At 41.1% G+C, this 51,163-nt stretch carries 44 protein-coding genes and 2 pseudogenes; 29 read left to right on the forward strand and 17 right to left on the reverse strand.

The genetic code is table 11. The annotated features are described in order from the left end of the window. Positions 1-77: 77 nt before the first annotated feature. Both ACTHN6_RS00495 and ACTHN6_RS00500 read right to left on the reverse strand, forming a co-directional pair. Complete coding sequence (locus ACTHN6_RS00495; RefSeq protein ID WP_440433746.1) at positions 78-4,184, reverse strand: hybrid sensor histidine kinase/response regulator transcription factor; 4,107 nt, start codon at positions 4,182-4,184, stop codon at positions 78-80. Positions 4,185-4,391: 207 nt separating this feature from the next. Continuing rightward, on the reverse strand, positions 4,392-4,583 hold the full coding sequence (locus ACTHN6_RS00500) for a hypothetical protein (protein ID WP_440433747.1): 192 nt from the start codon (positions 4,581-4,583) through the stop codon (positions 4,392-4,394). Positions 4,584-4,815: 232 nt separating this feature from the next. Between ACTHN6_RS00500 and ACTHN6_RS00505 the strand changes: the two genes are divergently transcribed. Then, entirely contained in the window at positions 4,816-5,256 is a 441-nt protein-coding gene (locus ACTHN6_RS00505) for a DUF305 domain-containing protein (protein ID WP_440433748.1), read from the forward strand. 206 nt (positions 5,257-5,462) lie between these two features. Here ACTHN6_RS00505 and ACTHN6_RS00510 read toward each other — a convergent pair whose 3' ends face one another. After that, positions 5,463-6,581 (reverse strand): FAD-dependent monooxygenase, encoded by a 1,119-nt coding sequence (locus tag ACTHN6_RS00510; RefSeq protein WP_440433749.1) that lies wholly within the window; start codon positions 6,579-6,581, stop codon positions 5,463-5,465. A 228-nt stretch (positions 6,582-6,809) separates the two neighbouring features. Here ACTHN6_RS00510 and ACTHN6_RS00515 point away from each other — a divergent pair, with 228 nt between their 5' ends. The 5 genes from ACTHN6_RS00515 to ACTHN6_RS00535 all read left to right on the forward strand — a co-directional run bounded on the left by ACTHN6_RS00515 (position 6,810) and on the right by ACTHN6_RS00535 (position 10,296). Beyond that, positions 6,810-7,634: a helix-turn-helix domain-containing protein gene (locus ACTHN6_RS00515; RefSeq protein WP_440433750.1), complete on the forward strand. Its 825-nt coding sequence runs from the start codon at positions 6,810-6,812 to the stop codon at positions 7,632-7,634. A 404-nt stretch (positions 7,635-8,038) separates the two neighbouring features. Beyond that, the gene (locus ACTHN6_RS00520; protein WP_440433751.1) at positions 8,039-8,284 is read left to right on the forward strand and encodes a hypothetical protein; all 246 of its coding nucleotides are present in this window, start codon (positions 8,039-8,041) and stop codon (positions 8,282-8,284) included. After that, positions 8,281-8,580 carry a type II toxin-antitoxin system RelE/ParE family toxin gene (locus tag ACTHN6_RS00525; RefSeq protein WP_440433752.1) on the forward strand — a complete coding sequence of 100 codons (300 nt, stop codon included), beginning with the start codon at positions 8,281-8,283 and terminating at the stop codon, positions 8,578-8,580. Before ACTHN6_RS00520 ends, ACTHN6_RS00525 begins: the two co-directional genes overlap by 4 nt. A 274-nt stretch (positions 8,581-8,854) precedes the next feature. Beyond that, the gene (locus ACTHN6_RS00530; RefSeq protein ID WP_440433753.1) at positions 8,855-9,121 is read left to right on the forward strand and encodes a hypothetical protein; all 267 of its coding nucleotides are present in this window, start codon (positions 8,855-8,857) and stop codon (positions 9,119-9,121) included. Next, positions 9,091-10,296, forward strand: coding sequence for an AAA family ATPase (locus ACTHN6_RS00535; RefSeq protein ID WP_440433754.1), 1,206 nt, complete (start codon positions 9,091-9,093; stop codon positions 10,294-10,296). Before ACTHN6_RS00530 ends, ACTHN6_RS00535 begins: the two co-directional genes overlap by 31 nt. Positions 10,297-10,480: 184 nt before the next feature. Here the strand turns inward: ACTHN6_RS00535 and ACTHN6_RS00540 are convergent, their stop codons facing one another. From ACTHN6_RS00540 to ACTHN6_RS00600, 13 genes and pseudogenes are all read right to left on the reverse strand, one after another. Further along, positions 10,481-11,266, reverse strand: a complete 786-nt coding sequence (locus ACTHN6_RS00540) for a TraM recognition domain-containing protein (protein WP_440433755.1) — start codon at positions 11,264-11,266, stop codon at positions 10,481-10,483. Further along, positions 11,214-12,455 carry a YWFCY domain-containing protein gene (locus tag ACTHN6_RS00545; protein ID WP_440433756.1) on the reverse strand — a complete coding sequence of 414 codons (1,242 nt, stop codon included), beginning with the start codon at positions 12,453-12,455 and terminating at the stop codon, positions 11,214-11,216. The genes ACTHN6_RS00540 and ACTHN6_RS00545 overlap by 53 nt, the downstream gene beginning before the upstream one ends. Positions 12,456-12,472: 17 nt before the next feature. After that, complete coding sequence (locus ACTHN6_RS00550) at positions 12,473-13,750, reverse strand: relaxase/mobilization nuclease domain-containing protein (protein WP_440433757.1); 1,278 nt, start codon at positions 13,748-13,750, stop codon at positions 12,473-12,475. Continuing rightward, complete coding sequence (locus ACTHN6_RS00555; protein WP_440433758.1) at positions 13,735-14,130, reverse strand: plasmid mobilization protein; 396 nt, start codon at positions 14,128-14,130, stop codon at positions 13,735-13,737. Before ACTHN6_RS00555 ends, ACTHN6_RS00550 begins: the two co-directional genes overlap by 16 nt. 354 nt (positions 14,131-14,484) lie before the next feature. After that, positions 14,485-14,955 carry a JAB domain-containing protein gene (locus ACTHN6_RS00560; protein ID WP_440433759.1) on the reverse strand — a complete coding sequence of 157 codons (471 nt, stop codon included), beginning with the start codon at positions 14,953-14,955 and terminating at the stop codon, positions 14,485-14,487. A 471-nt stretch (positions 14,956-15,426) separates the two neighbouring features. Further along, positions 15,427-15,720, reverse strand: a complete 294-nt coding sequence (locus ACTHN6_RS00565; RefSeq protein WP_440433760.1) for a hypothetical protein — start codon at positions 15,718-15,720, stop codon at positions 15,427-15,429. Between the two features lie 59 nt (positions 15,721-15,779). Further along, positions 15,780-16,820: a DUF932 domain-containing protein gene (locus tag ACTHN6_RS00570; protein ID WP_440433761.1), complete on the reverse strand. Its 1,041-nt coding sequence runs from the start codon at positions 16,818-16,820 to the stop codon at positions 15,780-15,782. Positions 16,821-16,965: 145 nt separating this feature from the next. Next, entirely contained in the window at positions 16,966-17,121 is a 156-nt protein-coding gene (locus ACTHN6_RS00575; RefSeq protein WP_440433762.1) for a hypothetical protein, read from the reverse strand. 9 nt (positions 17,122-17,130) lie between these two features. Beyond that, positions 17,131-17,205 (reverse strand): annotated as a pseudogene (locus tag ACTHN6_RS00580) (hypothetical protein); the annotation flags it as partial. A gap of 23 nt (positions 17,206-17,228) precedes the next feature. Beyond that, complete coding sequence (locus tag ACTHN6_RS00585; protein ID WP_440433763.1) at positions 17,229-17,366, reverse strand: single-stranded DNA-binding protein; 138 nt, start codon at positions 17,364-17,366, stop codon at positions 17,229-17,231. 32 nt (positions 17,367-17,398) lie between these two features. After that, entirely contained in the window at positions 17,399-17,605 is a 207-nt protein-coding gene (locus tag ACTHN6_RS00590; RefSeq protein ID WP_440433764.1) for a hypothetical protein, read from the reverse strand. A 639-nt stretch (positions 17,606-18,244) separates the two neighbouring features. Beyond that, on the reverse strand, positions 18,245-18,808 hold the full coding sequence (locus ACTHN6_RS00595) for a TnsA endonuclease N-terminal domain-containing protein (RefSeq protein ID WP_440433765.1): 564 nt from the start codon (positions 18,806-18,808) through the stop codon (positions 18,245-18,247). A gap of 25 nt (positions 18,809-18,833) precedes the next feature. Continuing rightward, a complete protein-coding gene (locus tag ACTHN6_RS00600) occupies positions 18,834-19,160 on the reverse strand; it encodes a single-stranded DNA-binding protein (RefSeq protein WP_440433766.1) in 327 nt (108 codons plus the stop codon). A gap of 141 nt (positions 19,161-19,301) precedes the next feature. Here ACTHN6_RS00600 and ACTHN6_RS00605 point away from each other — a divergent pair, with 141 nt between their 5' ends. Beyond that, positions 19,302-19,658 carry a hypothetical protein gene (locus ACTHN6_RS00605; RefSeq protein ID WP_440433767.1) on the forward strand — a complete coding sequence of 119 codons (357 nt, stop codon included), beginning with the start codon at positions 19,302-19,304 and terminating at the stop codon, positions 19,656-19,658. Positions 19,659-20,250: 592 nt separating this feature from the next. Here the strand turns inward: ACTHN6_RS00605 and ACTHN6_RS00610 are convergent. After that, a complete protein-coding gene (locus ACTHN6_RS00610; RefSeq protein WP_440433768.1) occupies positions 20,251-21,126 on the reverse strand; it encodes an AraC family transcriptional regulator in 876 nt (291 codons plus the stop codon). Between the two features lie 170 nt (positions 21,127-21,296). Here ACTHN6_RS00610 and ACTHN6_RS00615 point away from each other — a divergent pair, with 170 nt between their 5' ends. The 22 genes and pseudogenes from ACTHN6_RS00615 to ACTHN6_RS00720 all read left to right on the forward strand — a co-directional run bounded on the left by ACTHN6_RS00615 (position 21,297) and on the right by ACTHN6_RS00720 (position 51,011). Next, positions 21,297-21,932: an RNA polymerase sigma factor gene (locus ACTHN6_RS00615; RefSeq protein ID WP_440433769.1), complete on the forward strand. Its 636-nt coding sequence runs from the start codon at positions 21,297-21,299 to the stop codon at positions 21,930-21,932. A gap of 154 nt (positions 21,933-22,086) precedes the next feature. Further along, a complete protein-coding gene (locus tag ACTHN6_RS00620) occupies positions 22,087-22,530 on the forward strand; it encodes a DMT family transporter (protein WP_440433770.1) in 444 nt (147 codons plus the stop codon). Positions 22,531-22,546: 16 nt separating this feature from the next. Continuing rightward, positions 22,547-23,491, forward strand: a complete 945-nt coding sequence (locus tag ACTHN6_RS00625) for a sugar phosphate isomerase/epimerase family protein (protein ID WP_440433771.1) — start codon at positions 22,547-22,549, stop codon at positions 23,489-23,491. An 84-nt stretch (positions 23,492-23,575) separates the two neighbouring features. Further along, a complete protein-coding gene (locus ACTHN6_RS00630; protein ID WP_440433772.1) occupies positions 23,576-25,048 on the forward strand; it encodes a CoA-acylating methylmalonate-semialdehyde dehydrogenase in 1,473 nt (490 codons plus the stop codon). A gap of 96 nt (positions 25,049-25,144) precedes the next feature. Beyond that, complete coding sequence (locus ACTHN6_RS00635; protein ID WP_440433773.1) at positions 25,145-25,930, forward strand: cyclase family protein; 786 nt, start codon at positions 25,145-25,147, stop codon at positions 25,928-25,930. 17 nt (positions 25,931-25,947) lie between these two features. Then, entirely contained in the window at positions 25,948-27,030 is a 1,083-nt protein-coding gene (locus tag ACTHN6_RS00640; protein ID WP_440433774.1) for a zinc-dependent alcohol dehydrogenase, read from the forward strand. 30 nt (positions 27,031-27,060) lie between these two features. After that, the gene (locus tag ACTHN6_RS00645; RefSeq protein ID WP_440433775.1) at positions 27,061-27,816 is read left to right on the forward strand and encodes an SDR family NAD(P)-dependent oxidoreductase; all 756 of its coding nucleotides are present in this window, start codon (positions 27,061-27,063) and stop codon (positions 27,814-27,816) included. A 30-nt stretch (positions 27,817-27,846) separates the two neighbouring features. Beyond that, positions 27,847-29,937: a transketolase C-terminal domain-containing protein gene (locus ACTHN6_RS00650; protein ID WP_440433776.1), complete on the forward strand. Its 2,091-nt coding sequence runs from the start codon at positions 27,847-27,849 to the stop codon at positions 29,935-29,937. Beyond that, a complete protein-coding gene (locus ACTHN6_RS00655; RefSeq protein WP_440433777.1) occupies positions 29,934-30,329 on the forward strand; it encodes a cupin domain-containing protein in 396 nt (131 codons plus the stop codon). Before ACTHN6_RS00650 ends, ACTHN6_RS00655 begins: the two co-directional genes overlap by 4 nt. Positions 30,330-30,580: 251 nt before the next feature. Further along, positions 30,581-33,607, forward strand: coding sequence for a SusC/RagA family TonB-linked outer membrane protein (locus ACTHN6_RS00660; protein ID WP_440433778.1), 3,027 nt, complete (start codon positions 30,581-30,583; stop codon positions 33,605-33,607). A 55-nt stretch (positions 33,608-33,662) separates the two neighbouring features. Continuing rightward, on the forward strand, positions 33,663-35,171 hold the full coding sequence (locus ACTHN6_RS00665; protein WP_440433779.1) for a RagB/SusD family nutrient uptake outer membrane protein: 1,509 nt from the start codon (positions 33,663-33,665) through the stop codon (positions 35,169-35,171). 201 nt (positions 35,172-35,372) lie between these two features. Continuing rightward, complete coding sequence (locus ACTHN6_RS00670) at positions 35,373-37,697, forward strand: outer membrane protein assembly factor BamB family protein (protein WP_440433780.1); 2,325 nt, start codon at positions 35,373-35,375, stop codon at positions 37,695-37,697. Positions 37,698-37,748: 51 nt separating this feature from the next. After that, the gene (locus tag ACTHN6_RS00675) at positions 37,749-39,677 is read left to right on the forward strand and encodes an FG-GAP-like repeat-containing protein (protein WP_440433781.1); all 1,929 of its coding nucleotides are present in this window, start codon (positions 37,749-37,751) and stop codon (positions 39,675-39,677) included. A gap of 357 nt (positions 39,678-40,034) precedes the next feature. Beyond that, positions 40,035-40,388 (forward strand): annotated as a pseudogene (locus tag ACTHN6_RS00680) (PPC domain-containing DNA-binding protein); the annotation flags it as partial. Positions 40,389-41,136: 748 nt separating this feature from the next. After that, positions 41,137-41,862 (forward strand): ImuA family protein, encoded by a 726-nt coding sequence (locus ACTHN6_RS00685; protein ID WP_440433782.1) that lies wholly within the window; start codon positions 41,137-41,139, stop codon positions 41,860-41,862. Between the two features lies 1 nt (position 41,863). After that, a complete protein-coding gene (locus ACTHN6_RS00690; RefSeq protein ID WP_440433783.1) occupies positions 41,864-43,363 on the forward strand; it encodes a Y-family DNA polymerase in 1,500 nt (499 codons plus the stop codon). Beyond that, a complete protein-coding gene (locus tag ACTHN6_RS00695) occupies positions 43,314-46,613 on the forward strand; it encodes an error-prone DNA polymerase (RefSeq protein WP_440433784.1) in 3,300 nt (1,099 codons plus the stop codon). Before ACTHN6_RS00690 ends, ACTHN6_RS00695 begins: the two co-directional genes overlap by 50 nt. 251 nt (positions 46,614-46,864) lie before the next feature. Further along, complete coding sequence (locus ACTHN6_RS00700; RefSeq protein WP_440433785.1) at positions 46,865-47,686, forward strand: hypothetical protein; 822 nt, start codon at positions 46,865-46,867, stop codon at positions 47,684-47,686. A 211-nt stretch (positions 47,687-47,897) separates the two neighbouring features. Beyond that, the gene (locus tag ACTHN6_RS00705; RefSeq protein WP_440433786.1) at positions 47,898-48,470 is read left to right on the forward strand and encodes a hypothetical protein; all 573 of its coding nucleotides are present in this window, start codon (positions 47,898-47,900) and stop codon (positions 48,468-48,470) included. 674 nt (positions 48,471-49,144) lie between these two features. Next, a complete protein-coding gene (locus ACTHN6_RS00710) occupies positions 49,145-49,450 on the forward strand; it encodes a hypothetical protein (RefSeq protein ID WP_440433787.1) in 306 nt (101 codons plus the stop codon). 60 nt (positions 49,451-49,510) lie between these two features. Continuing rightward, positions 49,511-50,619 (forward strand): IS3 family transposase gene (locus ACTHN6_RS00715; RefSeq protein WP_440433788.1). Its coding sequence is split into 2 segments (ribosomal slippage): positions 49,511-49,760 and positions 49,760-50,619, totalling 1,110 coding nucleotides; the frame shifts between segments, so codons are not numbered across the junction. Next, positions 50,616-51,011, forward strand: coding sequence for a hypothetical protein (locus tag ACTHN6_RS00720; RefSeq protein ID WP_440433789.1), 396 nt, complete (start codon positions 50,616-50,618; stop codon positions 51,009-51,011). Before ACTHN6_RS00715 ends, ACTHN6_RS00720 begins: the two co-directional genes overlap by 4 nt. Positions 51,012-51,163: the final 152 nt, after the last annotated feature.

The following is a 51,163-nucleotide window of genomic DNA, read 5'->3' on the forward strand; positions in this document are numbered from 1 at the left end:
ACCAACACATTTTGAACCGGTGCGGGTTTTACAAATAGCTGTAAATACGGCAAACGGTTAACTTTGTAATAACCATGTCAGCCGCCTTTGTTACTTTTACTTGCAGCATATTGTGAGGGTAGAATCTGGAATTCTTCTTTAAAAGATTTGGAGAAGTTTTTGGGATTATTGAATCCCACTTCATATGCAATTTCGGAAATAGACTTTCCGCTTTTTTCCAAAAGCTGTGCGGCTCTTTTTAAACGCATGGAACGAATAAATTCTATAGGTGTTTTGCCTGTAAGTGAAACAATTTTCCTGTATAAAGTAACACGGTTCATATACATTTCACGGCTGAAATCTTCTACCGAAAATTCCGGATTTTCCATATTTTTTTCAACCACTTCTAGCGCTTGTTTCAAAAAATTTTCATCCACAGACGTTATGGTTACCTCTGCCGGATTAACTTCAATCTGTTTCTGAAAACGCTTCTGCAATAATTTTTGCTGTGCCAATAAATTTCTGATGCGTGAAGCAAGTATTTCAAAAGTAAAAGGCTTGGTGATGTAATCATTCACCCCCACGTTAAAGCCTTCCAGCTGTTTTTCCTCATTTCCCCTTGCTGTAAGCAGAATGACAGGAATATGAGCGGTAGCCATTTCATTTTTTATTTTTGAGACCAGTTCAATCCCATCCATTAAAGGCATCATAAGGTCAGTTACAACAAGGCTTGGGTTAAGCTGTTTTATTTTTTTCCAACCTTCTTTTCCGTTTGCTGCTTCTTCAACATGATACTGTGCTTTCAGGTTGTCTTTTAAATAAAACCGCAGGTCTTCATTATCTTCTACAATTATTATTGTTTTCTTCTTAGCGTTTTTATCACCTGCTTCAGAAATGAATGCTGCTGCATCTTCTATCGGTGTTGGAAGGGTAGCCCGCGCTGAAGATTCATAGATTTTTTTTGCAGGAAGTAAAACTGTAAAGCACGTGCCTCTTTCAGGTTCGCTGTTTACGGTTATAATTCCATTATGAAGTTTTACAAATTCTTTTGTGATGGCCAGGCCAATTCCGGTTCCCTGGTTAACCATACTTTGCGGAACATCTGTTTGAAAAAAACGTTCAAAGATTTTGTTGTGCATATCGGTGGGAATTCCAATGCCCGTATCTTTTACTTCTATGGCAAGCGTTCCGTCATATTCATTGTTTGCAGATGCATTATAAGCCAGGTTAATACTAACGGTTCCGCCATCACGGGTATATTTAAAAGCGTTGGAAAGCAGGTTAAATAAAATCTTTTCAATCTTATCCTTGTCGAAATAAATTTCTAAACGCTCAATGTTTGATGAGAAAGCAAACTGTATTCGTTTTTTTTCTGCAATGTCTGTGAAAGATTGGCTGATATCTTTACTGAACTCTATAATATCGCCTATTGAAGGATGCAATTTTATTTCCTGCACTTCCATCTTTCTAAAATCAAGCAGTTGGTTTACCAGGTTCAGTAATCGTTTGGCATTGCGCTGAACAAGGTTCAATTGCTTTTTCTGTTCTTCGTCTGCCGTTTGTTTGATTATCTTATCTAACGGAGAGATGATAAGGCTTAAAGGAGTACGAAATTCATGACTTACATTAGTAAAGAATTTGGTCTTTAACTGTTCTATGGCATGCGCCCTCTCTGTTTCCCTGCGTTGTTGCTGCACTTCAAAGCGCATGTGTATCCTGTCCAGGGTTATGCGCCGTGCAAAAAGAAATAATCCTGCAGCAATTAATGCATAAATAGCATAAGCAAGCGGCGTTCGCCAAAAGGGCGGTTCAATATTTATTTGCAGGGTTTTTACATCACTCCACAAACCATTGCCGTTTAAAACTTTTACTTTAAAGTCATAATGTCCCGGGTCCAGGTTTGTGTAAGTAACCTGCCGCTGATTGCCATTTGTATATAACCAATTTGAATTAAACCCTTTCAGCATATAGGCATATTTATCGCGGAGGCTGTGGGCAAAATCGAGTGAGGCAAATTCTATGGAGAAAACATTTTCTTTATACTTGAGGGCAATGCGCTGAAGTTGTGATAAAGATTCTTTTAGGATAATACGGTTGTTAAATACTGCGCCGGGTTCAATATTTTTATTAAATATCTGCAAGCCGGTAAAAACGATTTTGGGATGATATGGCTGTTTCTCAATTTTACCCGGGTTAATGATATTGAAACCGGAAGGTCCGCCGAAAATTAATTCGCCTGCCCGTGTTTTGAGTGCAGCATTATCATTGAATTCACGGTTTTGAAGATTGTTCGTTTCATCATAATTAACGGTAAAAATAGTAAAACCATTTTCTTTTTGTTGAGGGATGGCGCTACACAATCCGTTAGGTGTAGAAATCCAGAGTGTATGATAATTGTCCTCAAGAATGTTCAATATCATATCATCAGGAAGACCATCTGATGTGGTAAATATTTTAAAGCTTTTTGTTTGTTCATTAAAGAGATTTAAACCTTCACGCGTACCCACCCAAATTCTTCCGTTACTATCTTCCAAAATAGAAATAACATTGTTGCTGCTTAAACTTTTGTTGTTATTTGTATGCTGATAAAAAACAGGAGTTGTTTTATTCTTTTCAAACACGGAGATTCCATTGTCTGTTCCAATCCATAAGTTTCCCTTCCTGTCTTCCATAATTGCAGAAATATAATTCGAAAGAATTGGGTCTTGCGCGCCGCCTTTATTTTGATAATGTTTAAAACGGTTTGTTTTGCTGTCGAGCAAATCAAGCCCGCCGCCTAAAGTACCTATCCATAAATGCTGCTCATTGTCTTCAAATATTTCCCAAACGTTATCATTAGACAAACTGGAAGAATCACTATCGCTGTGCCTGTAATGCGTAAACTTATTGCCATCGAACCTGTTTAATCCGCCGAGAAAAGTTCCAATCCACAAGATACCTTCGTGGTCAATCCACAGGCTTACTATTACATTATTGCTAAGGCTGTTTTCATTATGCGGATTATTCAGGTATTGTTTGAATGTATTGTTCTTCCTGTCGAAATAAATCAAACCACCGCCATTGGTTCCAATCCAGATATTACCCAGCTTATCTTCCACAAAGCGATTTACATCATCGTATTGCAAACTCGTTGAATTAGATAATTCGTGATGATAATAGGGAAAACTTACAATGTTGCTGTTTAAATAATTAACGCCCTGCTTATACGTTCCAAGCCAGATAATTCCGTTATCATCCTTATATACAGTAGTTATACTGTTTTGGCTAAGGCTTTTAGAATCTTTGGGATCGTTAACAATATAACTGGTTTTGAAGTTATTTTTTTTGTCAATCAGCGTCACGCCGCCGTGATCTGTTCCCACCCAAATGAGACCATTGTTGTCCTGAATAACTTGGCTTACCAGGCTGGAACTCAATTTTGCCGGAGATGAACGCTCATTAAATTGCCGGATAGCATTATCCTCAGGATGAAAAAAATAAATACCATTTGTAAAATACCACAACCACAAATCGCCATCGTTATCTATAAAAAAATTATAAAAGTTGTTACCCTTATTCATTTTCTGCAGGGCATTGCTGGAGAAAATAAGTTTATTCGCAGGTATATCAAACTTTCGCAACAGACCATTCTGATACACTACCCATAATTTTTCATCTTTTGTTTCTTTTACGGAAGCAATATTTTCTGAAGCACTAAACTTGAAATTTGTTAGGAATAATTTCGTTTTTTTATCTGTAGCCGAATACAAATACAGCCCCAGGCTATCGTAATGAAACCAATACCTGCCGTTGTTTCCCTTCACGATGTTTCTAATACTGCCTGAAGGCAAACCGAGCGAATGCAGATAGGTGTTACAACCGGCATCAAACTTTTCTGTGTGTGCATCGTAAATGCAGGGCGCGTTTCTCGTTGTCACCCACATTTTTCCACCGGGAAGTTCATACAGAGAACCTACATAACTATCCGTTAATAAGGAGCTGTTGTTAGGTTGTTTCCGGAATATCTTAAAAGAATATCCATCATACCGGTTAAGGCCAGACGCAGTGCCCAGCCATAAAAATCCATCCTGGTCTTTTAGTATCGCATTTACCTGATTTTGAGAAAGACCACTGTATATATTAAGTTTAGAAAAATTATACTGTTCATTTTGAGTAAAAACAGTAAAGGGAAGCAACAACCAAATAGTCAAAATAAGCAAACGCATCAATCCAGATTTATTTTAGAAAAGACTTTACACTATAAAGTACAAACGCCTGTTTTTATTCAAGAAAACCCGAAAGTAAGATAAACAAATGAAGCATGTTGTATGCAGTGTAAAAGCAATACAATTGGTTCTTTAGCTGTAATTTGTAATTGCACCGGTGTTTTGCCATAGCAGTGTCTTCGAGTACATTTAAAATTAGTTGAAATCCTATAGTGGGTAATAATAGCGCATACATGGTTGAATTGAATCCTCATCGGAAGTACTACTATCAGCTACATATCCGGCTGACCGAACACAGATGAGCAGTAGAATAAGGCGTACGGGATTATCAATGCTTACCTGGTCATCGAGTGTTGAAAAGCAGGTCTGGTTGCGTTTGTTGCCTTGTATGAATTGCATAGTTTTTTAAGCAATAATTATACGCTGTTTAAGCTATTCACATCATGTGTATATTTGAGTAAACAAGGTGGGTTTTTTCACAAACTCCCGTCGTCATTTGCAATCCATTTTGACAGACTGCATATCGCAGCGGAATACTACCTCCCTTTGACGTGCTAATGCTATGGTTTGAATTTTGTAGCTATATCTTCATTATCAACTTAATTTTTAGGACATGAACAAAATGAATAATATGAGTTACAAGAAATTCACAATAATGATGTTTATTTCCTTCATCATTATGTATGTTGTCATGTTTCTAAACATGGACAGCGTTGACCATTATCATACAAGCGTGACAAGAATTTATATGGCTATTTTAATGGTTGCTCCTATGGCAATAGTCATGATGACAATAATGGGAAACATGTACCCAAATAAGAAAACAAATACAGGAATTGTAGTAGCGGCTATCATATTGTTCATTGTAATGCTGACTGCACTACGAACACAGGCACCTGTAAGTGATGTTCAGTACATGAAAGCGATGATACCTCATCACTCCTCTGCGATAATGACAAGTAAGCATGCAAATATCAAAGACCCTGAAGTGAGAAAATTGGCGGATAGCATTATTGCATCTCAAGAACGAGAAATACAACAGATGGAGGCAATATTAAAACGCTTGAAGTAGAACAACCACTCCCGGTAACCAATCATTGCAAGACGTAAAGGTATGCAGCTTTGCGGCAAGGCCGGAGGACGGAATAACAATCGATAGTTGTTGCTACTATCAGCTTTTGTGGGTGGACAGACCTTAGCTGACTTTTAGAAATATTATCATGGTGTAAGAATAATTCATATTTCCAGCCAAAGCGCAAAGCCTGCTGTTTAACATTTTCACACTTTTGCAGCTTGCTTAAAAAATTCGATAGAAGCTTGCAATTCTTCTTCAGTTTCGGGCAACTGAGCTTTTAACCCACGTGTAAGTTTCGCCTGAATACTTTCAACAAATGGCCTGTATGTTTCATTATATTTTACAAAGGCAGACTTGTAATCGCCTTTTGAAGCCTGAAGCGCATCAACCAATTTTTTTGCTCCGAGTATTGCCAAAGTGGTTCCCATTCCTGTAAAGAAGCTTGGTGCATACGCAGCATCACCAACTAGCGCAACCCGTCCTTTTGTCCAATCAGGCATATGAATTTGACAAACTTCATCAAAATATAAATTGTCCGCAAGCATCATTGTTTCTAAGATTTCAGGAATTTTCCAATTCGTATTATTCCCAAAATTCTCTTTCAATATTTGTTTGTGTTGTTCGATATTTTTATAGTTCCACTTCAGCTTTGGAGAAAGAAACATCAATATAGCATTCACAGAATTCTGGAACTGATAAAGTACCGCTTGTTTGCCCACTTCCCGATAAATTATTCCCGTATTTTTTGCTCTGTTTGTTTGTATATGATTGGCTTCGGCAAATGCGAAATACACATTAAAAAACTTTGAAAAATTTTCTTCTTTACCAAACACTAATTTTCGAACAACAGAGTGCGTCCCGTCTCCGCCAAACACAAAATCGAAAGTTTTTTTTGCACCATTTTCAAATATAACGTCCACACTATCTTCGCTCTGAAGCAGTGTTTTAATACTATTTCCAAACAAAAATTCAACTTCGTTTTTTGGAACAATATCGAAAAGTATTTCCGCCAAATCAAAACGATTAATCTCAATATCACCACGATATTCATCAAAGTCATTGATTGAGAAATTAACCAGCGTTTCATTCTTTGCGTTTACAATCTCTGTGTCGTGCACAAATTCTTTCGCTTTAATTTTATCGTAAATACCCATCTCTTTTACCACGTTCAGCGCCTCGCCTCTCACATCAATAGGCGAACCGCCTTTTCGCAGTTCTTTACCAATTTCTACAATTGTTACTTCGTATTCGGATTTATTTAACCAATACGCCAAAGTCAATCCCGCAAAGCTTGCACCTGAAATTAAAACCCGTTTTTTCATAACCTCGAATTTCCTGTTGTTCTGATATTTTAGTTTACGATACAAAAATATTTTTAGCTTTGCAGGTAAAAAGCTCAATAGCTATTAAAAATAGTCGTAAAAAGTATCAAAACCGTAATGAATCTCAATTCTGAACAATTAAAAACGCGGTTTATAAAAATCCTGGGAAAGGATATCGAAAACATCGACATCAAAATTTTGAAATCGTATGAGTTCCTGCCTGAATTGATGTTGTATTTTGGTTCGTTTAGTATTAAAAAAACATTTATCCGGCATACAGCAACCGCCAACGGCATTAAGGATGGAATCAGTTTTCATTTTTATAATATAGTTGAAGACAATTCTCAAAGTTCAGGTAAACGAAAAAAAAATAATCAACCGCCGTATGTGAAAGTGTTTCCCATTTCGATTTCCCAAAAAATTCCAATGACTAAAAATACGCATGCTACACACCTTTCGGTTGCAATTAGTTCAAATTGCCTGAAAGGCTTTTTGAAAGCAGATGCAAAACATTTTCAGTCTTTGTTTGAGAGCAGTAATAATTTTTTGATTGAAGAAATTATGACAGACGATATTTTGCGAACTGTAAATGACATTGTAAAACAAGATGAGCCGGGTACGCTAAAAAGTTATTACTATAGACTAAAAGCAATGGAATTGCTTTTTTATTTATTCGAGAGCTTGCGGAAGCGGGAGAAGTCTGTTTACCAAAAGCTCAACGACAGAGAAATACAATCGATTTACAAAGTACGCGACAAAATTGTTTCGTCATTGAGCAAAGCAAGCACCATAGCAGACTTAACTAAAATTGCGGGCATGAATGAATTGAAAATGCGCAGAATTTTTACACAGGTTTTCGGAATGGGAATATACGATTACTATCAGCATTTGAGAATGAAAGAAGCTGCAAGGCTTTTGCGTGAGGAAAAATTATCTGTTTCAGAAGCTGGGTATCAAATGGGCTTTGAAAACCTAAGTCATTTTACAAGAGTATTTGAAAAACATATCGGTAAAAAGCCTAAGAAATACAGCAGTGACTTTCGGTTACCGTAGCCGGCCTAAGCATATTTTCTAAAAATGCGATGATTGGTCCAAAATAAAGTGGCCTGCGCCTGAAGCCTTACTGATTCAGGCGGGGGTATTCATTCTGGTGTTGAGTCTTTGCCGAGCACCGAAACCGGTTATCTTAACAGTTATAAGTTCGTTTAATCAGTCTGCGACATATTTTTCTGCTTTCGTAAGGTGGTGATCTGTTGGTATAATGCACAATTAATAATGAGCAAAAAATTATTGCAGGCAGCAATGAATTGAAAGGAAGAAGTGGTAATATATGTTGGCCCAACAGAAGAATATGTAGTAAATATGATTGATGTGCTATAGTACGACATAACAAAGTATTATCCCATGATCAAGAAGTTGACTAAAAAAAGGTAAATTTGTTAGAAATAAAGGTGTTTATGGAAACAATAGGTATTCGTCAAAAACTACATCAGTTTATTGACACAATAGAAGATAAAAAAGCAGAAGCCATTTATACATTGTTTGAAGACGAAATAGAGCAAGATGAATGGGAATATTCTGACGACTTTAAAGCTGAGCTCGACAAACGATATGAATATTATCAAAATGGCGGCAAGATGGTAACTGCAGAAGAAGTGGACGAGCAAATCAACGTCCTCTTTCACCCAGATAAAAATAAATGAGCTATAAGTACGTTTTTGAGCCCCGTGCATTAAATGAATACAAAGAAGCTGTTATATGGTACAGAGAACGAAGTGAGATAGCAGCAAGAAATTTAACAAAGGTGTTAAAGAGTGGGTTAGAAGCAATATGTGATAACCCGTTGCGCTACCGCAATACATATAAAATCTTCAGAGAAATATCTTTGAAAAAATACCCTTACTGCATTGTTTATTTTGTTGATGAAAGAACAAAGACGGTTATTATAACATCGCTGTATCATCATAAAAGAAATCCAAAAAAGAAGTACAGGAAATAGTGCAGATCCAACACACAGCACTATTTAGAGTTTAAGCAATTACAGGATATAAAGTTATTTCATATACCAGCACTTCTGAGGAATCTGCGGCATTCTGAACGCACTTGCAGGCACTTTTCGAAAAAAATTCTTATCGGAGTAATTTTTGTTATCATTTGATAGTTATGGCCGCATATAGTAACCTTGTATCCGGCCATAAGTTTGTAATTTATATAGCTTATGGCCGCTTATAACAATCGTATATCCGGCCACAACTCATAAAACGCGAATCAATATGACGGAAGAATTAACTGGCAGAAAGGAAGAAATCAGGCTGCTGGATGAGACTTATAAGACTAAAGGAGCCGGCCTTGTCGCAGTATATGGAAGGCGAAGAGTAGGTAAAACCTTTCTTATCCATACTTATTTTAAAAAGCATCTGGCTTTCGAACTGACAGGCATGTACAATGTCAGTTTGAAAGGACAATTGCAGCAGTTTAGCAAAGCCATGCAAAAAGCGACAGGATCAGCTTGTCATTACGCCCGCCGCAAAACTGGGTAGAGGCATTTCACGCATTGGAGCAATACCTGGCGACAAAAAGCAAGAACAAAAAATGGGTGGTATTCCTCGATGAATTTCCCTGGCTGGACGGCCGGAAATCAGGGTTTCTTTCTGCATTTGAACATTTTTGGAATACATGGGCCAGTCGCCAACCGAATTTACTGGTCGTCATTTGTGGATCGGCGGCCTCCTGGATGATCCGCAAGATCGTTAACAATAAAGGCGGACTACATAACCGGATTACTCAAAAAATAAGACTTCTGCCCTTTACGCTATCTGAATCAGAAGCCTATCTGAAAAGTTTGGGAAGTAAACTCGACAGGTATCAGACACTCCAGATTTATATGGCTTTGGGTGGCATACCTCAATATCTAAAAGCTGTGGGAAAAGGCAATAGTGCTGTTCAGGTGATTGAAAAAATTTGCTTTAATAAGGACGGGTTATTGAAAGGAGAATTCAATAACCTTTACGGTTCTCTTTTTGAAATCGCAGACAACCATATAAAGGCTGTCAGGGCTTTGGCCACAATGCCCAAAGGAATGACTCGTCAGGAGATCATAAACGCATGTGGTCTTAGTTCTGGAGGGAGAACCAGCCTGATGCTTGAGGAATTGGAAGAATCGGGGTTTATCAAATCTACTCTTCCTTATGATAAAATTACCCGTGATGCTGTTTACAGGTTGACAGATGAATTTTCAATTTTTTATTTGCGGTTCATGGACAAACCCAGATCTTCAGGAAAAGATACATGGGCTAAAATAAGTACATCCCCTTCTTATAAAATCTGGAGTGGAATGGCTTTCGAGGCGGTCTGCTTAAAGCATGTTGAACAGATAAAAAAGGGGCCTGGCATTCAGGGCATAGAATCGGAAGAAAGCGGATGGCGATATGTTCCGTCGAAAGGAGAATCAGAAGGTGGGGCACAAATTGATCTGCTGATAGACAGAAAAGACAGGTGTATCAATATTTGTGAAATAAAGTATTATACAGGGGAATTTAGTATTGATAAACCTTATGCCGGTGAACTCCAACAAAAATTAGATGTGTTTGCTCAAAAGACAAAGACAAGAAAGACATTGTTTCTTACCATGATTACTTCCTATGGTATTAAAGAAAATAATTATTCTGCCAGCCTGATACAGAAAAGTCTGGCTATGGATGTTTTATTTGATTGAAAAAAAATCTTGTCTTGTAATTGTGGGATTGACAATCCCATAATTAGCGAACAGCGTAGCCCACATCATCTTGACTTTATTTAATTTTTTAAAAGCCATTAGCAAATGTTTACCAACAAAATGAAAGCTTTTCAACCTTTAAAACTTAAATGCAGATGATATTTAAGTTTCTATATCAAAAGAATCACACTTCATCAATTTCCTCATTTTCTACCTTTAGCCGGTAAGCCTCCTGTTCAATTAAATTTTGAATATCCAGCTTTACCTGGAAATAGTTATCCATTATTTGTTGATTTGTAACATTTGAAATTTTAGGTATTGGCTTAAATCTTTTCAATTCTTCATTTAATTTTTCAGCGTCGTTCTGAATCGCGCAATGAAACATCTTCAGCCTGATTTTTTCATCCGGATCATCCGCCACCATACCCACAAATTCGCCGGAAGAAAGTGAAGCGATTTTAGAGGGAGGTATAACCGCATCAAGTTGTGCAGAGCGGTTGATGGAAATATCGGTACGATTAATAGAAAGGCTTTCCCTGTCTTGCATTAATTTTCCAAAGCGTTCTGACAACTGTTTGGCTGTTTCGCCCATTACCTGGCCGCTGATAATATTGCCTGTAATATTGACGATAACATCAGCCTGTTCCTTTCCATAATCTTTTTTAAGCTGACTAAAGTCCTGCATGGCTAATGTAGTTGCAACACGATTACTTCGTGCTGTGGCAATGAGTGAATCCATGTGATTAAAAAAGATGGTTGGAAATTCATCGAAGATTAGACTACAGGGGAGCTGCCCTTTTTTGTTTACAATTCTCACCAGCCTCGAAATATACAGCGACAATACGGCTCCGTAAATCTGTTGCTTTTCCGGATTATTGCCCATGCAAATAATTTTCGGTTGTTTGGGATTATTGATGTCAAGCGTAAAATCTTTTCCGGACAATACCCAATAGAGTTGCGGTGAGGACAACCTTGATAAAACAATCTTTTACGGAAGCCACTTGTCCTTCCAGTTGCTCCATTGCATCATTCTGATAAGCTGTAATGAATGGGTTCAGGAAAACCTGTATCTCAGGTTCTGTATTTAATACCGGGAATAGCTGGTCATAATCTGCCTGTATCATTTCAATTACATGCGGCAGCGTACAATATCTTCCGTTACCGTACTTGCGTAAATACCAGATAACAGCCGTTACAAAATTGATGGGTGATTCTACGAAAAAATCACCCTGCTTTTTTATCCATTCCCTGTTCAATCCTAACAGGATGGTTCTTGCCGATTCAGTTGCATCCGTTATATCACGCATGGCTTGCGGGTCCAAAGGGTTGCAGCGATGTGATGTGGAAAGGTCATCGAAGTTGATGATATAGAATAGGGGAGCGGCGGCATATTTGTTTTTATGCAGCAATAACCAATTGTAGGCAATCTTTGTCAGGTCATCATATTTAAAATCATAAATGAACATGGCAAAACCTTTTTCGATGTGCTGCTTTATTACATGCTGCACAACAAACCATGACTTGCCCGCCCCCGGGCTTCCTGTTATCAGTAATCCACGAAACGGATTGATAAAGTTGATCCAGCTATTTCTGTACTTGCCTTTCAGATTATACTGCGCCGGAAGATTGATGGAATAAGGGTTAATGATTTTTCTTTCTTCCTGCGGAAAAGTTTCGTTCAATTGGTTGAATACATCTTTCGACAGTTTCACGCGTATTAACCGGCTCAATAAATTACCACCGGCCAGAATGAGTAAAAAACCGAACGATGTAACACTCATATAAATTATAGTAACTGTTTCAACAGCATAGTTCAGCTGTACCAGCGACGAACCAAGAAAATAAAGCAGCAACCCTGTTCCTGTATACCATGCTATTATTTTAAGCTGCAGTTTTTCATCTTTCTTTCCCCTTGCACCCATTAAAGAAATCGCAAGCAATCCCAGTGCTATTAATTTGGAAGTGACAAAGTGATTGAATAATCCGGTATGTATGATGTTCTTTAAAAGCCGGTCTGTTATCTGATTGGTAAGGTGCCATTGTTCAAAAGCTTTGTAACAATAAAAGTAAAAATGCAGCAATAAAATAAAGATGGCTGCAAAGCGGGTCATGTCCAGTATCTTCCTTAACCCCATTTCGTTTTCTCCTGTTCCTGCCATGATGAAAAGTTTACAGTTTATAATCCGAGGTGTTTTTTCTTTTTTCTTCTTTTCTTTTTAATCAGTTGATAAGGCATGAATTCACCTTGTTGTTTGGCAGTAAGTAATTCATCTAAAAGGCGAGTGGTTATAACAGGCGTTTCATTCAAGGCTTTTGAAACATTTTTTTCATATAGCCCTGATTGCCGTGGTAAGGTGTTTAGATGCAGTTGTTTTTCTCCGGCACCAACATTTACATTGTTTGTTGTAAGTATGATATTCTGTAAATGGGCAATGCTATATTGTCTGCCTAAATCACTTCCGTTAAATACAACCTTGTTTTGATTATCCACGAATGTGATCCCATAAATCCTTCCTGCTGCATTTTGCCGTAAAACAGTGGCAATCTTTTTCGACTCTAATAAGCTGATTAATTCATTCAAAGCAGCTGGCTTTTTGGACAGCGCCTGGTTAAGCAGTGATTTAGTATGTTGCTTTAAAGATTCTTTCTTGTCTTTGTTTGCAATGAATAATTTTTCCAGTTTATTAAGTGTTGGTTGGCTGTTAACCGAGCTGGCCTTTACAGGCACACCGATCTTTTGCCCTTCTTTATCTAAAACCCTGTACACCAGTCCATGATTTTTATAAATCCTGCTTTCTTCTTTTCCCCGGTCTGCTATAACATTATACTGCTTTAATATGGCATTGAATTCAGGGAGTGATGCATACTTGTAAGTATGCAGTACAGCATTTACAACATTGGCGATAGCTCTTTTTGTTTCAACTTTTCCATAAATTATTTTTTCAGCATTAACCGGCTGAATTTTTTGTTTTAAAAACTGCTTCTGATTTTCTGCATAAATAAGTTTGAATTCCCTTTCAATTTCTTTCCTCGCTTTTTCAGATTGGTTGCGCCCGATATTATGCGTGTTGATGCGGCTGCCATCATCGCGGATGGTTGTTGTTACAATGTGAACATGCGGGTGGCCGGCGTCGTTATGTTTGTAAATAAGAAATGGCTGTTCGCCAAAACCAATCTTATCCATGTAGCTGTTTGCAATATTTACCAGCTTGTCTGCACTTAGTTTTTCTGAAGGATCAAAGTTGAGGGATATATGCAGTGTTTTTGTTTGAGCCCTTTCATTGAGCACATTCAATCTTTCAAAGCCTTCCATTTTCTGATAAAAATTCATGTCTTTCGCCACCTTTAAAAAATTGCCGGCATATAAGCACTCGGCTTTGTTCTGGCTTACTTTATGTTCGTTATAATTCAGGGCAGCAACTAATCTTTTGGGTGTTGTTATTTTTGCAACCATTGTTCGTATAACTGATTAATTTTTAAATTGATTTCTTCCACTTTGCTTACAACGGATTTATGCAAGCCATTATAAAACTGAATCCAGGTGCGGAATTCCGGTATCTTATCCAGTGTATGTAGCTTATGTACTGTTTGATTGAAATTATTACCGACTGCATTGAGTTCTTTTTTGAGCTGAACCATTTCCTTTAAAAATTCATCGGCGCTTTGATTTCTGTATTTCACTATTACGGGTTTTTGCAGGATGACTTTGCGAACATAATTGCTGGTACTTCTTTCAGTAGTTTGTTTCCTTAAATTTTTAAGTTGTTCCAACTCGGTATTATTCATCCTGATTTTGAAAAATATATTGCGCACTTCATTTTCTTTCTTCTGCATATCCTTTCATTATTTTTTCAAAAGCGTTTTTAATCTGCTTCAATTCCCCGCAGCGAGTTCCGAAGCGGAGGGCAAGATGCTCCAACGTGGCCACGTTTGTACATCTTGCTGTGTGCAGAGTCAAGCACACTAAAGCATTTAAGTCGCCGGATAAGCCTAACTGAAGAAGAATATTCCTGGAATAAAAAGAGGCTTTTGAGCAGGTTATAATCTTTGCTTTCCATACGCACTTTTTTCGTTTTCACCATAAAAAAATCACTGACTTTATAAAGTTAGAAAGAGAAGGAATTTTGAAGAACAGGTGGGCAAATTCTGCTCATGTTAAATAGGTTACTCCTGAATAAAAAAAGGGCTTTACAGCAGCCCTTCATCAGCAAATGAATAATAACCCTCACTGCTTATTATAATGTGGTCTAATACTTTGATATCATGGTACTTTGCAGCTTCTGCAATTTTTGTTGTTAGTTCCTCGTCCGCTCTGCTTGGTTTCAGGTTCCCGGAGGGATGATTATGGCAAAGAATAATACTTACACAAAGCGACTTTATGGCCGCTGCCAGTATCAGCCTTGGGTCTGCAACAGTTCCTGAAATACCACCTGCAGAAGTCTTATATATACCCAGGACCCTGTTATTACGGTTGAGAAATAAAACCTTAAATTCTTCCTGCATTTCAATTTTGTTTTCATCCCACACCTGGCGCAGTAAATCGCAGGAATCCTTTGAATCTCTAATTACCGGCCTTTCAGAAGCTTTTACTTTTGATTTATAAACCAGTTCTACTTCTGCTACCCTTGTCCATTCCGGAGATACCATTTTCTGTTCCATAAAATCATTTTAAAAGATTAAAAAATTAATTATGGAACCCACCCCGGCTTTGGGCAATCAAGGCAAGGAAGCAACGGAATAATAGTATCCTTTGCTATGAAGGAAAGCCGTTCTTTATGCCGGAATTTCTTTGCCGCTACAGCAGCCCGATAGCCGAACTTCGTGGCAACAATTAATGAAGGAATGATAACCATGTAATTATTTAAAAGTTAACTGTAAATGCTTATAAGGTGTCGCTTCTGAAATATGTAGTAGCTCTTTTTTTTATAAATGGGATTAAATTAGATTGAATAAGATTGAATAAGATGAATAAGACTCTGATTCTTGATTTCCCATTCCAGATATATTTTATCTAACTGATAAAACCAAGCTGCCGCTCCATTTACAACAACTGTTAGAACACGAGCGGCAGCTTTTTAATACAATCAAAGCGCCGACATTTTTGGAGCGCTTTGATTATAAGATAGCAGCTTATCTCTTTGGTGTTTCAAACTGTTCGCAAACTGCAATTTGGTAATCCACTTTTGTTAATTTGGGGAGTATCTTATCCAAACGGTAAACGGGAAAATTGCATTGTCTGCACCCTTGTTTATCTCTTGTCAATTTAACCGATGCAACCTGACTAATTATGATGGCATCACAGCCGAAAGTAATATATGTTTCTTCTGTTCTTATCACTACAATTACATCTGAATACTTTTGCTTTATCGCTTTCCATATATCAAAAAGCTGCTTTGTTTCATGTTGTATAACCTGCTTTTTCATTGTAATTATTTTTAAATGAAAAAAGGTAAGGCCGGGCAGTATCCGGCCTTGCCAACTGCTCAATTCAGTATAAATGCTGCTGCGCCATTGTTTGCAAAATCCCGGCAAAGATTAAAGGCTTTCTGTGTTTTGATTTGTGCTGTGCCGCCATACAAAAGAGACTTCAATTTGACTTCATCATCTTTATAGCTGCGTACATTCTGAAAATATCCTGTTACAGCATTATAAGCTCCAAACACAGTACCTACGGTTGTTTCTGTTTGTTGGGTTGGGCTGGTTAATGCATATTCATAAACGGCATTGCACATATTATTAAAGCAGGCAGACAGGTCATCCCATTTACAGGCCTGTATATTTTGCAGCACTTCTTTATTCGGCACCATTGCCAAACGGATTAACTGCTGCAGTTCAGGGTCGGTTATTTTAACCCTTGTCCAGTTATTAAACACTTCTTCCAGTTGTATTGAAAGCTGGTTGGAAATGCCCATGACTTTATGCGCCTGTTCCAGTCTTTCTTTAGCGTTGGCGGTATGCCTGATTTTAATGGAGTTGGTATGGCTGTGCATAGCTGCATTCAGCGTATTGTTGCAAACAATCCTTATAGGCGTAAAGGCTGCCGTTATGCTGCCGTAACCATCATGTGAAGTGGTTAGAAATAGATATTGTTCTATTAAATCATCTCTGCCAACCTTTATATAAGAAGGCAGTTTTGCCGTAATGAAAATCCGTTCGCCTTTACCCAATGCGCCCGCAGTTTCATACTGAATACCATCACCGCCGACAATCGTATCAAAGAAGCTGAAAGCATCAGTATTCTGTACAATCTCATAATCTTTACCGACTACGCCCAAAACAATATTCGTATCCGTGCGGATAGTGGCAAAATAATCTAGTACTGCAATTTGCGGGTTTTCGTATTCATTGCGCTGCGTATATAATTTGTGTTTTTCCACCACATAGTCCAATCCTGCAAACTGCAATGCTTCCGCACTTGTGGGATAATCACTAACGATTTGCCCTAAGCCGTGCCATGCTTTTTCTTTTGCGGAAAAGAAACTGTGCTGTCCTGTTTGTTCGTTGAAATGAATGTTGTCTGCCATAATAATTACCCAGCTTCCTGCCTTCGCCGGCTTCGGCGGGCAGGTAATTTGTATCCCGCAGGCGGTACTGCTGCGGTCATGTTATCAAATTTGTTGAATAGATTAGTAAAGCGTTTCAGCGCTCATGCACTGAAACGCTAAAGGTTTAGAATGGTAAATCATCTGATGAATCGGCTATCCTGCCTGTGTTATTTATTGGCACAGCCGGTGTTTCGCTACCGTTATCGATACCCTTTGTTTTACCATGCAGTTTAATATTACTTACATGCATAGACAAAGAAGCTATTGTTTTACCTTCCATGTTCTTCCATGAATTAAGATTGATTCGGCCATTTAGCTCTACGAGTGTGCCTTTGGTTAAATATTCGGCAATCCCTGTATTAATCCAGTAAGTACAGTTAAAATACCTTACTGCTTTCCTTGTTTCGCTGTCCCTTTTGTTTTATAATTGTCATTGACAGCAATAGAAAAATTGACAACCTGTTTGTCGTTGTTTGTTGTTCTTACCTCTGCGTTTTTTGTCAAACGCCCTACTAAAATTTCCATAACTTAAAATTTAATTAATGAATAAAAATTGATTACTGATTGAATAAAGTGAGTGAGGCGGCTTTGCTATAATTGATCCCCCTGTTACCGCCGTGTTTCTGTACAAGATGGAACACGGTTATATCCTCATTTAAATAAATTGCCCATGCACTGATTAAAGATTTTGAGCGGTTGTAATGCCTGCGGCGCTGTATCTGCCACGAAAGCCGCATCAATTTTGAACGTTGTCCGTGCTGCATACAATGAAAGTTTTAATGTGATTTAATTTTATTTCCTGTCCTCGGCTTAGCGCCTCGTCCTTTCTCTCGTAGCAACCCCGTCCTTAGGCAGGAAGGGAAAAAAGCAAGGTTTTCACCTGAAAAAATTTTTGACCGTGGAATAAAGTGAAGCGGTTTATGCCGCGAAAGCAAAAAGCCCAACGGAGACAGGGCGTATTTTTTTAAGTAAAACCTGTGGCCAGCCGCAGTGTACGGAGGCGCAGACCTTGCTTTGAGCACAGCCTGCCAGGATCTTCGCGCAGGAATGGATAGACGAGTATTTTATCATTAAAAAGATAAAATCAAAGAAGACTGGTATGGTTAAACTTGTTATGGCATATTCGATAAACCATAATTTCGCCGCCGCCCATAAATCATTTGGATGGAACATTATTTCAATCTGCCCGTCAGTGTAAACGGAGAGAACCAGAATTTTAGAGGGCGGCTGGTGACATTTGGCTATGTATACAAATATTATATCATTGTAGATGGACAGGAACTTGTTTTTGAGAAGGATGAGGAACAGCAATACAGGGTGTTATCCGGGAGGACACAAAAGGCAAGCCTATAAACCCCGGCATAATACAAGCTATCATTACCGCACTGGGTAACCTGTAATTTTCAATTGCGCTTTTCAGTGCCGAACATAACAAATGCTATTTGTGCATTGCTCACACCATGTTTAAAGAACGATGGTGCACTGCGGTCAAACCTGCGGTTATATTCTTCAAACCAAAGTTTAAAGGCGGATTTGGATTTGAGTTTACAACAGTCTTCAAACTGTTCTAACTGTTCTGCGGTGAGTATGATTTCATCATCGAATACGACCTTGTATTTCCAGTCATAGTTTTTCCAGCGGATATAATTCTCTGCTACCTGCTTTCGCAGGATCAACTGCGGGCTATGTTCAAAGGCACGCGGTTTAATTTCTATAAGGAAGGCCTTACCTGTTTCTTTATGACGAATTAAAAAATCGGGCGTATAACGTCGGTGACACTGGCGGATATAATTTGTGGACTGCTTTGTCCCGGGATGGTAGTAAATAGAAACGCGTTCCCGTAAAAATGCATATTCCTCTATAATCGAAATTGCAAACTTTAATTCCGTTAAAGAATCAAAAGAACATCCCCAATTCACAATCTTAACGGATTTGCCATACCTGAATTTTGATTCCTGCATTATCATGTTGCTAAATTTTAAAAGTGATTCATCAGCGGTCAAGGTTCATCAGGCTATGTGCCTTTATCTGTGTAATGTATCGTCTGTGGCCTGTTTTGTCGGCGTACGTGCGGTACTGAAGCGAGCCGTCCACCATAACTTTACTTCCTTTTACAAAATTTCTTTCTGCATATTCAGCGGTGTTGTTCCATGCCACTACATCATGCCACACGGTCTGCCATACCTTTTCCCCATGGCGGTTCCTTTGAGGATAATGTGTTGCCATGCGGATAACTACTCTTCTGCTGCCGCTTCTTGATTTAGTTGCTGAAAGATCGCTGGCTACATAACCAATCAGCATTACACGATTTGACTTCATAACAATAAGAATTTGATTTCAGAGACGAAGGTGGAGAGGCTGAAAATCATTAAAAGTGTAACACCTGTGTATCTTTGGAAATACCCGTGTGCACACGGATCACGAGAAAGATTGTATTTTTGAAAAATGCCCCCCGAACCAATGATATGCCTCGAATGTCATCAACCCATAACAAGAGGCAGGTCGGATAAAAAATTTTGTAATTCCACCTGCAAAGACAACTATTATAACAGGCTGAAACTGGAAGCAAAAAAAGAAATCGGTCGGATTGATGCTGTTTTAAAACGTAACCGTAAAATCTTAAAAGAACTGTTTCCTATTCAAAGGGAGGGCCGGTTTATTGCAAGAGAAACTTTGCTCAAAGCAGGGTTTGAATTTGACTTTCATACGCACCATATCGTCACGAAAACCCGCTTCAATGAGTTTATCTTTTGCTATGATTACGGGTACAGGGAGGTAGAAAAGGATAGGTATAAAATCATTAAAGGTTTCGAGTGATGCCAGCATCTTGTACTTCATCGCAAACCCTGAAATTATTATTTCATCCTTGCTATAGTTCGATAACTTACAGATACCGGCACTATAGCAATAGAGCAATTCGGATACTAACAAGCCAGAGTGAAACGATAAAGCTATCCATTTATGACTACGAAAAGCGCTTTCGCACTTTATTGTTTGTTTCTCTTATCCGAATACTAAATAAATCATGCCATATCTCTCATAACACATTGTCTGATCTTAAAAGTGAAAAGCTGATCGATCTTCAAGCAGTACAATAACTATTTTAAATGAAGCCAAATTGCGGAAGCTTCTCTATTAAACAGGATTTATATATAGCTGTTTTCAGAATATTTTAAAGCTGGATTTTATAATGATTTCTCGATAAGAAATTAATAACCAAAAGTGTAATAAGAGTATTCTGCAAACGAATTGGAACCTGCGTGCGTTAGTCCACTTACCTTATAAAATCTTAAGTTGTTTATGTGTAATCAAAAAAGCAGGCTACCCAACTTCGATAAAAATGCAATATTCAGTTGAAAAGTAGAAAATGGTTCTTTTCCCCACTCCTCCGCACATAAGTTCAAAACATTTATGCAGTCAGCAGCCGGTGCTCTTTTTTAAACTCAAACGGTGTTTTGTTTACTATCTTTTTAAAATACCTGTTGAAATTGGAGAGGTTATTAAACCCGCTTTCATAACACACTTCATAAATAGGCATATCTCTTTCCAGTATCATATTGCAGGCATGCGCAATTCTTACTTCCAGCAGGAAATCGTAATAAGTTTTTCTCGTTTTTGATTTAAAATACCTGCAGAATGATTTTGTGCTGAGGTTGGCTACAGATGCTATTTCGGAGAGTGTTATTTTCTTTTGAAAATTATTGGAAGTGTATTGAAATATTTTATTTAACCGGTCAGCTTCCGTCTGATCTATTTTTAATTGATGATTCAAAGGGTTAATAATATCTTTTTCTTTTGAAGCGGCAATTTTATCCAGTATAGCCAGCAGCGTTATCACTCTTTCAAGCCCTTTGGCGCTGGCCAACCTGGTCATAAGTTCACGCACCTGGTCTCTTGTTTGGCCCGTAATTTTTATGCCCTGCTTTGCTTTTTCCAGTAACGATTCAATGCTTTTTAATTCAGGCACATTAAAAAATTTATCGCCCAAAAAATCATGATGAAAATACACAACAGTTACTTCGGCTTTTAGTTTTGAACCGGTTTCAAAGTATTCCGGATCACAACGCCACATGTGGGCAAGGTTTGATCCAAACAAGAAAAGTTCGCCCGGTTCAAAGCGGTGAACATTTGTTCCTATTAAACGTGTGCCTCTTCCTTTGTGGATATAAATCAGTTCAATTTCCGGGTGAAAATGCCATTGATTATAAAAATCACCACCCCTTCTTTTATAGAAGTTAAAGCTTGATTCCGGCTTCAGCGAAACTTTTAATAAATGTGGTTTCATATAGCAATATGTATCAAATACGCAGTTATTAACCTATTTCTTTTTATAAAGATGTAAATATAGTATTAGTTGTTGCTAATTAATTGGAAATTATTCTGAAACCAAAAATAGAATTTTGAAAAACGATTTGCAATTCCTTATTCTTTTTTTGATTTCTAAAATTTCATTTTATGCTGTATGAATTTCAGAACCAGGGACTGCGGCAAACATTTATACCTTCAGTCAGGCAAGGCCAAGCTGCTTATAAAGAAGAAGAATTACCCGATAAAATTTTATGGAATTTCTTTAAGAAAGGTGATGAGAATGCATTTGCCTTTATCTACAAGCATTATTCCACGCTGCTTTTTTCTTACGGGTGTAAATGTGCTTCAGACAAGGAAATGGTAAGAGATTGTTTGCACGACTTCTTCCTTTATCTCAGGAATAACAGGCTTGGCTTTGGCGAAACCACTTCAATTAAATTATACCTTTTAAAAGCGTTCAGAAGAAGGATTGTTGATTACCTTAAGAAAACAAATCATGAACATAAGCTCAGGAAGGCTTCTTTATATACGCCTTATGGTGAAGAATCATCAGCGGAATTGGCCTTTATAAATAAACAGGTGAATGCAGAACAGCTTGATAAACTGCAGCGTGCTTTGAATATGCTGAATGCCAAAGAAAGAAAAGTGATTTACTATTTTTATTTTGAAGGAATGAGTTATGAACAAATAGCTGGCATATTACATTTTAGCCATGTGTCTTCAGTTAGAAGGGTTATGTATAGAAGTCTCCGCCACCTCAGGCATTTTTATTTGAAGGCATAACGATTATTTTTTTAAAAACCGGTATCATTTTAGCCATTTTGGCCTTATAGTATTTAAAACGCCAATCAACTAACAAAAGCTTTTCAATAATGGCGGTTTGATTGTTTGCAAAGAAAAAATCCGGGCATCAGTTTATCATCTAAAATTAAATTCAATGAAAGTTTCACTAAGTGCTTTAATGTTATTGCTAGGGTTTGTATTAACCTTTCACCTCGCCATGAATGCACATGTAGGCGCTATTGTAAAAAACCCGCGCATGGGTAATGCGCTTTTCTGGATTATAGGCGCAGCTACTGCTACGGTTATTGCCTTCACCGGTTGGGACGCAGGTTTTTTTGCCAGGCTGAAAGAAGTACCGGCGTGGTTATTCACAGCGGGCATTATGGGAGGTGCATTGGTTTTTGGTATAGCCTGGGCAATGCCTAAATTAGGCGCAGGCACCGCATTCGTGCTGATGATTGCAGGCCAGGTTATTTCAGGAATGATCTTTTCACATTTTGGTTTATTTGGTTCCCCGGTTGAACCTGTCTCACTGGTGAAAATTATAGGAGTAATATTATTGATTGCGGGCGCAGCCATCGTAACACTTGCCAAATAACATTTAAATTGTACTAATGAAAAATATAAATTCTTATAACCGCAGGAGTTTTGTAAAGCTGGCCGGTATGGCCGGTGCTGCGGCACTTATGGCTCCAAACTTAGCTTTCGAAATAGCAAAAAAAAGAAGGTTTGAAATTGGCGCTACGTTTATCCTGTGGGGGTATGGGCCCGATAATCTCGAACCCGCGCTTCAGGATATTTCTTCACTCGGTTATCACGCTTTTGAAACGTTCGGTAATGTAATTGACACATGGGAAGAAAAGCGTGGCGGCATAGGCCCGTTAATTGAAAAATATAAGGTGCCGATTGTATCTGCTTTTTGCCAGACCGATGTGCTTGATCCCTCAAAATTAAAATCTGAGACAGAGAAACTTGTTCGCTGGACAAAACTGCTTAAAGCTAACGGCGGAAAAGTGATAGAATATTGCGCAGGCGGAAAACGTACAAACGGTTTTAATTATAAGGATCATGCAAAATATATGGTTGAATCAATGAACGTGTTTGCAAAAGCCGTTGCTGATGAAGGCCTGGTTTGTGCTTTGCATCCGCACACCGGCACACCAATAGAAACAGAAGAAGAAATTTATTTTATCATGAATAATGTTGATACAAGGTATATGAAGTTCGGCCCTGATGTTGGCCAGATACAAAAAGGCGGCGGCGACCCGCTTAAAATTTGTAAAGACTTTGTATCGCTTATTGAACATGTTCATTTAAAAGATTATGCAGGCGGCGATAACGGTTATCTTGGTTATTCACCGTTAGGAGAAGGTAAGGTAAAGCTTAAGGAAATATTGGACCTCCTCGAAAAAAGAAGAAAACATATGGCAGGTATGATTATGTTTGAACTTGATTACGATGCTAAAATAAAGCCTGCCTATACCCAGCATCGCGCTGCTGAAATTTCAAGAGATTACCTGGTAAAATTAAACTACAGGTTTAGCGAAAAACAGGTATAATAAAACAATAATTACATCATTAAAATAATCGCATAAAACGGTGAGGGGCCAATGGTATGCCCTGCATAAACGTAAAAGAATAAAATGGAAGTTTTAAATAATTATATAAACAGTAGTTGGGTAAAGAGTAAAGAACAGCATACAACAGATGTTATTAACCCGGCCACACAGGAAGTGCTTGCAAAAGTTCCCGGTGGGAAAGGCACAGCGGCAGATGTGGAACAGGCGGTTGCGGCTGCGGCTGAAGCTTATAAATCATGGGCGCATGTACCGGTTATGAAACGCGTGCAGCCTTTATATAAACTGAAACAATTGCTTGAAGACAATGCGGAAGATATTGCAAAAACGATTACGGAAGAATGCGGAAAAACGCTGGGTGAATCAAGAGGTGAGCTGCAACGGGCTATTGAAAATATAGAAGTGGCTTGCGGCACACCAATGCTTATACAGAGTGAATTTTCAGAAAACATTGCCAGTGGTATTGATGAATTTATGATTCGCCAGCCACTCGGTGTTTGTGCCTGCATATCGCCGTTTAATTTTCCGGGCATGATTCCTTTCTGGTTCCTGCCTTACGCCATTGCCTGCGGCAATACCTTCATTCTTAAGCCTTCGGAAAAAGTGCCGCTGACCATGATGAAAGTATTTCGCTTAATGGAGCAGATCGATTTGCCGGCCGGTGTTGTAAACCTTGTTCATGGTGGCAAAGAAACGGTTGATGCTTTATTGGATCATCCGGAAATTAAAGCCATCAGTTTTGTCGGTTCTTCTAACATTGCCCGCTACGTTTATTCCCGCGGAGCCGCCAGCGGCAAGCGGGTGCAGGCACAGGGCGGTGCTAAAAATCCATTGGTTATTCTGCCGGATGCGGATGTAGAAATGTCCGTAAAAATTATCACCGACAGTGTATACGGTTGTGCAGGCCAGCGTTGCCTTGCTGCATCTAATATTATTACGGTAGGGGATGATGGCAATATCAAAGATGCCTTGTACGAATCCGCTAAAAAAAGAACAACGGGTTTTGGTTTGGATGAAAGTATAGAAATGGGCCCGGTTATTACAAAGGAAAGCCGTGAACGGGTTGAGAACCTTATAAATAAAGGCGTAAATGAAGGCGCAAAAGTTTTGCTTGATGGAAGAAACCCTGCTATCAGTGGTTTTGAAAAAGGCAATTTTATCAGCCCTACTATACTGGAAGGATTGCCATTGGATGGCGAACTGGTGCGCACAGAAATATTCGGGCCTGTAATGAGCCTCATTCCATTAAAAACAGTGGATGATGCGCTGGAATTTGTCAATAGCGGAAAATATGGAAACATGGCCTGCCTCTTTACAAGCAGCGGTGCCAATGCGCGAAAATTCCGTAACCTGGCCAATGCAGGTAATATCGGGATTAATATAGGCGTAGCAGCGCCTATGGCGCAGTTTCCGTTCAGTGGCTGGAAGGAAAGTTTTTTTGGCGACCTGCACGGGCAAAGCCGGCATGCCATTGAGTTTTTCACCCAAACCAAAGTGGTGATAGAACGATGGCCAAAAGAATGGTCCAGGAAATTTTAAATAAATCAAGTTCACTAAGAAGGACTCCGCGTTTGCAGGTAAAGTAAACGCTCTTTTGAAATAATCTTAAATCATAACCCAAATTTAATCTTGACTTTGAAAAAAGAATATTGTCCACCTTTTCAACTACAGGCAAAACTTAATTTTTTGGGCGTTGACTGTATTGTTACAGATCTCAGTCATACCATCACTACCGAAGATCCAACATTTATCGGCCACCAACGCACTTTAATATGGAACCATCTTACACATGAAGAAACACAGAAAATAGGTTTAACCAAACCGCCTTATTCCTACAAAGTAGTTGGCTTTACGTTGTGTGATCATTCCAACACACATGTTGATGCTATTAATCACGTAGTAAATGAACCCGATGCCCGGGCAGTGAATGAGCTGCCGATTGAATGGTTTATGACACCCGGCGTTTGGTTTGATTTTTCTCATAAAGAACCCAATAGCTATATAAATAAAGCTGATATTGAAGAAGCTATAGCAAAAACCGGTGTAACCATTCAGCCGCAATCGGTGGTATTTTATTACACCGGGTGGTATAAAAAATGGAATAAGCCGTTTGAATATATTCGCAACTACCCCGGTGTTGACAGAAGCGCTATTGAATACCTCAACGACCTGGGTGCTATCTGTGTGGGTGCCGATGCGCCAAGCATTGATAGCTATAACGAAGTAGCTGTAGTAAGGGAACAACCTGCACATATTGTTTGCAGGGAAAGGGAAATACTGAACATAGAAAACCTGGCGCAGGTAGATATGATACCTGCCCATGAGTTTTGGTTCGTTGGCCTGCCGCTGAAAATAAAAGGCGGCTCAGGCTCCCCTTTTAGAGGAGTAGCCATCGTGCCTGAAAGAAATATTAAAAAATAATTTTAAAAGAAGGATGTATGAGTATGCCTGAAGTAATGGATGCACTGGTTTTGAAGGGTGTTCGTGATTTTGTAATTGAAACAGTACCGGTTCCTCACCCCGATGCAGATGAAGTGATCTGTAAAGTAGATACAACTTTTATTTGCGGCACAGATCCTCATATTATTAATGGAGATTTCCCCGGCTTCTGGCCGCATGGGTTTCCCTTTATACCAGGTCATGAATGGTCGGGAACCGTGGTTGAAACCGGTGAAAAAGCAGCAAGGCTTGGGTGGAAGGAAGGCGACCGGGTTTGTGGAATCTCACATTGCGGCTGCGGTTATTGTTCCATGTGCCTAAAAGGCCGCTATAATGAATGTTTGAATTATGGATTTGAAGATCGCGGGCACAGGCAATATGGCCATTACACACCGGGCGCTTATGCACAGTATATGCGATCCTCGGTAAAAAGTATTTATAAAATTCCTGATACAATGTCGCTGGAATATGCAGCCTGCATAGACCCGTTAAGCATAGCATTATATACTGTAAAGCGGTCCCGGTTGCAGCCCGGCGACGACATTCTTATACTCGGCACCGGCCCGCAGGGCTTAATGGCAATACTGATTGCAAAAGCGCTGGGCGCCGGCCGCATCATAGCTGTAGGAAGCGGCGAAAGATTAAAAAAAGCGGAAACGTTAGGCGCTGTGCCTATCAGCTATAAAGATGGCGATGTGGTGCAGCAGGTGAAAGACCTTACCAATGGCCTGGGCGCTCCTGCTGTATTGGAGTGTGCGGGAACTGCTGATTCAATACAACAGGCTTGTCTCGCTGCTGCTAAAGGTGGTGTTGTTTCTGTTATCGGTATTCCGCATACAGATGTTCCGCTGCCTATGAAAAGAATTGTGCTGGATGAAATAGAAATCGTGGGAAACAGGGCAAACCCTAACACGGCGCAGGAAGCCATTAACCTGCTGGTAAATAACCGCGTTGATATAACACCATTGATGACACACCGTTTTCCCCTAAAAGAATTTGCAACAGCGCTGGATATTTTTGAAAAGAGAAAAGACGGCGCCATTAAGGTGGCCACTAAACCCAATGGAATGAATGAAAACTAAAATTGTTCAATCATAAAATACATGCCTAATATGAGTAACAAAGTTTTAATAGTTAGTGGTGGCGCTTCGGGTTTAGGATTGGCGGCTGCCGAAAAATTTGCTAAAAACAGCTACAATGTTGTTTTAATTGATATCGATGAAGCCAAAGGAAAGAAGGCCGAAGAAAAAATCAGGAGCCTCGGCGTAGATGCTATTTTCTGCAAATGCGATATCTCCAATAAAGAAGAAGTGCAGCAGGCAGCGCAGCAGGCAAAAGAGCGTTTTGGCAGGGTGGATGTTTTAATCAATAATGCCGGGCTTGAAGTGCGCGGAAGCATTCTTCAATGCACCGAAGACGACTGGGTACGGTTGTATGATATCAACCTCAAAGGCATTTATTATATGTCTAATGCATTTGTGCCGGCTATGGTGGAGCAGAAAAAAGGCGCCGTGGTAAATACGGGTTCAATCCTGGGATATCGTACAGTGCCAGAGCGGGCTGCCTATTCATCTTCCAAAGGTGCTATTGATACGCTCACACGGTCGATGGCGTTCGACCTGGCTCAATATAATATTCGTGTTAACTGCGTGGTGCCGGGTGCCATTGATACACCTTTAATCAGGGGTTCAATTAATGATTCGCCTAACCCGGAAGAAACCGAAAAAACGCTGGGTTCAAAAAGTGTGTTTGGCCGTATGGGTAAACCGGAAGAAGTAGCCAATGTAATGTATTTCCTGGCTTCTGATGAAGCTTCATTTGTTACCGGCGCCGCTTACTTTGTTGATGGTGGCTGGTCTATTATGTAAGATTATTTCAAATCTTTTAAAATTATCGTTTTGTTATACCTGGAAGATAAAAAATCGCTGGTAAATAAAGGTATTGTCCATTTATTACAGGTGAAAGATGCTGACATAAGACTCATGAATCTTTACCAGTGCCGCCATGCAGTAGATAATGCCATCCATATTGGCGGTGCATCATCTGCCACCATTCCTATGGTAAGCCTTTTTTATGGTGGCATTATTAATCTGAATGTGGAAGAACCGACAGCACCCGGCCAGGACATGTTTGTGTTGAGTAAAGGCCATGCCGTTGCTACCCTCGCATCTATTTATGCAGATCTTGGATATTTTGACCGTGCTGTATTAAAAAATTCCCGTTCTGTTTCCAGCATATTAAATGGGCATCCCGGGCCATTATTGCCGGGTGTGCATGTGGCTACAGGCCCGATGGGGCAGGGCGTTGGAGTTGCACAGGGTTTTGCCATAGCCGGACAGCGTGCCCCGCAGTTTGATGTATATGCAGTTGCCGGCGATGGTGAATTGCAGGAAGGCCCCATTTGGGAAAGCGTCATGTTTGCAGGTTATAAACGCCTTGAAAATTTATGCGTGCTGGTTGATAATAATGGCGGCCAGCTTGATATTGTAACCACGCTCCATTTTCCCTACAACAGTTTATCCGGCAGCTTTGCCAGTTTTGGCTGGAAAGTGATAGAAGTGGATGCCACAAAATATCATACTGTTTATAATGCTTTACTTGAATTCAAGTACGGACAACGCGACGGGAGGCCCACTGTTATAATATGCAAGACAATGAAAGGGCATGGTGGGCTTTCCGATTATATGAATACACACAAGGCCACTATTTCCAACGCCGTTTTAGACCAGGAAGATGCACTGCAGCTTCAGCAGCGTAAGGCAAGGGAAAAGGATTTCTTTACATTCTTTAACCAGCTTGCAAGTAAAGAATATGCAGAAATCAAAAATGTCATTTTTAAACAAGCCGGATTAATGGGTTTTACAATTGAGAGCGAAACTATTCAGCCAGTAAATACTCCCGTTAAAACAAAAAAGGCTTCTGTACGAAATAAAAAGATTGATTATACTGAATCTCAATTGCCCAAACTCGAAGTTGGGAAGCCTTATAGTGCACATAAAATAATTGAATCGTGCATGAAAGTTTTTGCCCGGGATGCACGTATTTATTCTGTTGATTCAGACCTTGCCTCAACAAGCGGGCTGCAGGCAGGTGTGGGCTTTGCAGATAAATACCGCGCCTTAAATGCCGGTGTGGCAGAAGCTAATATGATGTTAATGGGAGAAGCATTTGCTATATTAGGGGGCAATGCATGGGTAAGCACATTTTGTCCTTTTTTTGATTGGAAAGTGATGAGGAGAATTGCCGTTGGCCACCAGGAACGACTGGAAATTATTGCAGAAAAAAATGGATGGCTATCCGAAGGTCATGGGTTGGATTTAACCATGGTGGCCACTGCGGCAGATCTCGAAACCCAATCGAATGGCGCTACGCACATGGGCAATGATGATGTGATGCTGTTTAATGAAGTGGCGCAGCTTAAGATCATTAATGTGTCCTGTCCTCAGCAACTGCTTGGTGTTTTAAAATGGATAATGGATGGCAACAGGGGGCTTGTTTATATGCGCATATTAAGGGCGCCGGCCAATGCTGTTTATGATGCAGGTTTCAGTTTTGAATTTGGCAAAGCATACAAAGTGAATTATTCAGAAGAGGCTGATGCAACTATCGTTACTTCAGGCCGCGGTGTATATGAAGCCTTAAATGCAGTACAAGAACTGCTGAAAGAAGGCATGCAGGTAAATGTAATTGATATGCCTTCTATTGATGCATCAGCAATGGTACAGCTATACCAGGGCGGAAAACCTGTTTTTATCGCAGAGCAAAACAATGGTTACATATGGTCTCACTTCAGAAAAATCCTGTTTGAGAAAGAAACCAATATTAACACGAAAAAGCTCTTTCCGGTTAACACCGCCAATAAACACGGATTGCATTATATACACTCCGGCACATACACGGAATTGGCGGCACATTATGGTTTGGATGCAACCCATTTAAGTACAACTATTTTAAATGCTTTGAAAACAAAAAAAGCCAAGGTTATATGACAATTATCCACGAAACAGATGTTGCCGAAGTGCAGCATCCCGGCAGGTTTATGCGCTGGCTTGCAGATAAAGATTCTCTCCGGGCAAACAATCTCTCTGCCTGTGTCATCCGCGTTATGCCTGGCGAAACGGTTAGGCCGGCCCACTCCCACCCGGAAGGGGAAGAATTGATCTACATCATAACAGGAACCGGTAAAGTGATGATTGAAACTGAAGTTGGGGATGTAAAAGCCGGCTCGGCTGTATTATTCGAACAAAACAAAGTGCACATGCTGCGTAATACCGGTAATGAGGAAATGAAAGTCATCTGCTTCTTTGCACCAGCAACAGGCATTGATAATTATAAAACATTTGATGATATTTCTTTCCCGGATAATCATCCCGGCCTGTAAAACTGAACATTTCAAAAAAACATCATAAAAAACATAATCTTATATAAAAAAATGGTATCAAATTTTAAAATCTTCCCTTATTAAGATAGAAGCCTTGTAATAGCGAAAATTAACTGGATTGCCGGTTGCTTGATTACAATTAAAACATGCCATATACATTACTGTAACTGCCTGGCTGCAAAGCCGGGGTGGTAATATTTTTTGCTGTAGAGTTTAAAAAATTTATTAATCCAAAACTATAAACAAGTATTATGATTGCCGCCAAGTACCTACAAAAAAGACCGGTATTACTGTTGCTGATGATTTTAGCCTGCACGCTGGTTCAGGCACAGAAAAAAGTAACGGGAAGAATTCTGCAGGCCGATAACCAGCCTGCAAATGGTGCTACCGTTACAGCTACCGGTACCACACAAGCCACTTCAACAGATTCGAGTGGCGATTTCTCCATTAATATTCCTGGTAATGTTAACAGGCTAACCATTAGTTATGTGGGTTTTGAAACACAAACAGTTGATATTGCCGGTAAAACTGAGGTGAATGTAGTTTTAAATCCTTCTGAAAATTCGCTGCAAAATGTTATTGTGGTGGGTTACGGCACACAAAAGCGAAGCGATATTACGGGCGCTATCGGCACAGTGTCGGCCAAGCAAATTGAAGATGAGCCTGTGATACAGGTGGGGCAGGCACTGCAGGGCAAGGTGCCGGGCCTGCAGGTGTCTCAAAATTCCGGTGCGCCGGGATCAGGATTATTGGTTCGTGTCAGGGGCACAGGCACTGTTAACAATTCGGAGCCGTTATATGTGGTGGATGGTAATCCCAATGTAAACCCGCTGGATTTAAGCCCCGATCAGATTGAAAGTATACAGGTATTGAAAAGCGCCAGTGCTGCAGCTATTTATGGTGCACAGGGTGCAAACGGCGTGGTGCTGATAACCACCAAACAAGGCAGGGCAGGCAAAGCGCAACTGGATATTAATTTCTCCCAGGGCTTACAGCAGGTTCAAAAATATTTCCCGGTAACCAATGCCACACAGTATGCTATATTGTATAATGAGGGCTTGAAAAATGCGGGCCAGGCTCCGTTATACCCCGATCCCGAATCCCTGGGAAAAGGCACCGACTGGCAAAAAGAAATCTTCCGCACTGCTCCAATGACTGATGTGAGTATAGGTGCAAGCGGTGGTAATGAAACAAGCAGGTTCTTTTTTTCTGCGGGTTATACAAACCAGGAAGGCATTATAAAAAAGAGCTCTTTTGACCGGATAAGCCTCCGGGTGAATTCATCGCATACCATCAATAAGGTAATCAAGGTTGGGCAAAATCTTTCAGCCAGCCTGGCCCGGTACAGTAATATTTCAGAATTTGGTTATGGCGTATTAAATGGTACATTAACGGCAAATCCTGAAATACCGGTAAAAAATCCGGACGGTACCTGGGGCTATTCTCCCACGTCATTAAACTCCAGTAACCCGGCAGCCTCACTGAGTTATGTAAACAATAATACCAAGCGCCCCGTGGTAAATGGAAATGCCTACATTGACATTACGCCTTTTCAGGGTCTTGTTTTCCGTTCCCAGTTTAATTTTAATATAGGCAGGTCTGAACAGAAAGTTTTCACGCCGGTTTACAGGGTTTCCGCTTCCCAGTTTAACGAAGTAGCCACACTTACAGAAAATCAAACGCGCTTTAATGACTATAGCTGGGCCAATACATTAACGTATCAAACCAAATTTGGTAATCATAACCTTGAGGCACTGGCGGGTATCACAAACCAGAATTCTTATACACAAAACATTACATCGGAAGGAAGAGGGCTTCCGCCGGCTGCAACAGATAATGAAAACCTGCGTTATCTCGATCTTGCCATTTCCAATTTCAGGGTAGCAGGCGGCGCAGGTGAATGGGGTATTTTATCCTACTTAGGCCGTGTGAATTATAACTACGGCGGTAAATATTTTACCACGATTAACTTCCGCGCCGACGGTTCTTCAAGGTTTGGCGAGAACAACAAGTTTGGTTATTTCCCGTCTTTTTCTTTGGGATGGAAAATATCAGAAGAAAACTTTCTGAAGGGCTCAACATGGGTTGACAATTTAATGATAAGAGGCGGCTGGGGCTCTCTCGGCAACCAGAATTCATTGCCCAACTATGCTTTTGCCAACCTTGTTACGCCTAATATTAATTATGCTTTTGGTACACCTGGCTCCGTAGTAAGGGGACAGGCACCTACCACATTGGGCAATCCCGATCTCAAATGGGAATCAACACGTGAAACAAACATCGGTTTTGATTTCAGGGGTTTTGGCGGAAGAATTACTGCCTCTTTTGATTGGTATAACAAAAAAACCAGCGATATGCTGTTGCAGGTACCGCTTGTTGGTTATACAGGCATCACTGCTGCACCGTATGTTAACGGAGGCGATGTAATTAATAAAGGCGTGGAAGCGATGCTTGGATACACCAAGTCTACAAACAGGGGAGTGGATTTTGATATATCGGCCAACGTAGCTTTCAATAAAAATAAAGTGCTGAAATTAAGCAACTCCGGTACATCTATCCAGCAATTCCTAAGCTTTGTGGGCCTGATGAATTCCACGCAGATCGGTGCACCCATTGCAGCCTTTTACGGATGGCAGGTTGATGGTGTATTCCAGTCTGAAGAAGAAATTGCCAAGCATGCTTACCAGAGCAATGGCACTGCGCCCGGCGACTTTATTTTCCGCGATCTCGATGGCAACGATACTATCAATGCTAAAGATCAAACCATTATTGGCAATCCATGGCCAAAAATGACTTATGGCTTTAATGCCAGCGTTTCTTATAAAGGCCTTGATTTAAGGGTGCAGGTACAAGGAACATATGGCAATGATATTTTCCAGGCTTTCAAATTCAGAACAGAAGGCGCCAACTTCTTTAACTATACCATGAATGTATGGAATAACCGCTGGACGGGTCCGGGCACAACCAATAGAATGCCGCGGCTTACAACCAGCGATCCCAATAACAATATGCGGTCATCAACTTATTACGTGGAAAACGGCTCGTATCTCAGGGTAAGAAACATTCAGTTAGGATACCGGATACCGCAGAAAGTGTCTCATTTGCGAAGTGCAAGAATTTATATATCTGTACAAAACGCATTTACCATTACCAAATATTCGGGGTTTGATCCCGAAATTGGAACTAACAGTGCAAACAACCCGCTTTATATAGGCATTGATGAAACCAATTATCCACTGCCGCGCATTTATACCATTGGCTTTAATGTGGGATTATAAATTGAATTAAAAAAGACGAATACTATTATTAAAATTCACTAAACACTAAGAGCGTATGAAACGTTTAATATATGTTTTGATGGCGGCTATTTTAGTCATCTGCTATATAGCCTGTAAAAAAACCTTGTATAAAGATCCTTTGGGGCAGCTAAGTACCGATGTTAACTATGTAACAGCCGACGATGCCAAGAAAGCCGTTACGGCAGCCTATGCACCGGCAGCAGGTAACAACTGGTGCTGCACTTATATACAGCCCGGTTATATGCATTGGGTCTTGGGGAATGTTGCTTCTGATGATACAGAAAAAGGCGGCGAATCCGGCTCCGACCAATTGTATGCGCAACAGGTACAGCTTTTTAATATCCCTGCAGATAATGATGCCACCCGTTTTGCTTACCAGATATCGTATGTGGGTGTGCGCCGTGCCAACCTGGTGCTGGAAAACATTCCCAACATCACCATGGACGAAAATTTAAAAGCACGTTACATAGGTGAAGCCAAATTTTTAAGGGCCTGGTACTATTTTAACCTGGTTAAGGCTTTTGGCGATGTGCCGCTGGTGGTGTCATCAAAATTTGAATCATACGACATGACTCGCGCTCCAAAAGAAGAAGTGTGGGTGCAGATAGTTAAAGACCTTACAGAAGCAGAAGCTGTTTTACCAAAAGCAAGCGATTATCCTGCCACAGACCATGGCCGGGCTACGCAAGGGGCAGCCCAGGCTTACCTTGGCAAAGCATATTTATATATGAAAGACTTTGCAAAGGCGGAAGAATGGTTTGGTAAAGTAATTTCCTCCAATGAATATGAGTTAAGCAGTGATTATCTTGAAATGTTCCTGAGGGCCGGCGAAACCAGTAAGGAGCACATCTTCCAGGTGAAGTTTTTAAATGACCAGGGTGCACAGCCGGCAAATAACAATAATATAGGTACAACCTTTGGCAGCCGTGCCAGGAGTGGCTGGGGCTTTAACCTGCCTACGCAGGATTTTGTGGATGCGTTTGAACCCGGTGATCCGCGCCTGGAACAAACCGTTTATAAGAATGGCGACATAATGCCCGACGGGCTTGTAGCCAATGTGGGCAACAGCACTACCGGTTACCTGGCCAAAAAATATTATGTTCCGGAATATGAGCGCGTGCAGGGTTCTTTACAGGCTGGCCGTGATGATATTTATATGCGCCTCGGTAAAGTGTACCTGTGGTATGCCGAAGCTGCCAATGAAATAGGCAAAACATCTGAAGCCTTATTTTATCTCAATAAAATAAGGGAACGCGCCAGGCAGGGTAATAATGCCGTACTGCCCGATGTAACCGTAACAGATAAAGATGCTTTAAGGCAGGCCATCTGGAAAGAGCAAAGGGTAGAATTTGGCCAGGAGTATGAGCGCTTTTTTGAATTAGTGCGCCAGGGCCGCGCCGGTAAAATATTAAGGGCCTATGCTGCCAAATACAATACAGCCAAGGGCGAAGGCTTCAGAGATGGCGTGAACGAAATTTTCCCGATTCCTCAAACGGAAATCAGCTTAAGTAACGGCAAGGTTGTGCAAAATCCGGGATATTGATTTTGGCAGTGTTGATGAGGTAAAAGGCAATCGTTACAAGTTAAGTGTATTGCCTTTACCTTTTTCTTAAAAAATTAAACTTCTGACTAAACCAGGGAACGATTTAGGGGATTAAGCCATATTACGGGCCGTTGTTATAACAGGCACCATTCAAAAAAATTCCTGCTTTGAAAAACACCGCTATTTTAAAATGTTTAAGCCATGTTGAAAAAGAATTCTGGATTTAATGCAAAACTATCAGGCGCGATTATTTTGTTGTCGGTGTTATTGTATGGGTGTGGCAATTCATCCGTATCAAACCAGCATGCCACATGGAGAGATTATGGAGGTGGCCCAGATCAATCAAAATATATGATTGTAGACGATATTACAAAGGACAATGTTAATCAGCTCCAAGTTGCATGGACGTATCCAACCGCCGATGACCGCTCCTACCAGTGGAACCCTGTTATAGTTGATACCATTATGTACGTATTGGCAAAAAACAGCTCGCTGGTGGCTATAAATATCTTAACCGGAAAGGAAATGTGGATACATACTAACCTGCGTGGTATAGCTTCGAGGGGTATAAACTACTGGGAAAGCAAAGACAAAAAAGACCGGCGTTTATTATTTCAGATGAATAATTACCTGCAGGCGATTGATGCTTTAACAGGAAAATCTATACTAACTTTTGGAAACAAAGGATTGGTTGATCTGAAGGAGGGCCTGGGTTATGATCCTGAAACTGTATTACGGGCCCAGTCGAATACGCCGGGGAAAATATTTGAGAATTTGCTGTTGCTGGGCGGGGCTCCGGGTGAAAATTATGTTTCCACGGCCGGCCATTTAAGGGCTTATGATGTGGTTACCGGCAAACTGGCCTGGGTTTTTCATACGGTTCCGCACCCCGGTGAATTTGGGTACGATACCTGGCCCAAAGATGCCTATAAATATATTGGCGGCGTAAATACCTGGGGAGAGATAACAGTGGATGAAAAAAGAGGCATAGCCTATTACCCGCTCGGTTCCCCCACTTATGACTATTATGGAGCAGACAGGATTGGAAGCAACCTGTATGGCAATTGCATATTGGCCCTGGATGCGCGTACGGGTAAACGGCTCTGGCATTTTCAAACAGTGCACCACGATCTGTGGGATTACGACCTGGCTGCAGCACCGCAATTAATAACGGTTGACCATAACGGAAAGAAAATAGATGCCGTAGCAGTTGCCAGTAAAACCGGTTTTCTTTTTGTGCTTGACAGGGTAACCGGCGAACCGGTCTGGCCAATTGAAGAAAAACCTGTAATGGCAAGCGATGTTCCGGGTGAGGAATCCTGGCCCACACAGCCTTTTCCTACAGTTGTTCCGCCGTTTAACCGTCAAAAAATTACTTCCTCAGATTTAAACCCCTATTTTCTTTCCGATTCAGAAAAAGCTGACTGGAAAAACAGGCTTGATACGGTACCAACCGGCTTATTTGTGCCTGTTTCCATGAAGCGGGAAACATTTGCCATTCCCGGCGCTGTGGGCGGCGCCAGTTGGGGAAGCACGGCTGCCATTCCTGAAAAAGGAATTGTGTTTGTGCGCAGCATAGATTATCCTTCTGTATATGGAAAGGTTACCAAGATCGATCCTCCCACGCCTGAAGAAGCAGCAGCAAACGAAAAGGTGGCAGGTGGCCGGGCAATTTATACAAATAGCTGCCAGGCTTGCCACGGCGCTGATAAAAGAGGGGGCATTGGGCCTGAACTGTTATCATTAAAAAATAAAATAAATGTAAAGGAATTCCAGCACCTGGTAAACAACGGCAAAGGGGAAATGCCGGCCTTTGCCAGCCTGAAAGAAGAAGATGTAAAAAATTTGTATAACTATATTACCTCTAATACGGGGTTCGGCTATCGGCTTTTTGGCATGTCCGGCAACACGAAAGTTGCCGGGCCGGTAGTTGATTCGGGGGGCGCGCCGGGAGGCCTTGACCAGCGGCCGGTAAAAGGCCCAGCAGCTTCGTTTACTTATGGGCAGAATTATGGTATTCCATACCCTGAAGGAGTTGATGCGCCCACTGACCGTTATTTTATTCCACCGGGCTGGGGCTTGTCAGTACCTTATATTGTCAGCCCACCCTGGTCAACTATTACGGCTTATGATCTTAATACCGGCAAAATAAAATGGCAGGTGCCAATCGGTACAGATAAGGAGGCTGCCAAACTGGGTGGAAAAAATACCGGTATGCTGAGAGCCCAGCGCCAGGGTATGATTGTTACTTCTACAGGTGTTTTATTCTGTACCGGTAAAGATGGAAAAATATATGCTTTTGATGTTGATAATGGAAAGGAACTGTGGTCGTACGAATTGCCAACAGGTACAGAAGGTATTCCCGCTATGTATGAAATCAAAGGGAAACATTACTTAGTGGTGTGCGCAACAAGTTCTTTTAAGTTTGGAAGGGGCGACGAAAAAGCTGCGGCCGACGCACCTTCGCCAACCCCAGAGAGCAAAAAAGGTTCTTACCTGGTGTTTGCCTTGCCTGATAAGAAATAAGGATGCTAATAAAGTTATTGTTATGATTGAATATTTATAAAACCATTGCCAATGAAACCTGTCATCTGTATAGCTATCTTTTTTATAAAGGTTTTTTCCTGTGCTGCCCAGCAGGCACAGGATACGCCGCTGTCTGAATTTGGGTTAACTTTTCTGCCCGACCATACATTCAAAGGCTCCTCGCTTAAAGGCTGGCATACTTTGGGCGATGCGTCATGGCAGGCAAGCAACGGCGAACTGGCGGGCAAAGCAAACGCCAATACAAAAGGCGGATGGCTGGTTATGGACAGCGCTTACCAGGATGTGGCTTTTCATGCCCTGTTTAAAGCTACCGGTAATAGCGAAACGGCTTTGTTGTTCCGCACAGAAAAAACAGCCGATGATTACAGGGGCGTTTTGCTTTCTTTAGATAAGGATAGTCTAAGGCTTTTTTGTGTGCTGTTAAATGCAGATGGTAAAGAATTAAGCCGTACAAGGCTCAGGTATGCGGGGGGTATAAATTATCGTTTGGCCCCGCCGCCCGATACTTCCGGCAGCAGAAGGGCTTTTGTAATGCCTCCAAGGCCTGCACCACCTGCAGATTTACCTGTAAAGGCGCCCAATACAGGTTTTCGGGAAAACGACTGGAACGAAATTGAAGTGTTCCTTGAAACAAATGTTATCCGTAGCTTTTTAAATGATGGGAGGGAAGTTGGCGGTGCTGTGGACGGAGATTATGGCCTTTCCGGTTTTGGGCCGCTGGCTTTGTATGTTGGCGGGCCGGGCGAAGTGCGTTTTAAAGATGTAATGTATAAAGATCTTTCAATTCGCTATACACCCACTGAAAAAACTTCTCCGCGGTTTAAAGTGCAGTGCATCAGTGATTTTTATTATTCCTGGGGTTCGGCGGCGGCAGATTTTAACCGGGATGGAAATATAGATATTGTTGCAGGCCCCTATATTTATTTTGGCCCTGATTTTACCAGATCAAAAGAAATATACCCGGCCGTGGCCAAAGGCCCGTCGCAGGAATTTACTGCAGTTAATCATGAATTTACGTATGACGTAAATGAAGATGGCTGGCCGGATATTATTACAGGCTGGGGTTCCCCTTCCGTATATATTAATCCTAAAACGGAGTCAAGGCGCTGGGAAATGTATTCACCCATTCCGCCTACGCAAAGCGAAACCACACTGTTTACAGATATTGATAATGACGGAAAACCGGAACTGGTATATGCATCGCAAACGCAGTTTCGTTATGCAAAGCCAGAACTCAATTCCAAAACCTGGACGGAATATAATGTTTCTGAAAAAGGCTATGCCCTGGCGCATGGTATTGGTGCGGGAGATATAAATGGTGATGGCCGTACAGATATATTGGGCGCTACAGGCTGGTGGGAGCAGCCTGAAACGTTAAGCAAGGACAAGACATGGAAATACCATCCGGTTGCATTTGGACGGTATAAAAACAGGGCGACCAATATCGGTGGTTCGGTGATGGCTGTTTATGATGCCAACGGCGATGGATTGAATGATGTGGTAAGTAACCTGAACGTTCATGGTTTTGGCCTTGCCTGGTTTGAACAGCAAAAAGATGGCACTGGTAATATTTCGTTTGTACGCCATATGATAAATGATGATTATTCTCAAAAAAATGTGGGCGATGTTACGTTTTCGCAGGGCCATGCAGCCACGTTTGCCGATATTGATAATGATGGCATAATGGATTATATAGTAGGCAAGCGCTTTTTTACGCATCTTGATAATATGTTTGACCCGGATGCATACGGTCCGCCCGTTTTGTATTGGTACCGCACTGTTCGTAATAAAAATGCTCCGGGCGGCGCTGAATTTGTGCCTGAACTAATACATAACCGTTCAGGAGTTGGCTCCCAGATTACTGCTATCGATTTAAACAATGACGGCGCTATGGACCTGCTTACCTCCAATAACCGCGGCACATTTATATTCTGGAATATTGGCATGCAAAAGCGTTGAATAAATTATATGCAATACGATTGGTTATGATATTTGAATGATCTCTTGGCACACGTTGGTTTTTGTCTCTTTTTCTGCTGCGAACACGGATAATTTTTATTATCTGTGTCTTCGCGGCAGAAGTTTATGTTTAATATTATGATGATGCTGATGCATAGCCTGGCAGGTTGAAACAAAATAAAAATTCAATTGATAATTTATGAAAAAGCTATTAACACTTTTCCTTCTGTTTAGCACTTCCGCCCTGGTTGCTCAAACCGCAGAAGTTGACGTTGCCGCTCTTGACTACCGGAAAGATGGAAGCAATTACTTGCTGGTACTTAAAAAAGGCCAGCCGGTCATAGCCAGTTTAACGCATTCATGGAGAAGGAAAAGTTGCCCGGGGCCAGTTTTACCGGCGTCGGCGCTGTTCTTAACCCTGAAGTAGCTTATTATGATATTAATACCAAACACTATAACTATAAAAAGTTTAAAGGTTCAATGGAAGTGCTTTCACTTGTTGGCAATATCGGCTGGTTTGAAGATAAGTCCATTGTTCACACACATATTAATATGGGTGCGCCTGATTTTACAGTACATGGAGGGCATCTTCGTGAAGCGGAAGTTTCCCTGATCCTTGAAGTTTTCATAGTACCTACTGAGAAAAAAATCCTTCGTGAGAATAATAGTGAATTTCCCGAATTGCGCACAATGAAGACAGTTAAGGAATAATAACACAAACGTCCTGGGTTGTTATAGCCGGAAAAATGAGTTGCCCTTTTAATGATAAAGGATGGAGCTTAAACCTTTTACAGGTATCTTAATGGCGTCTTATTACAATGTAGTTGTTAACCGACAAACAGCGTCCGACGGCCTCTGATATTATCCTAACCCAGCCCATTGGCGGACGGCATAAAAGGACACATTGCATTTTGGAACGGCATAAAAGTAATTAAGTAAATAATAATGACCTCCGCTATTATTTTATAAATATCACTATAGTTTATAAATTAAATTACGATGTTATTTTTTGATTCTATACTACTTGATTTATAGATTTTATTCAAAGAAAAGAAAAAGGAGCTTAATCAACTTCGGCTGGAATTATAGGTGGGTTTCAAGTGCAACAGCTGAACGTATAATATTGAGCTTTCTGTGATATTGGATGGTGCGTAAGTATTGCTGTCTATTTACCTATCCGCTGTAGCCCGGGGCAATTGTACGGCTTTATCCTCATCTGTTTTAACTTGCAGGCATGATCACCATGGAACAGCTCGAAAACAGGAACCCTTTTTTAAGAAAATTACGTTACCCAAAACTATAAAAAAGCCGTTCAAAACAGTTAGTTGCCGGGCGCACCACCTCGAAACTCCATATCTCCTCACGGTTATAATATTTAACCTCACTGATAATCAATGCGCAAATTATTTAGTGTTGATTTGCTAAAAATATTAGTAATCTTTGCGGTAAGTATTCCTAAATGAGCAAAGAAAATATCATAGCGCAACTGCAGCGGGATATACTTCCCCTGCAGGGGTTCAGGCAATTCGCTACGGACAGCAATATCCGTATTGGCTTTCCGCCTGTTGAGCAGGCTTTTCCCAACGGAAGGTTTCCCGTGGGCTGCACGCATGAATTGCTTTATTCCACGGCGGAAGACCACGCTGCCACGAATGGTTTTATTTCGGTTTTATTAAGCAGCCTGATGCAATTTGATGGGGCTGCCATCTGGGTCAGTGCCTCGAGAACCTTATTTCCGCCTGCTTTAAAAAGACTGGGTGTCCAGCCGGATAAGATCATTTTTATTGACTTAAAAAAGGAAAACGATATACTCTATGCTACGGAAGAATGTTTAAAATGTAAAGCCATTGCAGCCGTTGTGGGTGAAACGAAGTTGTTGAGTTTTAAAGCCTCCAGGAGGCTTCAGCTGGCAGCAGAACAAAGCCGTGTCACCGGTTTTTTGGTAAGGCCGCAGTTGAAAACAGTCAATACCACCGCCTGCGTTTCCCGATGGCGCATCACGGCACTGCCAAGGACACTGCCGGATGGTATGCCGGGCATCGGTTTTCCCAGGTGGCAGGTTGAACTGTTGCGGGTGCGCAATGGTAAGCCAGGCAGCTGGCAGGTGGAATATGCAGCGAACCATTTAGAAGAAATAAAGGAAAATATTTTTCTATTACAGGAAGAAAGAAGAAAAAGGGGATAAAATGGAAAAGCGTTTTGTGGCGATATGGTTTTGTCATTTAAAGACGGACTGGGTGATCCGGCGGCAGCCGGGTTTGAAGGATTGTCCGTTTGTACTAGCATCCCCGCAACGCGGAAGGATGATCATAACCGCAGTCAGTGCCGTTGCCAAAACAAAGGGTTTATCTACCGGGATGATTGTAGCGGATGCAAAGATTGTTTTGCCCGATGTAAAAGTTTTGGATGATACCATTGACTTCGACCATAAATTGCTCACGAGGCTTGCTGTTTGGTGTATAAAATATACGCCTGTTGCAGCGGTGGATTTACCCAACGGTTTATTATTAGACGTGCGTGGTTGCACCCATCTGTGGGGAAGTGAGGAAGCTTACTTAAAAGATCTGTTCAATCAATTAACAGGATTGGGTTATCATATTCGTGTAGCGATGGCGGATACCATTGGTGCGGCATGGGCGGTGTGCAGGTTTGGTAAAGAAAAGGTAGTCCAAAACCATGAAGCGGCAGCGGCCCTTATGCCCTTGCCGCCGGAAGCCTTAAGAATTGAAAAGAGTATTAGTGAACGGTTGCACAAACTCGGCCTGCATACCATTGGCAGTTTTATGGGTATGCAGCGTTCTGCTTTACGCAGAAGGTTCGGCGAGCCGCTTTTATTGCGACTGGACCAGGCGCTCGGCAGCCGGCAGGAACTGATACAGCCCGTCATCCCGGCAGAACCGTACCACGAACGGTTACCCTGTCTGGAACCCATTCAGACAGCCACAGGCATTGAAATGGCCCTGCAAAAGCTGCTGGAAACGCTCTGTGCCCGCTTAAAAAAAGAAGGCAAGGGTTTACGTCTTGCAACGCTGAAATGCTACCGCGTGGACAGTCATGTGCAACAAATTGAAGTTCGTACCAATCATCCTTCCAACCATACGACCCATCTTTTCAAACTGTTTGAAATGAAAATTGCAACGATAGAACCTGCATTGGGTATTGAAGTGTTTACGCTCGAAGCCTGTAAAGTGGAAGATATACAAATATCACAGGAAACCTTCTGGACAATGAACAGCCGCCTTGAATGCCGGGAAGTCAGTGAACTGCTCGACAACCTGGAAAACCATTTTGGCAGCGATATTATCCATCGTTACCTGCCTGCCGAACGTCATTTACCTGAACATTCTTTTAAGGCTGCTATATCGTTGAAGGAAAAACCAACGACCGCCTGGCGCAGGGATAAACTGCGGCCAATACATCTTTTGCAACAGCCGCAACTCATTGAAGTCACCGCGCCTGTTCCTGATTACCCGCCGCTGCACTTCCGGTATAAAGGTAAGCTGCATAAAGTAGTACAAGCGGATAGCTGTGAGCGCATAGAAAGCGAATGGTGGCTCAGCAAAGGATTACACCGTGATTATTACGCGGTGCAAACGGAAGAGGGTAAGTGTTACTGGCTTTTCAGGCTTGGCCATTATGATGACAGCCGTCCGCCGCGCTGGTTTATACACGGGTTTTTTGAATAAAGTTGGGGGTGATATGCATTATACAGAACTGCAGGTAACGAGCAATTTTAGTTTTTTAAGAGGCGCCTCCCACCCCGAAGAGCTGGCGGACTATGCAGCCGCATTGGGTTATAAAGCCCTTGCCCTTACGGACAGGAATTCGCTGGCAGGGATTGTACGGGCACATGTTGCGGCCAAACTCAGGGGCATTCACATGATCACCAGCTGCCGCCTGGATATAAAAGACGGCGCCAGCCTGCTGGCTTATCCCACGAGCAAAGCAGCTTACGCCAATCTCTGCACACTGCTTACCCAAGGTAATTTACGCACGGAAAAAGGTAAGTGCGAGTTATATAAACAGGATGTGTATGCACATGCAAAGGGCCTAAAATTTATTGTTATCCCACCATCCTCTTTAAATGAACACTTTGATTTTCATGATGATTTTATAAAGACACTCGCGGCATACCATGAAGCATTTGGCCAGGAGCTCTATATTGCTGCGACGCGCTATTATGAAAGCGATGATTTCAAAAAATTATTCCGGCTTTCGCGGCTCTCCCAATATTATAATGCGCCCCTTGTCGCCACCAACGATGTGCATTATCATAACCCGATGCGCCGGGAACTGCAGGATATACTTACCTGCACGCGGGAAAAGACCACGATACAGGAAGCCGGTTTTTTATTGCACCAGCATGCAGAAAGATTTTTAAAGCCGCCGGATGAAATGCAGCGTTTATTCCGGCATTACCCGGATGCCATCTACCGTACACAGGAAATTACAGAAGCCTGCAGGTTTAACCTGGATGATTTACAATTTGAATACCCGCAGCAACTCATGCCGGATGGCCGGACACAGCAAGAGGTGCTGGAAGATTATACCTGGCAAGCTGCCAGGGAAAAGTTTGGGGATCCTCTTCCTGAAAAAATAAAGGTAACACTGGAGCATGAGCTGGCTTTTATCAATAGAAAAAATATCGCCTTCTTCTTCCTGGAAACCTATGATGTGGTACGCGAAGCGAATGTACGCGGTATACTCTGCCAGGGCCGCGGCTCTGCTGCCAATTCAACGGTGTGTTATTGTTTGGGCATCACCAATGTTAACCCCACCAAATTTGACCTGCTCTTTGAACGGTTTGTTTCCGATGCCAGGGATGAACCGCCGGATATTGATGTGGACTTTGAACATGAACGCCGCGAAGCAATCATTCAATACATCTACAACAAACACGGCCGGGATAAAGCAGCCATCGTGGCCACGGTTACCACCATGCATGCAAAGGGTGCTGTAAGGGATGTAGGCAGGGCCATGGGGCTTTCCGTGGATACACTCAACCGGCTCTCCAAATGTATCTGGGAATTTACAGAAGAATGGTTTGATGAAAATCGCATACAGGAACAGGGGATCGATACGCGGGAGCCGCTTTTACAAAAGGTATTACAGCTCACAAAACAGTATATAGGTTTTCCGCGGCAACTGGGCCAGCATACGGGTGGTTTTGTGATTGCGCAGGACAGGCTTTCGAATCTCTGCCCTATCATGAATGCCCGGATGGAAAACAGGACCTGTATTGAATGGAACAAGAATGATATAGATGCCCTGGGCTTTCTTAAAACCGATATCCTCGGGCTTGGTATGCTTACCTGCATCCGCAAATGTTTTGAGCTCATTCAACAACATTATGGTAAAGTGTTTACACTATCCAATCTCCCTGAAGATGATGCCGCAGTATATGCTATGGCCAGCGCCGCTGATACGATTGGTGTTTTCCAGATTGAAAGCCGGGCACAGCAGGCCATGCTGCCGCGCCTGAAGCCCAGGTGTTTTTATGACCTCGTGATTGAAGTGGCGATCGTACGGCCGGGGCCTATCCAGGGCAATATGGTACATCCCTACCTGCGCCGCCGCAGCGGCCAGGAGCCTGTTGAATATCCCTCTAAGGAAGTGGAAGCCATCTTAGGAAAAACCTTAGGCGTACCGCTGTTCCAGGAGCAGGCCATGCGCCTGGCGGAAGTAGCCGCGGGCTTTACCAAGACGGAAGCAGATGCCTTAAGAAAAAGTATGGCTACGTTTAAGCTACAGGGGTTGGTCACGCAGTTCCGCGAAAAGCTTATGGATGGCATGCTAAGGAATGGGTATCCGAAAGCATATGCGGAAAAGATTTTTCAACAGCTCGAAGGCTTTGGCAGTTATGGGTTCCCCGAAAGTCATGCGGCGAGTTTTGCGCACCTGGTCTATGTTTCCGCCTGGATTAAATGTTACTACCCCGATGTATTTGCCTGCGGTTTGCTTAACAGCTTACCCATGGGTTTTTATGCACCGGCGCAAATTGTTGCGGATGCGCGTCAACATGGAGTTGAAGCAAGGCCTGTTGATATTAATTATTCCTATTGGGATAACACACTGGAAGAAAAGGTGAATACCTTTCATGCCCTGCGGCTGGGCTTCCGGCATATAAAAGGTATACGCGAAGAAGACATTCAAAAACTGGTAGCTGCCAGAAAAGTTAGCTTTCCGCATGTGCATGCGCTCTTACATGCCGGTATTGCTATTTCCTGTTTAATTAAACTGGCGGATGCGGATGCCTTTCGTTCCATTGGCCTGGACCGGCGGCAGGCTTTGTGGGAAGTAACGGCCTTGCAGGATATTCCTTTTGGCTTATTTCAAAACCTGCCTTCTGAAAGCCTTTTTGAAACAAACATATCACTGCCGAAACTATCCCTTTCAGAACATGTGGTCTATGATTACGGCAGCTTATCGCTTTCCCTAAAAGCACATCCTGTCAGCTTCCTGCGCGAAAGGCTGGCCGCCCGAAACATTGTAGCCCTTGCAGCCTTAAACCAGTTGCATCATGGTGACCGGGTAGCAGTAGCAGGGCTGGTTTTGGTAAGGCAAAGACCGGGTACTGCGGGTGGCATTTGTTTTATGACGATTGAAGATGAAACCGGCCATGCCAATCTGGTGGTATTTAAAGATTTATTTGAGCATGCCTACCGCAAAGAAATCCTTCACTCAAAGTTACTCATGGTACAGGGCACGGTTCAAAGAGCCGAGAGTGTAATTCATGTTATTGTGCAGCATTGTGAAGACTGGTCGGGGCATTTATCTGCCTTAACAAAAAGCGACGAAACGGAAGTGCGTGTGCTGACTTTATCACCGCGTGCTGAAAGGGACGGTTTTCCATTTGAAGCCCAAAACAAAAAGACACAGGCAAGAAAGAAAGCGGAGCAGGCGTCGCTGTTTCCGGCGGCAAGAAATTTCAGGTAAGTGATTTTTTGATTTTAAAAAACCAGTAAATTGCTGATCTAATTCAACTCCTTCACAAACCCTTGCTGTGACTGAGGTGACGTAGTATTCAATTTCTGTAGCCATGCAACCTGTAACCTATTCACTTATCCATCACCCTGGGAGCAACGGATAATTGTTCCGTTCGTGTTTAACAAGCAGCGGCGCAACCGCCTGCATCTGATAGTGACTTCAAGCCCGCTGGATGATTTATGGCGCAGTGGTGATATAGAATGGTAAATCTGATTACCGAAGTTATAATACAAAAAACGAAGTTCCCGGACATTGAAAATCAATGCCTGATTTTTTTTGGCGCTGCGTATAATATCAGTAATCTTTGTGTTGTACGTCACCTTATGCGACACTTCCTAACATTCATATTGACTATTTGTTTCGGCGTTTCCTTCGGACAAGACTTTGCTTATCCTTCCATCAAATCAACAGGACAAAGCATTACTGATTTTGTTCCCAAAGGTTGGACAATTCTTGACAGTGCTTATGGCGACTTGAACAAAGACGGCACAAAAGACGCAGCAATTATTATTCAACAAAAAGACAGCATTTTGTTGGTAAACAGTTTAGAAGACACTGTCTTGACACAGCCCAGAATGTTATTGATACTTTTCAATAAACCCGCTGACAACGGTTATGGCCTGACAGAACAAAGCAATTCATTTATTTTAAAGAATGACAATCCAACTATGGATGACCCGTATCAAGAGATGACAATTAACAACGGAATATTAGAAGTAAAGTTTCATCTCTTTTATAACATGGGCAGTTGGTATGTGACAAATGCTGTTTACAAATTCCGTTATCAACAAGGGCAGTTTGTTTTGATTGGTGCTGACAATTCTTCTTTTCACAGGGCGACACACGATTTTGAAGACTATAGCTATAACTTTTTGACGAAGAAAAGAGCTTTAACAAAAGGCAACGATAACAAAGGCACTAAAAAGACAACATGGAAATCCGTGAACATTTCCCAACTGAAAACATTAAAGACTTTTAGTGAACCATTCACTTGGCAAGTTGAACCCGATATTTATTTGTAGAGACGAAAGGCGAACGTACAACATTAGTATTGCCAATAGTGGGGTTTGACATTGGAGCAATCAGCAGCGGTAATTCTGCTGTACTGCGGTTTGGGGCTCGACGAATAAAGCCCAGCTTTAGTTCTTAATATTTAACTTTATCAAAAAGCCATGCAGCAGTTCCGGGCTGGACGGAATTCTAATTCCCCACCATCGGCAATACCTGCTCGTTGTGCGTCACTTTATTATGACAGTCCTTAAATTCATAGCAACAATTTTCATCGCTGTTATCTTCTTTAGTTTTAAACCTTTGACAAATCCAGTTTATATAACTGGACACATTAAAAAAAATCCAAGTGACACTTCTGCTTTTATTGCGCATTTAGTTGTATTTGTAAAAGGCGACAATAAGATTTTAGCTAAGACGATGACAGATGATAAAGGAAATTTTGGTTTGACATTTACGCCAAAGAAAGAAAAATCATTTGACTTTTACTGCAATGGCGTTGGTGTTGACACAATGCTTATTGCATCAGTTATAACATTTGAAAGTGACACACCAGAAATGACGTTTTATATTCCTGCAAAACAAAAAACAAATGCTTTTGGAAAAGTTATTTGCCCAAAATGCAAGCGTACAGACAAAGTTTATAAAATTGAATATGGAGATTCACCAGTTTCAGTAAGACACATAAGCAAATCCGGTGATACAACTTACAGCCCAATTTATAAGGGGACTTATCAAGAAAGTTGTATTGTTGAACCAGCAAAGTATTATTGCGATAGAGACAAAATAAAATTCTAACAGCAAAAATTTCAAGTGACAAAAAGCGAACGCACAACAAAGGCATTTGTAAAAGCATGGCTTGACCATCCGCAATTGTGCAGCAGTAATTCTTATCATCTTTTGTACGTGCCGACATTTCGCTATTGAACATTTATAATTATCTTCAACTTCAGTTTTTCAATTAAGCATTTGCACAGGCTGACCAATCACTATTGCCATGCCTTCACAAATGCTTGAACGTTATATGCAAGTTGTTTTAATCTTGGGCATCAACAATTCTACTCAGCTTATGTAGTTGGACACAACGCACTTTTTTTTGCAGTCAACGGCAACAGAAATTCTATTCTGCAATCTTCTTCAAAGTGGTTTTAGTGGACAGTGGACAACACGCTGTAACTACAATTTTCTTACTCTTTATGTAAGTTTTTCGTTCGTAAAAATTCAGTGTTGTTGTGTTTTATTCATTCAACTGTGCATGTAACAAGTGTATTTGCGTCAGCGGGGCTGACGAATGTCACGCTTCAGCTTTTGAAAAAAAATCAGCAGTAGTTCAAGCGCGACATTGCGCTGTTCAGCATTTGTTTTTATCTTCAACTTTGTATTTTCAATTAAGCATTTGTAATCGGCTTGACGAAAATAATTTCCCCGCCGGCGCAAATACTTCAACGTTGTACGCCACTTAAATTGACAACTTGAAACTCTCAACAAGACTTTTATTAACTCTTCCATTTATTCTTGTAACATATTTTTATTTGCGGTTTAGTTTGGCTGACAATGGCTGTACAGGTTTGATGGATTTCTTTTTCGGAGGTGTATATATTATTTTATTTGGTGTTTCTCTTTGGCTCGCATTTAGAGCGACACTTCGCAAAAGAGAACATAGTAAAAGAAAACCGGAGCCGATTAGTTTGACAATAACTTTGGTGACATTGGCTATTTTAATTGTTGGCAGAATTTTCGGACAAGACTTTAAGGGCAATACTTGGATTTATGTGTAAGCTCCCCTAAAAATCGCTCATTTAAAAGTTGACAAATGCATTAATTTTAAATGAGTAAATATGAAAAAGACAAGGTTTACAGAAACACAAATTGTAAAGGCCATCCAGGAACATGAGAATGGCCGGGATGCAAAAGATTTATGCCGTGAGTTAGGCATAAGCACAGCAGCATTTTATAAATGGCGCCAACGCTATGGCGGCATGGAAGTAAGCGAACTTAAAAAAGTAAAGGAGCTTGAAGAAGAGAACAGCCGTCTCAAACGCATGTATGCTAATTTAAGTTTAGTGCATGAAGCTTTAAAAGATGCTGTAGCAAAAAAACTTTAATGCCTGCCGAAAAGAGTAGCCTGGCTGAGTATATGGTTACAACACATAAAATCAGCCAGCGACAGGCATGTAAAGCAGTAAGTCTACCTGAGAGCAGCCGCCGTTATACACGTAAACCAAAGGAGGATGATGCGCTAATCGGTGAACTTCAATCATTGGTTGATAAACATCCATCCATTGGCTTTTGGCAAAGCTTTTATCGTATCAGAAGAAAAGGATTTAACTGGAATCATAAACGCCTTTACAGAGTGTACACAGATATGAAGCTTAACATTCGTCGCAGGTATAAGAAAAGATTACCGGCAAGAATAAAACAATCTTTATTTCAACCGCAAAACATCAATGAAGTGTGGAGCATCGATTTTATGAATGATACTTTATGGGATGGAAGGAAGTTCAGGTTATTAAATATTGTAGATGATTACAACCGTGAAGTGTTGCATATAGAAGCAGATACTTCACTGCCAACAACAAGATTGATAAGATGCCTTGAATATTTAAAAGAGTTCAGGGGATTACCACAGATGATACGCGTTGATAACGGTCCTGAGTTCATCTCATCACAGCTTGATGTATGGTGCAGAGAACAAAAAATTACATTAATATTTATACAACCCGGTAAGCCCATGCAGAATGGTTATGTTGAACGCTGCAATGGAAATATCAGGAGAGAATTGCTGAACGCTTATGTGTTCACATCGTTAAATGAAGTAAGAGATAAAGCAGAGCAATGGCGATTGGATTACAACTGCTCAAGGCCACATTCATCGCTGGGATATGTTCCTCCAGCCGAATACAATAAAATCCAAATTCCTTTTGAAAAATCAAAAAACAAAAATTGAAAATTATACTTTTAACTGCAGCGAAAAATGGGGGAGCTTACATTAGCATTCCCAAAAAGTTCGACATTATATTTCATTTGGACAATCCAAAGGAATTTATAAGGATTGATTATGAACTGACGCAAAGTATTCACGAGGCATGGTTTCCTTTGGACACAATTGACCACGGACATAAACATCTTTGTGTTTTTACCTTTGCTAAAATTCTACCTGACATTCTGAATATTTTGCACAAAGGCGAAGAAAAGTTTTCGACATCACCAAAGGGGCAAAAGTTATTAGGATTTTGTAACTCAATTGACTTTGACGTAATTTCAAAAGCGATTGAAAGAACGTTAGAATTAAAGAGGCTTCACGGCGACAAGTGGTGGGAATATGACGATGCGGAATAATGGCGAACGCACAATAACTAAGCATTCGTTGCGTCCGCAGGACGAACAATGAAAGCGCTGTTGAACGGAACCTACGGTTGCCGGTGTTACATTATGGGGTTGCCGGTCTGCGATGCAAGGGTATTTGAGCAAACTATCAGGTTTGTTTTTTA

The organism is Parafilimonas sp., assembly GCF_051953455.1.
Taxonomy (GTDB): domain Bacteria; phylum Bacteroidota; class Bacteroidia; order Chitinophagales; family Chitinophagaceae; genus Parafilimonas.

What these genes read in the sequence shown, in the direction of transcription:
- ACTHN6_RS00545 (WP_440433756.1), bottom strand. Translation starts at nt 12,455, where the DNA reads ATGGCAGGAACAGGAGAAAACGAAATGGGGTTAAGGAAGATACTGGAC.
- ACTHN6_RS00595 (WP_440433765.1), bottom strand. Translation starts at nt 18,808, where the DNA reads ATGATAATGCAGGAATCAAAATTCAGGTATGGCAAATCCGTTAAGATT.
- ACTHN6_RS00590 (WP_440433764.1), bottom strand. Translation starts at nt 17,605, where the DNA reads ATGCAGCACGGACAACGTTCAAAATTGATGCGGCTTTCGTGGCAGATA.
- ACTHN6_RS00530 (WP_440433753.1), top strand. Translation starts at nt 8,855, where the DNA reads ATGACGGAAGAATTAACTGGCAGAAAGGAAGAAATCAGGCTGCTGGAT.
- ACTHN6_RS00570 (WP_440433761.1), bottom strand. Translation starts at nt 16,820, where the DNA reads ATGGCAGACAACATTCATTTCAACGAACAAACAGGACAGCACAGTTTC.
- ACTHN6_RS00565 (WP_440433760.1), bottom strand. Translation starts at nt 15,720, where the DNA reads ATGAAAAAGCAGGTTATACAACATGAAACAAAGCAGCTTTTTGATATA.
- ACTHN6_RS00645 (WP_440433775.1), top strand. Translation starts at nt 27,061, where the DNA reads ATGAGTAACAAAGTTTTAATAGTTAGTGGTGGCGCTTCGGGTTTAGGA.
- ACTHN6_RS00520 (WP_440433751.1), top strand. Translation starts at nt 8,039, where the DNA reads ATGGAAACAATAGGTATTCGTCAAAAACTACATCAGTTTATTGACACA.
- ACTHN6_RS00495 (WP_440433746.1), bottom strand. Translation starts at nt 4,184, where the DNA reads ATGCGTTTGCTTATTTTGACTATTTGGTTGTTGCTTCCCTTTACTGTT.
- ACTHN6_RS00660 (WP_440433778.1), top strand. Translation starts at nt 30,581, where the DNA reads ATGATTGCCGCCAAGTACCTACAAAAAAGACCGGTATTACTGTTGCTG.
- ACTHN6_RS00620 (WP_440433770.1), top strand. Translation starts at nt 22,087, where the DNA reads ATGAAAGTTTCACTAAGTGCTTTAATGTTATTGCTAGGGTTTGTATTA.
- ACTHN6_RS00610 (WP_440433768.1), bottom strand. Translation starts at nt 21,126, where the DNA reads ATGAAACCACATTTATTAAAAGTTTCGCTGAAGCCGGAATCAAGCTTT.
- ACTHN6_RS00665 (WP_440433779.1), top strand. Translation starts at nt 33,663, where the DNA reads ATGAAACGTTTAATATATGTTTTGATGGCGGCTATTTTAGTCATCTGC.
- ACTHN6_RS00525 (WP_440433752.1), top strand. Translation starts at nt 8,281, where the DNA reads ATGAGCTATAAGTACGTTTTTGAGCCCCGTGCATTAAATGAATACAAA.
- ACTHN6_RS00640 (WP_440433774.1), top strand. Translation starts at nt 25,948, where the DNA reads ATGAGTATGCCTGAAGTAATGGATGCACTGGTTTTGAAGGGTGTTCGT.
- ACTHN6_RS00690 (WP_440433783.1), top strand. Translation starts at nt 41,864, where the DNA reads ATGGAAAAGCGTTTTGTGGCGATATGGTTTTGTCATTTAAAGACGGAC.
- ACTHN6_RS00600 (WP_440433766.1), bottom strand. Translation starts at nt 19,160, where the DNA reads ATGAAGTCAAATCGTGTAATGCTGATTGGTTATGTAGCCAGCGATCTT.
- ACTHN6_RS00615 (WP_440433769.1), top strand. Translation starts at nt 21,297, where the DNA reads ATGCTGTATGAATTTCAGAACCAGGGACTGCGGCAAACATTTATACCT.
- ACTHN6_RS00685 (WP_440433782.1), top strand. Translation starts at nt 41,137, where the DNA reads ATGAGCAAAGAAAATATCATAGCGCAACTGCAGCGGGATATACTTCCC.
- ACTHN6_RS00675 (WP_440433781.1), top strand. Translation starts at nt 37,749, where the DNA reads ATGAAACCTGTCATCTGTATAGCTATCTTTTTTATAAAGGTTTTTTCC.
- ACTHN6_RS00505 (WP_440433748.1), top strand. Translation starts at nt 4,816, where the DNA reads ATGAGTTACAAGAAATTCACAATAATGATGTTTATTTCCTTCATCATT.
- ACTHN6_RS00555 (WP_440433758.1), bottom strand. Translation starts at nt 14,130, where the DNA reads ATGCAGAAGAAAGAAAATGAAGTGCGCAATATATTTTTCAAAATCAGG.
- ACTHN6_RS00700 (WP_440433785.1), top strand. Translation starts at nt 46,865, where the DNA reads ATGGTAAATCTGATTACCGAAGTTATAATACAAAAAACGAAGTTCCCG.
- ACTHN6_RS00515 (WP_440433750.1), top strand. Translation starts at nt 6,810, where the DNA reads ATGTTGTATTTTGGTTCGTTTAGTATTAAAAAAACATTTATCCGGCAT.
- ACTHN6_RS00695 (WP_440433784.1), top strand. Translation starts at nt 43,314, where the DNA reads ATGATGACAGCCGTCCGCCGCGCTGGTTTATACACGGGTTTTTTGAAT.
- ACTHN6_RS00585 (WP_440433763.1), bottom strand. Translation starts at nt 17,366, where the DNA reads ATGGAAATTTTAGTAGGGCGTTTGACAAAAAACGCAGAGGTAAGAACA.
- ACTHN6_RS00670 (WP_440433780.1), top strand. Translation starts at nt 35,373, where the DNA reads ATGTTGAAAAAGAATTCTGGATTTAATGCAAAACTATCAGGCGCGATT.
- ACTHN6_RS00625 (WP_440433771.1), top strand. Translation starts at nt 22,547, where the DNA reads ATGAAAAATATAAATTCTTATAACCGCAGGAGTTTTGTAAAGCTGGCC.
- ACTHN6_RS00510 (WP_440433749.1), bottom strand. Translation starts at nt 6,581, where the DNA reads ATGAAAAAACGGGTTTTAATTTCAGGTGCAAGCTTTGCGGGATTGACT.
- ACTHN6_RS00550 (WP_440433757.1), bottom strand. Translation starts at nt 13,750, where the DNA reads ATGGTTGCAAAAATAACAACACCCAAAAGATTAGTTGCTGCCCTGAAT.
- ACTHN6_RS00605 (WP_440433767.1), top strand. Translation starts at nt 19,302, where the DNA reads ATGATATGCCTCGAATGTCATCAACCCATAACAAGAGGCAGGTCGGAT.
- ACTHN6_RS00500 (WP_440433747.1), bottom strand. Translation starts at nt 4,583, where the DNA reads ATGCAATTCATACAAGGCAACAAACGCAACCAGACCTGCTTTTCAACA.
- ACTHN6_RS00560 (WP_440433759.1), bottom strand. Translation starts at nt 14,955, where the DNA reads ATGGAACAGAAAATGGTATCTCCGGAATGGACAAGGGTAGCAGAAGTA.
- ACTHN6_RS00655 (WP_440433777.1), top strand. Translation starts at nt 29,934, where the DNA reads ATGACAATTATCCACGAAACAGATGTTGCCGAAGTGCAGCATCCCGGC.
- ACTHN6_RS00630 (WP_440433772.1), top strand. Translation starts at nt 23,576, where the DNA reads ATGGAAGTTTTAAATAATTATATAAACAGTAGTTGGGTAAAGAGTAAA.
- ACTHN6_RS00575 (WP_440433762.1), bottom strand. Translation starts at nt 17,121, where the DNA reads ATGGAAGGTAAAACAATAGCTTCTTTGTCTATGCATGTAAGTAATATT.